Raw genomic sequence first — 57,671 nt, 5'->3', positions numbered from 1 at the left:
CGGCCACACAGGCCGCGGCGGTGAGGATCAGCCCGTTGTTGTAGCCGCTTGCCAGCGCGTGCTCGGTGAGCGGGGCAAGCTTGGCGCTCAGCGGGCCCAGGTCGGCGCTGTGCAGGGCGAGCGGGCCGCCCTCGTGCAAGACGGCGGAGGCGATGCCGTGCTCCTTGGGGGTGAGGCCTGCGCCGGCGAGACTGCCGGTGAGTTGACTCGTGGCCATGCCGAGGGCGACTGCGCCGACGATGGCCGGGCCGAGGGTCTGACCGAGGTCGCGGACCAGGCTGGTGGTGGCGCTGGCCATGCCGGTCAGGGTGGGTGGTACGACGTTGACGGCGGCGGCGGTGAGGGCGGCGACGACCAGACCGAAGCCGACACCGTTGAGCAGCAGCGGCCCGAGCAGGGGCGCCAGGCCGGTTTCGTGGATCGGCACCGCTCGCAGCCACAGTTGGGCACCGGCCAGCGAGACGAACCCGGTGACCAGCATGGAGCCCGGGCCGACGCGGTGCAGCAGGCGGACCAGCAGCGGCCAGATGAAGGGAGTGATGCCCTGGACGACCAGGAAGGGCACCGCGGCTTGGAAGGGGCTCTGGTGCTGGATGACGCCGAGGCGGATGCTCAGGTCGTACGCGCCGCCGAGGAAGCCGAACATGCCGATCACTGCCATCGCGGCCGATCCAGCGAACGCTGGGATGCGGAACAGCTTCAGGCGCAGCATCGGGGACGCGCTGCGGCTCTCCACCACCACGAACGCGGCGAGGAACACGACGAAGGCGACGAAGCACGCGACGACGGGTGCCGAGCCCCAGCCGTCCGACGGGCCCTGGATGATGCCGTACAGGAGGGTGAGCATGGCCACGGCTATGGTGATCTGCCCCGCCCAGTCCAGCGAGCGGCCCTCGGGGGCGCTGGACTCGGTGGCCAGCAGCCAGGACGCCCCCGCGGTGATCACGGCGAGCACTCCGGTCACCCCGAACGCCCATTGGAAGGAGGCGTGCTCGACGATGCCGCCGGACATCAGCGGAGCAATCAGGGCACCCAGCGACAGGGCCGTGGTCCAGGAGGCCAGTCCCTTGGCGCGCGCAGCCGGTTTCGGCGTCATGGCGATGATCATCGACAGGGAGGCGGGGAAGAGTGCGGCGGCTCCGATGCCTGAGATCGCCTGACCGGTGATCAGCTGCGCTGCCGAGTCGGAGGTGGCTGACACCAGATAGCCGACGGCGGACAGCATCGCCGCGCCGACCACCAGCTTCTTACGGCCGTACAGGTCGCCCACCACGCCGAAGGTCAGCGCGAAGACGGCGGCGGGCACCAGGAAGGCGTCACTGATCCAGGTCAGTTCTCCGCCGGACGCATGGAGGGTGCGCTGCATGACGCCGTTGATCGCTGCGGGCAGGACCAGTCCGAGCTGGGCCAGGCAGACGGCCAGACAGCCGGCGATGATCGTGCCGGTGTGGTGTGCCGTCGCGGCCGGTGCGGCATCGGACGGCGGGGCGGTGGGTGGGTCGTAGGCGGGGGTGGAGACCATGTCTCCTCCTTGGAGGCTTGGGCGGGACGTATGGCCCGAGGGGGATGATGGGAGCTGCGCGTACCGGAGGGGCGGTGCGCCGGTCGGCGGAGGGTGGGGCCTCGTCAGGGAAGGCGGGGAGCGTCCTCAGAGCGGGGGCAGAGTTCTGCCATGCAGCCGAACAGTCCGGGGCCGTCGAGCGGGGGCAAGGAGGGGTCGAGCTCCCGGTAGACGGTGTGCACGTTGACGGCGAGGCGTTCGCTCTCATCCAGGTCGGCGAAGCGGCCTAGGCGGATGTCGCGGGCCGCGTCCAGGGCCGGCATGCCGGCGGTGAAGCGGGCGGTGGCCTGCTCATGGACGTACTCGAGGTAGTCGCGGATCTCACGGACCGTCTGCTTGGTGGTGACGGGGCCGTGGCCGGGCACGACGATGTCCGCGTCGAGGCTCAGCAGGAGATCGCAGGCGGCGAGCCAGCGAGTGAAGGGGCCGTGCCAGACGATCGGCGCCGCCCCGGCGAAGACGATGTCGCCGGTGTACACGGTCCGGGCCTGCGGCACGTGCACGATCGTGTCCCCGGCGCTGTGCGCGGGGCCCACGTCGACGAGGCGGACCTCGGTGCCGCCGATGTCCAGGACGGTCTCGCCGTCGAAGATTCGGGTCGGGAGGGCGGGTTCGATGCCGGTGTAGTCGAAGCGGCCGAAGATCCTTCGCGCGAAGTGTCCGGCGGGGCTGTCCATGCTGGTCAGCGCCAGCATCTCGGCCGGGCCCACTTGCCGCATGTCCGCCACGGACCCGCGGGCCGCGATGATCTCGGCGTGGGACAGGAGCTGGTTGCCGAACCAGTGGTCGCCGTTGCCGTGGGTGTTGACCACGGTGGAGATCGGTGCCGGGGCGGTCAGTGGCGCCAGCGCGTCGAGCATGGTCTTGGTCAGCCGCAGGTCGTAGAGGGTGTCCACGAGCAGTGACGCGGCCCGGCCGGTGATCAGCCCGGCGTTGCTCATGCCCCATCCGACATCGCCCGCGATCCATGCGTAACAGCCATGTCCTAGCTCGGTACAGCCCGTCTGGGATGTCACGGAAGCCACGTTGCCTCCTGTCAGCGTCCCGCGATCACCAACACGAGACTGTCATCTAGTGCTGGACTCAAGTCCAGCCGTAGAGAGGAATCTAGGTAGGTGCCCGGGTAGGGGTCAAGAGCCATGCCGCCTTGTGTTGTACTGGTGGCCATGAAGATCCGGGACGCGGCAGCCGCCTCCGAGGGCGGCGCGGCCGTCGGGCGCCAGGAGCGCAGGCGTCGGAAGCTGCACGACCAGCTGTATGAGACGGCGGTCGGTCTCTTCGTTGCCCAGGGATACGAGGCGACCACCATGGAGCAGATCGCCGAGGCCGCCGATGTCGCCCGGGCCACCGTCTTCAACCACTTCGCGCAGAAGGTTGGCTTCCTCGAGGAATGGGGAGTCCGCCGCCGCGTCCGCGTCGCTGAGATTCTCGGCGCAGAGCACGCCGAGGACCTGCCGGTCGGCGACCGGCTGCTCCGCTACCTGAGGGAGATGGGCGACCTCAACGCCGCCTCCCGTGCCGAGACCACCGTCCTCATGGACGCTTCAGCGCGTTACGGGCATCTCCTGCAGGACCCGTCCCTGGACATCGAACTCGCCAGGATCGTCGAGCAAGGGCAGCAACGCGGGGAGATCAGGGCCGGCGTCGACTGCGACCAGGCCGGCCAACTGCTGGCCGCCTGCTACTTCTCGACGATCCTGCGCTGGATCCGCGAGGAACCGGCCCCCTTCGACCTGCACGAGCGCCTCGCCGGGGCGCTCGACATCATCCTGTTGGGCCTTCTCGCCGACGAAACACATGCCGGAAAACCCTGACAGTTCCCCTCACCGCCGCATCGAGGCAGAAGGCCGATGGGCCCGTCACTTGCCGGAGAAACCGCCGCCGACGGCGAATTTGGAGTTGCTTTCCCAAGCGGCCAGCGATGTGTGAGGCCACGGCACCGCTACTGCTGCCGCCTGGGTCCTCGGCAGGCACTCGGAGGAGGCTGCGGCGGCCGGCGACGAGATGGGCCGCGGCAGTTCGCATCCTGAGCCCCAGCGCGGCACTCGGACAAGCCCAGAAAGCGAACGCAGTCGTACGGCCGGTCCGTCGCTCCGCAGACTTATGCTGTCTCCTCGACAACCCAGGACAGGGCAGCTTCCGATCCGCCGCTGACGGGTAGTGGGATCCACTGTGGGACGTCGTACGGGTGCTTCTCGTGCGGTCACGCCCCCCATGCCGGGAGACGGTCCGGCATAGTCATATACGAGATCTGCCACTCCTGCGCCATCTCGGCCTCCCCCGTCCACCGGTAGAAGGCGGTGATCGGCGCATTTGATGTGAACGCCCGCTGCCGGCTTGCTCTCGACCGCGCCGGGCCGGCGCCTTCGCCTGATCGTCGTTGTCGCTGGTTGTCTGCGCGATCACAATCTCATTGGCTGTGCAATTACCTCCCCAGCTCGGGTATCGAGACCATACCCAGCCGCCCAGGTCACACGTCACGCTGCTGCCCTTGCCCTTGCCCTTGCCTGTGCCGGACTTTCGGCACAGGCTCGCGGGCACCCTTGAGTGCGTCGTGCACGGTGACGCGTGGATCGGCAGTGACGCCCGCACGGAGCCCGGACGCTACAGATGGACTTCGAGCGGTTGCCGGCCCCGGTTGGCCCCTCCCTGCGAGACGGCGTGTGCCGCCGGGGCCTCGTACCAGCTATGGCGTGGGCAGCGTCGTCATTTCGCCGAGGACTGTCGGCCCCCATGCCTCGGGCACCGCCCGGCCCTGTTGCCCGAGCGGTGCCCGACGACAGGTCCCGGTCAGACGCGGCGGCGGGTGAAGCGCTGGTTGGGGTTGCCGCTGTAGGTGTACTGGGAGATGCGGGCGCCGTCGGCGGTCGAGTACTCCCAGACATCCATCGCCAGGCCGGACTCCCGGTTGACGAGGCTGATCACGCCACCGCCGTGGTCGACCACGCGCCACTGCTGACTGGTGGCACCGGTGTCGGCCTGTTGGACGACGTCCGCGCCGGTCGCGGTGCCTGTGGGCTGGAGGAACAGGCCACTGTGGAGTGCCTTGACACGGACGTGGCCGTTACCGGCGTCGACGAACTCGAGCTGCTGGTGGGGGCGGCTGTTGGTGGTCCGCTGGACGAGCTGTGCGCCGGTGGCGGTGGAGGCCGCGTTGATCTCGGCGGCCTTGCCGCTGTGCTGTGCCAGCAGGGTGTAGAGGCCCGGGCCGCCGGGTGAGTCGCCCAGTTGGGCTTCCCACCTGGTGTTGGACCCGGAGGCGTCAGCCGGGAGGCGGTCCCGTGCGGCGGTGTCGCCGTACATGGTCCAGCGGGCCCAGTCGACGACGGTCCTCGGGAAGCGCTGGTCGCTCCAGAAGCTGGTGTGGCTGCCGCCGACGAAGGTGAGGAACGCCTTGGGCCAGGTGATCTCCGAGTACGCCTGCCGGGCCGAGGAGTACTGGGTGGTCGAGTCCCGGTCGCCGTGGACGAACAGGACCTTGGCCGAGACCGAGCTGGACGGGTTGCCCATGTCCACGCAGGACTGGGGGTTGGCGGAGATGATCCGGCTGTCGGGCCAGGAGGTCAGCAGACCGTGGGTGACCATGCCGCCCAGGGAGTGGCCCGAGACGCCGACGCCGATGCCGGTGTTGATGTGCCCGGCGAGCGGTCCGCTCGCGTTGAGCGCGAGGGTGTTGGTGATGATCTGCGAGACGTCCTTGGAGGTGTTGCCGTTGTTGACGTCGCTGAAGTTGTGGTTGAAGTGCGGGGCGGGAACGATGAAGCCCGCCGAGGCCAGGGCCCGGATGATGAACAGGGAGTTCTGCGGGCTGCTTCCGTAGCCGTGGGTCATGTTGTAGACGGGGAAGACCCCGCCCGCGACCGGGGCGTCCGTCACCGGGTTGCCGCCTGCGGTGCCGGTGGCCGGGTAGTAGACGTAGGTGGTGCACGGGCGGCTGCCGCGGGTCCAGTTGTACCGGCGCACGCCGACCGCGAACGGCGTGGTCGGCGCGGTGTCCCGTGGCCCGGCGGCGGCCGGGGCCTGCCCTGCGCCGAGCAGGGACAGGCCCACGCCCGTCGCTCCGGCCGCGCTCATGCTGAGGAAGGTCCGTCGTCGCAAGGTCATGGTGACTCCTTGGGTGCGGGGATGGGTGGGGGGTTGGGCGTTCGGCTGGTCCCGTTGCCGGGTGCGTCCCGTCGGCGGCAGAGGCCAGCAGGTCGACGCGGCGCGCGGCGCAACGGGGGGTGTGGGTGCTCCTGCCACCTGCGCGGGGCGGCAGGAGCGGCGTGCGGTTGGTCGGGCGCACCGGATGTCGGGGTGAGTGTGGCCGTTCCGGTCGAAAACGGCCTGGTTTCCCCCAGGCGCTGCCGCAGCTGTTGCTGTCGGCCACCGAGCGAGCGGAGCACTGCTGTGAAGCAGTGATGGTGTCGCCGGTGCCGTCGTGGTCTCGGCGGCGCGACGCCGGTGAAGCAGGCTATGAGGTGGTCACGTCGTGTTCGCCGTGGCTGGGCATGACGTCGATGACCGCCGTGACCGGTCCTGTGCCGGTCGTCCCGGTGACTGTCACCTCACCCGGCCTGTCGGTCGCGCCGGGCGGCAACGGCTGCCAGCGGACGGGGACACGGGTGATCGTGTTGTTGGCGGTGGTGAGCATGCGGAGGGAGGAGGGCAGCTTCGGGGCGGCTCCCACCACGGTGGCGGTGTGGACGGTGTCCTGGAGGATGTGCTTGGCGCGGCCGGCCTTGAAGACGTTGACGGACGCGTGCGGCTCCCATGTGTTCGCCAGTCCGGGCACGGCCCGGAACATGGGCTGGTAGCCGGCCGGCTCCCACACCAGGACACCTGCACCTCGGTTGTCGACCACGTCGTTGGCGGCCTGGAACACCCTCCGGATCGCATCCGCCTGCCCCTGAACGGTGCGCGGGTACGGCGAGTTGGGCAACGGCGAGCCATCGCCGCCCGACGCGGGGTAGGCGGTTTCGGCGATGTCGATCTCGTAGCCGGGGTAGGTGGTGGCCAGTGTGTTGAGGTTGAGATCCAGCGCCTCGGGCGTACCGTGCCATTCCGGGTAGTACGAGATGGCCAGCACATCGGGGTTCTGGCCCTTCGCCTTCACCCGGGTGAGGAACTGGTGCCAGAACTCCATGGTTTTGGCGAGCTTGTCCTTGTCGACGATCACGTGTATCTCGACCTTGGATGTCGGTGACGCGTCGCGGACGGCCTTGATCCCGGCCGCGGCCAGGGTGGTGAAGCGGTCCCACGACTGGTCGTAGAGCTGCCGCTCCACCGGGTCGGTCGACCGCCAGTACTTCCACAGCAGGCCACCGCCGGGCTGCGACTGGTAGATATCGGCCTGGTCGACGAAGTACGGCGGATTCGTCGTGCCGATGTGGGCCGCCTCGCTGCCGTACATGAAGCCATTGATGATCTCGTTGCCGACGGCCACCTTCTCCGGCGTGGTGCCCTGCTGGATCAACCGCTTCAGATAGTCGGCGGTGAAGTCGTACACGGCACGGGACAGGTCCGCGAACTCCAACTCCGCCCAGGCGCGTGGTTTTGGTTGCTTGCTCGGGTCCGCCCACGAGTCCGCGTAGTGAAAGTCGATCCCCAGGCCCATGCCCCGCTGCTTGATCGACTTGGCTGAGGTCAGTGAGCGCTCCGGGCCCTGGCGCGGTATCGGTGTCGGTTGGCCGGTGCTTTCGCTGCGCGGCTCGTTGAATATCCGCAGCCGGGTGTGCTGCATGCCACGGTCCTTGGCCACGTCGAGCAGGTGTGGCCCGGCGCCGCGGTCTTCGGCCAGGGGGTCGACCCAGTACTGCTGGTCCTGGACGTCGTCCATCCAGGACAGATCGGCGCCGAGGGTGAGGTCGTCGCGCAGGTAGTTGAAGACCTGGAGCTCGCTGACACCTGCCCGGGCACGGCCGGGCCCACCTGTGAAGGTCAGCCGGACGAAGCGAGTTGCCGGCCGGGTGAACAGGTGCACCTCTCCCCGCGAAACGGCTCGGTTGTGGGACCTGTCGGCGATGGTCTTCCACCGGCGACCGTCGGATGAAGCCTCGACGACGTACCGGTGGGCCACGCCACGGTCCGGAAAGAGCACCTTGACCTTGCGCAGGTTGTCGTAGGTTCCACCGAGGTCGACGGTGAGCCACTGACGGGCGCCGGCACGATTCGGGCGCCAGGACGTCGCCGGGTCGCCGTCGACGGCGAGACGGGCGTTCGACGAGGCGGTGGCGGCCGTCGCCGCGGCCCAGGGCTTGGCAGCGATATTGCTTTCGATCGGCTTGATGTCCGCGGTTCCGAAGGTCGCGTGGGCCGGCTTGGGCACCATGAGTAGATGCGCGGACACCATGGTGACCAACGTCGTCGTGACCGCGAGGGCGCGGGGCAGACGCTTGCTGCTCATGTCCTTCTCCTGACGAGGTGACGTACGGGCGGCATGGGCTGTTCCTTACGCTCTGCCGGTCGAGGAGACCGGCAGAGCACGGGATGTCAGCCGGCCGCGGCACCGACATCGAGGTAGTCGACGTTGGGCAGTCCGGCTGCCGTGGTCGGATCCAACCGGATGGTGTTGCTGCCGGCGTTCAGCGGGACCGTCACGGTCTTGGTCGTCCACGTCGTCCACGCACCGGTGGATTCGAACGAGACGGTCCCCACCGTGGATCCGTTGACGACCAGGTTCGCCGGCCGCGCACCGCTGCTGGAGCCGTTGGCGAACCGGACCGCCACCGTCGCCGTACCAGCGGTCGCCGGGGTCACCGTGAACTGTGCGTAGGCCCCGGCGGCGGCAGTGCCGTTGCAGAACCCGGTACCGGAATAGCCCGCTTGGTTCGAGTCGATCGTGCCCTGGCACACCGCCGGTGCGGCCTCTGCCTCGTAACGCTGTTCCGATGGCGCGTCGGCAGAGGTCTTGACCAGTGAGAGCTGGTCGACGGTGACGCCGCCCGAGCCCGACGCCCGCACGGTGACGGTGGCGGCCCCGCCGGGCAGCGCTATGCCGGTGAGCTCGCGCTTGGTCCAGCCGCTCGACGACGGGATGGCGAGGGTGCGTTGGCTGCCGTTGGCGCCGGTGATCACGACCTGTCCGGCGCTACCCCGGGCGTGCAGGGACAGGGCGTAGGTGCCTGCGGGCACCGACTCGATCCGCTGCTCGACGCCGCCGCTGTTGCTCACCTGGAGGGCGAAGCGAGACCCGTTCGCACCACCGTTGACGTTGGTCACCGAGCCGCCGAGGTTCCGCCATCCCCGTACGCTGGAGACGATGATGCGGTCGGCCTGGATGTCGGGGTTGAGGATGTAGTTGTTCGCCGGCCCGACGCGCCACTCGCCGGTCGTGGCGTTGAACTGCCACTGGCTCACCGAGTGGAACTGCGGCCGCGCGCCGGTCTTGGTGATCGGCACCCACTGGTTGTACCCGATGCCGTTCCAGGCGAAGTCGGCCCAGCGGTCGCCGGCGTAGATCACCGTGTTCTGCTTGGTGCCCTTGACCGTCACGAAGAACCCGGTCTGGGTCACGTGACTGTAGTCCATCTCGGTGCCGGCAAGGACGTACTCGCTGCTGTACGAGCCCTGTACGTTGCTGCTGGTCGACTCATTGACGTAGTTGACCGAGGTGTTCCAGCCGTGCAGGTCCGACGCCGCGTGGTAGTACTTGCCGTCGAGTTTGAACATGGCGTTGCCCTCGCGACCGGCGCCGCTGCGGATCTGCACGGCTGGCTCGATCCGCAGCGAGTCGGACTCCCGGAACTTGGCCACGAAGCCGCGCGACCGTCCTTCGCGGTTGGAGAAGATCAGGTAGTCCTTGCCGTTGTCGTCGGTGAAGACGGTCTGATCCCCGGTGCCGGTCGTGGGCGAGTTGGTGATCTGGGTCTGGAAGTAGCCGTAGTCGAAGGTGTCGGTGGGTGAGTCGCCCTGCAGCAGCAGAACGCCGTGGCCGCCCCTGCCCGTGTGCCACATCTGCACGGCGAGCACGTACTTGCCGGTGTTCTCGTTGTACGAAACGCCGAGCCGCCCGACCCAGCCGGCACCACCCAGGTTGGCGCCGCTGCCCACGCCGGTGGAGCGCGTCGCGACGCGGTTCTCGAACTTCCAGTTCACCAGGTCCTTGGACGAGTACACGGGGATGGAGACGAAGCTGACGTTCCCGTCGTACTTCCTCGTCGGATTGGCCCGGTAGAGCTCGGCGCCGGTGTAGTGCACGCCGTACCAGTAGTAGGTGTCACCGAACTTGAAGACCCCACCGCCCTGCGAATAGATGGGGTTGCCGCTGGTGTCGTTCCAGAAGGTGTTGTTCGTGATGGTCTGGAACGTGCCCTCGTCGGCGGCCTTCAGGTCGGCGGCGGAAGTCATCAGTGCCGTCTTGGCGGCGGCGACCTGCGAGGTGGTGGCCGACCTGTCGTCGGCGACACCCGCCGCGGCGGTCAACGCCTTGGCGAACGGCTTCCAGGAGTCGGCCGTGTATTTCGTCGGAGTGCGCGTCTGGTAGTCGGACACCAGGGACTCAAGGCCGCGATCCACCACCGGTCCAGCAGCCGCCCCCTGGTCCTGGAGCTCCGTTGCCTGTCTCTGCGGCGCGGATGTCTCCGCCGCGGCGGTGCTCGCCGAGAGGGGCGCCGCCAACGCCACGGACAACAGGGTGGCGGCGGCCAACTTCCAGAACTTCGAGACGACACGCGATCGTTGCCTCAAGACGTCACCTTCCGTCACTCTCAAAGGCGCCGAGATCCGGCGCACTTCCGTTGAAGGGCAGTCCCACGGCGGTGCCCTTGTCGATCAGGGCACTGTTCGCCGCGAGACGGAGGTGGGGCAGCACGGGCAGGTCCCCGTCGCCCTGGCGGGGCGCGTCCCAGCCGGACGTCGAGACACTGCGGAACTGGGAGTCCGACAGGGGGACGCCGAGGTTCCAGGAGTTGTACGCGGCGTTCGTGCCGCTCATGTTCGACGTCGCCGTTCCGGTGTAGGCGATGTTGTTACGCAGGTTGCCCCGGCCGACGGCGGCGCCGCGCGAGTCGATTCCCAGCATGTTGAAGTTGGGGTGGTTTCCGTATCCGGTGTTGTTGAAGAAGTCGTTGGCCACCGGGTGATGGTTGGCGTAGAAGCCGGCCGCCTTGTTGAGGAAGGCCACCGAGGAGCGGACGGTGTGCTTCGGCGCGTTGGTCTCGTAGTCGCCCCCGTAGCCACCGGACTTGAAGCCGGCTCCGTTGCCGGAGGGCGTCGTCGTCCCCGGCACGTACCCGTTGCGCCAGGCCCACGAGTTCTCGATGATCACGGGCGAGTAGGTGGAGATGAGGTCGAACCCGTCATCGGCGTTCCACCACGATCGGCAACCCCGGAACACGTTCGCGGGGCGGCCGGCCGGCGTGTAGTGCGAACCGAACCCGTCGGCGTTCTCGCCGGGTCCGTCGACGCTGCGCGGGTCGTAGTTGTCGTGCGCGTCCGAGTTGAGGACGAGGTTGCCGCCCCCGCCGCTGATGAACAGGCCGGTACCCATGTGGTGGTGGGTGTTGATCTGCTCGAAGACGTCATTGCTGCCGGAAACCCAGATCCCCCAGGACTCGGCGTTGCGGTTGTTGTTCTGGGGAACGCCCTTGACTTCCAGTCCTTTGAGATGGATCCAGCTGCCGGTGACGTTGAAGCCTTTGATACGGCAGTTGTCCGTCATCCGCGAGAAGTCGAAGACCGGCTTCTCGCCCGGCTGGGCCCAGTACCGGATGGGGTTGCCCGAGCTGCCACTCTTGTTGAGGGCGATCGCGTCGACCTTGGCGGTCTGGCTCGAACAGGCGCGGTTCGCGCGCGTGTAGGCGTAGGTGCCGCCCCGGAAGTAGACCGTGTCGCCCGCCTTGACGACGGCTTGTGCACGGGCGATCGATGCCCACGGAGCGGCCTGCGAACCTGCTGCTCCGTCGTTCCCGTTCGGGGCGACGTAGTAGGTGTTTCCGGCCGCCGCGGCGCTCGCCGACGCCGAGCCGGGGGTCATGGCGACGGAACTCGCCATGACCAATGAGAGCAGAAGGGCGGGGGTGCTGAACTTCGCGGTTCTCACAGCGTCATCTCCCGAGTAGGACGTCTTCGTGACACTGACATGGACGCGTGTCCCACCTTCCGAGTGAGCGGCCCACTCCCTGATCGCTCGGGCGGGGGCCGAACCGACTTCGCCTGCTGTCACCACCGGTTCGCGCCCACCGCCGCGTGCTACCTGAGATACGCGGCGAGCGGGAGGTTCTGGCGGCGCACGTCACCGGCGACGAGCCCGGCGATCCGCTGGGCGCCGTAGGTGTCGAAGTGGGTGTGGTCGTTGCAGAAGAAGGTGCCCAGGGGACCGCTGCCCCCGTAGTCGCCGTTGTTCGGGCAGAAGCGCAGGCTGTTGTAGAGCGAGACGCTCAGCGACTGCAGGTCGACGACGGGCGCCCTGGTGGTGGATCCGACGGCGAAGGTCTCGTTCACGAAGCCGCGGTTCTTCGTCGCGGTGCCGCCGGAACAGGTGATGGCCGCCACCGGGGTGAGCAGCACAGGGTGCGCTCCCCGGGCGAGGGCGGCCTGCACCATCGTGGTCATCAGCTGCCGGTAGCGGGCGGGGCCGACGTGCCGGGGGCAGGTCGCGGAGGAGTCGTTGATGCCGAACTGGATGAAGAGGTAGTCGCCCGCCTTCATTCCGGTGCTCGCGTTCAGCATCGCCTGCCAGCGGGACGAGTACGTGGTGGACGTGAGGCGGCATTCACCGTCCGAGCCCTTGGTGCCGCTGACGTTCCCTTCGTACAGCCAGGTCTGGATGCTGCGGCCGCCCACGGCCTGGTTCCTGACGGTGACGTCGTTGTTGAACAGGGCGTCGAACTGGCTGCCCCAGCCGACCGGGCACCGGCCGGAGCTCGGGTTGGCCATGGTGGAGTCGCCGGCCAGCCACACGGTGACCGGTGCGGCGGCCGCCCGTGCGGCCGGGGCCTGGGCGCGGGAGGCACTGGTGCAGTTCGTGGCGACGCGGTCCGCCGCGGATGCGGCGCTGACACCGAGGCTCGACAAGGCGATCACGAGCACGGTCGTGATGAGAATCCGTAAGTTCCTCAACGGGTCCCTCCTTGGGACTGGCGCCGGGCGTCGGTCAGCGCAGGTACGCGGCCAGGGGCAGGCGCTGCTCGCGGATGCTCTGGAGCACCAGCCCGCCCATCTGGCTCGCGCCGTACTGCGAGAAGTGGGTGTTGTCCGTGACACCGTCGACGGATGAGCGCAGGAAGAGCTGTGCGGAGGCGGACGGGCCGAGGGACTCGACCAGCGTCTTGCTCTTGGTTGTAAGATCGATCACTGGTACGTTCTGCGCCGCGCCGAGCGAGCGCATCTCGGCGGGCAGGTTCACGCCCACGCCGTTGACATGCAGCGCCGTTGCCGTGAGCCGGCTGCCGTTGAACTGCCGGCGGACCGGCGGGGTCACCAGAACCGGGACGCCGCCCTTCGCACGGACCTGCGTGATCATGGAGGTGAGGTTGCTCCTGAAGGCCGACGCGCTGGTCTGCTTGTCGTTGTGGCCGAACTGGATGAAGACCGCGTCGTGTGCCTTGACCTTCGCCAGCAGCGTCGGCAAGAGCGCCGAGTTCCTCAGGAAACTGCCCGAACTCTCGCCAGAATCCCCGTAGTTGGCGACGGAAGCTCCGGGACCCACCGCCGGCGTGATCATCTGGCCCCATCCCGTGTACGGGGCCACGGGCTGGTCGCACACGGTCGAGTCACCGGCCAGGTAGGCGACCAACGGCTGGGTCGCCGGTTTCACGGAGACGGCCGACACCTGCGGGTTGGCCCCCGCGAACCGGATGTCCAGACCGGGGTTTCCGGTGCCGCCCTGGCCGGTCGGCTGCCCCTCCGGCTGCCGCACGTTGACCGTGAACGAGTACGTGGCGGCGGCACCGGCCGCCGTCTTCGTCGCTGGAAGCATCAGACGCCGGGCCTCCACCCACATGTCGGTCTCGGCGGCAGTGGCACCACCGATGGAGACCGTCACGTCGTAGGTGCCGGGGGAGACGGCGTAGTGACACTTGATCGGCGCGGTGCCGGAACAACCGGCCGGCAGTGCCCGCGTGGCGGCATCGGCATGCGGCACACCGGTGCCGACCAGCGTCGCAAGGGTCAGCAGACCCACTGTTCCCAACCTGACCCAGTGCCCTTCGAGACGCCATGTCATGCCCATTACAATCACCAATCCCACTTCTCGGCCGGAGAGTTGCCCGGGTTGAGGTCCATGGCCGGTCGCTCAGGCCTGGGTGAAGCCGTTCATGATCGCGGTGGGCCGCTTGCTGGAGGAGTCCCAGGCGCCCATGTTGTAGCCGGTGAACGGGGACATGCACTCCGGCTCCCAGTAGAAGATGCCCTGCCCGCCATTGGCCTTGAGGGCCTTGATGTAGGCGACCAGCGAGGCCTGGGTGGCGGAGACCCGGTCCACCCGGCCACCGAACTCGCTCTGCAGGAACGGTTTGCCGTAAGCGGCGGAGATCTTCTTCATGTTCGCCACGATCCCGGGGGCGAGGTCGGCACTGCCGTAGGACGAGAACACCGACATGTCCCACTTGCCGCCGCTCGCCGCGAAGCGGCTGAAGAACGTCGTCATCACGTCGTACTTCTGCGGTTGGGCCAGGTGGATGCACACCGTCGAGTTCGGCGACACTGCCTTGACCTGGTCGTATGCCGCGTTGAGCAGCCCAGTCATCTGCGCCCCGTTGGAGACGCTGCCGACTGGGCGGCAGATCCCGCTGTTGATCTCGTTGCCGATCTGCACCCAGGTGGGGAGCACGTCGTTGTTCCTCATGACCGTCATGGTCTGGTTCACGTACGTGCCCATCGCGGTGCGCATCTGGCTGTAGCTCATGTTCCGCCAGGCCGCGGGCGGGTTCTGCACGCCGACGGAGTTCCAGGTGTCGCCGAACATGTAGTCGAGCATGATCGACATGCCGGCGGCCTTGACCCGCTTGGCGAAGGCGGCCACCTCGTTGATGCCGCAGTGCCCGTTGGCCGGGTCGCTGGAAGGGTTGACGAACGTACGCAGGCGTACCGCGGTGATGCCGTATCCCTTGAGGATGGTCAGCAGGTCCTGGGTCTGCCCGCCGGCGTTCTTCCAGGAGTAGCCGCGCGCCTCCATCTGAGGTGCCCAGCTGATGTCGACGCCCTTGACGAAGCTGGCCGCGGCCTCGGCGGGAGTCTCGAGTTCGGCGAACGCGACGGCGGTGGCGAGTGCTCCGGCGGTGGCTGTGGTGGCCTTGAGCAGGGTCCGCCGGCTGATGCGCCCGGCAACTGGTGTGGGGGGTTGCGGGAACATGGTCGGTCCTTTCCTTCCGTCGGCCGCGGGTGAGACGTCGCGGGCGGGCGGAGAGCGGGTCAGTGAGAGACCTCCAGGAGCGAGGGAGGTGCGGGGGCAACTGGTGCTCAGACCCCTGGAGTTCGTGTAGCCGCGTGCGATCCCAGCCGATGCGCCTCTCACGGAGGGGCAACGACTGAGGCTGGAGTGCTTACGAGTGGCACGTGTCGAAGGGGGCGGCCTCGGCGTGCCAGGGCGCTCCTCCGGAACGGGACTGTGAACGATCCCAGAGGTAGGTACATCACGCAGCTTCTCGATCGGGCACGGAGGTGTCAACCATTGCTCACCAATCCATGGAAGAAGAAGTGTGACCCTGTGGGTCGGGGGCTCGCCGTGCCTCGGCCCTGAGCTGCCTGAAACGGCGGGAGTCAGCCCAGTTCAAGTGCCCTTTCAAGAGGAGTGCGGCGACGAGGACGGGGCTGCGCACGGAACCTCTCGTTGGCCCACACCCGCACACATTCGAACAGAAAGAGCCGACAGAATGAAGGCGCTGTCGTCCGTTTGCCGAACGTGCTCCCCGAATGCGGAGCAGCATGACTTCTCCAGCTGGTCGGCGTGCAGTTGACGAGATGGCACACCGTGCTGCATCGCCACCCTGCCCAACTGTGCGCCCACGAGGGCATGCAGAGTACGTACCCGTCGCCGAGATTCGGGTCCTGCTACGTGCCGGACGGAACGCCGGAGCCGGCAGCACTGCCGCTGACGCCGGTCATGATGGCGTTGATGATGCCCTGCTGGGTGACCGTGAGGGAGCGGCGGTTGAACAGTCCGAACCCGTAGCGATCGGTTGCACCGTTGTCCCAGTAGACGGTGGCCGCGCCGTATTTCTTGGCCGTGGCCACGACGGCCCGTGCGAAGTCCGCGCGATACCTGTTGTTCGACGAATCGAAGGATGACTTGTCGATGGCACCGTACTCGCCCACCACCACCGGGTACCCCTTCGTGACGAACACGTCGCGCATCAATTTGAGCTGCGCGTCGAGGTAGTCCTCCTGTCCCCAGGTCGACGTCCTTGCAGGGTTGGTGGCTGCTCGGCCCCATTGCGTGATGGTGCCGCTTTCCTCTCCGGCGAAGTCCCAGGGAGCGTAGTGATGAACGGAGATCATGATCCGCCGCTCATTCGCGGGAATGGAGGGGGAGCGGTACTGGTCGGACGGAAGCGCGAAGCCGTAGTTCCCCGCGGTGTAATCGATGTTCGTGTTCCAGCCGGCCACGAGTAGCCACCTCGAACTGTTGTTTCCGCCCGTTTTCCGTACGGTGTCCACGAAGATCTGGTTGTAGCTGTTGATGTTCGAGTAGCACGGTTGGGTCGGGCGGCCGTACTGCCCGTCGAACTCCTCGTTCATGGACTCAAGGATCAGGCGCTGGTCGTAGTTCTTGAACCTGTTCGCGATCTGCTGCCAAGCCTTCTGGTACTTGGCCTTGATCGTCGTCTGGGAAGGTGAATCGCAGATCAGCCAGGAGCCGTTGACGGTCTTGTACCCGTCGCCGTGCATGTTGATCAGCACATGCAGGCCCCTGTTGTAGGCGTAGTTGACGACTTCTTGGACTCTGTTCAGCCAAGAGGCGTTGATCGTGTAATTCGGGCCGGGCCCTATGTATCCCAGGTAAGAGACAGGGATCCTGATCGTCTTGAACCCTGCCGCCCGCACTTTGTCGATGAGGGCCTGTGTCACCGTCGGTTGGCCCCACGCTGTTTCGCTGGGGTATCCGTTGGTGGTGGCTTCGAGTTGGTTCCCCAGATTCCATCCCGCGCCCATGTCGGCCACGATCTGGGAAGCGCTCGACTGTGCCGCGGTATCGGCCGATGCCTGCGGCGCCGTGCCGTACACCGATGCGGCAACCGCCAACAAGACGGCAAGGAATATGACTCTGATCTTCCCTGCTAGTGAAGCCATGAGCTTTCCTCTCTTGCGTCCTTGGGGGCGTCGCACCCTCAAGTGGATCTGTCTGTATGAATGGGAGCGGCCGGAGCCGTCGGCTGTTCGGGCGGTGGCGTCCACGCCGGCCTGGAAAGAGCAAAGTCGATTGCGTAGCGGCTGACCTCACGGGCGTTCGTGGGCGGCCACCGCACCCTGCACCGCCCGGATGCGCGGCGATCACGGCAGCCGCGCGCACCCGGGCCACGCGTGGGTTCCTCAGCTCAGGGCGGATTCCCAGGTGGTCGTGCGGGAGGTGGCGTCGGCGCCAGGGCGGTCGCGGGCCGCGGCGTCGCCGTACAGAATCCACCGCATCCAGTCCACGAACGTGTTGACGGTCCGGGAGTCGCCGAAGTAGTTGCTGTGGCCTGCGCCGCGGAAGGTGAGGAACGCCTTGGCGGCGGGCAGTTCCCGGTACGCCTGGCGGGCGGAGGAGATCGAGCACGTTCCGTCCCGGTCGCCGTGCGCGAACGGGACCTTGGCGCGGACCGCCGGGCTCGGGTTGCCCATGTCCACGCAGGACATGGGGACCGCGGGGGTGATCCGTGCGTCCGGCCAGGCGTTCAGCAGGCCGTGGGTGGTCATGCCGCCCACCGACCGGCCGGAGACGCCGACGCCGACCGCCTGGTGTCCGGTCCGCTGGCCCCCGGCCGTATTGAGGGCGGGGGTCCGGGTGATGACCTCGGAGACGTCCTTGGACATGCCTGCGCCCGCGGCTCCGGCTGCGCTCGGGGTCAGGAAACTACGCCGTTGCATGGTCATGAAGACTCCTGCTGTGGGGGGTGCGGAGCGCTGTTCGGTCAGGTGCCGGGAAGAGGCGTCGGTAATGCCGCGGCGGTGAGACTGACCTAGGTGGTGGGGGAGTAGGGGTGGGGGGTGGTCAGGTCGGCGAATCGCGCACGGTGGAGGACGTTCCGGTCCTGCTCGTGGTGGTCATCGGCGTGGTGTGGCCTTGCTGGCAGAGACGCGGCGAGCCGCTGAACACCGGCCGAACCGTGACTCGTTGAGGGAGTAGCCCTTCGCGCCCACCCACCCACCCGCCTGTCTGACAGGGAGGTGTTGATTCTGCGGAAACGGCGCAGGGGTGCCTCTCCTTCCAGTCGTCGTATTCTGCGCCTCTGGGAGCGTTCCCACATGCCTTGCAACAGGTACATTCCCGATCGGGTGCCGATCTGTCAATCATTGGCGCTCAACTCTGTTGTCTTCGACGCGCATTCGACAGATCGCAGGCGCACGAGGCCCGGTGTGATGTCTCTGGGGCCCGCCCGATCACCCTCGCGGCGGCCCGCCGTCAGCCGTGGCCGATACCCGCACTCATGCCGGCGATCGTATGGGCCCTGATGTCGGGGTGCGGTCCCTCCGCGAATCGGGCCACCACGGAGCGGACGTGGTCCTGGGCCGGCTGGAGCAGACCGTCGTACACCGCCACGCAGACTTCCCGCGCCCGCGACCGGGGCCAGCCGGGCGGCAGCAGCCCGATGGGGAGCAGCGGGTCCAGAATGGGGAAGTGCCGGTAGGCGTGCATGACCTCGGTCCGGGCGCGCACCGCGTCGGCACCGGTGACGCGGTCGGCGCTGATGTGCGCAAGCAAGCCGCTCCAGCGGTCGATGAAAGCCCGGTAGTGCTCGGCGATGCCGGGCAGGTCCCACGCCTGGACCGGGTTGCGGTCGACCTCCGTGTCCAGCTCCTCCTGCCGTGCGCGGAACACGGTCACCGCTCCCCGCGCCAGGTCGGCCACCTCGGTCCGCCCTTTGGGGGTCAGGGGGTGCGGCGACACCCAGAGCGCGTCGTACAGCGGCGCGAACCCACGCCAGCGCAGCGCGGTGCGCAGTGCGCGCCGCCGCGCGCTCTCCTGTTCCGGGACGGAGAAGGCGATCAGTGTCCACCGACCGTCCCACGAGTCGGGTTGGGTGGTGAAGGTGGCGATCGAGCTGGCGCCGCTCCACAGGTCCACGGCTGCCTGCGACGTCAGCCGGTAGGAGCTGTACCGTCCTTGCCGGCTGCTCTCCAGCACCCCACGGCGCATCAGTCTGCTGATCGTCGTACGGGCCGCGCCCGCGGTCACGTGGAACTCACCGAGCAATGCCACGATCGCCGCCGACGGCAACCACGCCCGGACGGGGAACGTGTAGTCGGCGATCAATGTCACCGTGAGTCCCTGCGGCGAGACGTTGCTTTGCCAGCCGGGCGATCGCACGGGGCCGACGGCGCCGTCACCCTCGTCGGAGAAGATCTCCTCGAGGTGGGACAGGTTCGGCAAGGTGGGCTCCGGCGCGGTGGACAGGGACGGCATCACTGTAACGGTTGTGAAAACGCCGGGTGGAGCTCCGCCGCGATTGATCCACTTGACCTCTCGTTCAGCTCGCCCGCCCTCCGCCAGCCGGCGAGCTGATGTTGGTCATTGAGGGCACGCTCGTCGATGACGTGGGGAGGCCTGTCGAGGGACCGCCTGCGCCCACCGCCGCGCAGTTCCACGGTTACCCACGTCGTCGACAGCAGCAAGGACAACCAGCCTTGCCCGGTGATCCAAGCTCGCTGGACCCGCATCACCGGCTGGTGACCCGCCCCGCATCCTTCCCTTCTCACCTCACAGACCGCCAGGGTGGCCATGCTGCTTCGCGGCGTGCGCGCATGCGGACGAGGCGACGCCCCGGCATGCCGGCTGCCGACGCAGCAGGTCGTGGAGGGTTTCGTCGGTGCCGTCGTCGCGCCGTCTGGATCCGCCGGGCCAGTCCGGGCGGCCGCGGCCCACTTCCTGGAGTGACGTCACTCGTTCCTGTCGTCCACAGCCCTCAGGCGGACCGCGATGTACGGTCGCCCCGGCAGCGTGAGGGTGAACTCGCCCTCATAGGTGCCGGGCAGCTCGGTGACCGTCATGTTCCAGGTGTCGATGATCTCGGCCCGGTAGCTGGTTCCTGGGCGGAGGGTGAACGAGCGCGCACCGGGCTGCGCCGCACCGAAGTAGGTGAGGTGGTAGCGGCCCTCGACCCCGCCGGCCGGGAAGTCGGACTCCGAAGGCAGCGGGTCGATGCCGGCGGCGTCCCGGGGGGTCTGCTCCAGGATCGTCCGCAGGAACTCCAGGCGGGGCGTGCTGTCACCCTTCAGCGTGCCGCCCTTCGCCCACCACAGGACGTCGCCGTCGGCGAGGTAGCACTCCCCGTGGGTGACGTATCCGCCGCGGACCACACCGTCCCAGCAGCGGCGGACCATCTCCTGGGGTGTGAGGTTGCCCCAGCCCGCGTCGATGTTCCCTTCGTAGCCCATCTCGTCGAGGGTGACGGGCTTGCCCCACTGCTCGCGCCAGGCACGGGTGTCCTCGGGGCCGTGCTGGATGCTGGAGTGGGTGACCCAGTCGGCACCGTTGTCGTAGAGCTCCATCCAGTTGTGCACGCTCATGAGGTGATCGTGGGGGTCCCGTTCGCGGATCACGGCAGCGGAGCGGGGCCAGTGGGCGGCGTCTTTGGAGAACATGCAGTCGTATTCATTGGCGAGCGACCACCAGACGTTGGCGTGGGCGCAGAGCCGGGCGACCACGTAGCGCAGATACCGGTCGTCGGCGGCCGGACCCATGTCCGAGAAGCCCCAGCGGTCGTAGGGATGGAACAGGATGAGGTCGGCCTCGATGCCCAGGTCGCCGAGCTGCTCGATGCGCTGCTCGAGGTGGCGGAAGTAGGCGGGGTCGGGGCGCTGGAAGTCCCAGCCGGTCTCCGGCGAGCCCTCGAAGGGATAGCGGGGCGGCTCGTTCGTGCTGTGGACGAACGACTTGGGCAGGACGCACATCCTGATCTTGTTGAACGGGCTGTCCGCCAGGGTCTGCAGGGTCTGCCTCCCCAGGTCGTCACCCTGGTTGGTCCAGGCGTAGGCGGTGGTCCCCAGCGGGAGGATCCGGGTGCCGTCGGCGTGGCGGAAGTGGTAGCGGTCGTGCACTCGGACCGGACCGTGGTCGTCAGGACCCGCCGCATCACAGGTGAAGCCGCCCGTGATCCCGTCCAGCGAGCGGGCGTTGCTCGACGTCCGGAAGGACCAGTCGCCTTCCTCGTCCGGCATGAACCGGATCCGGTACACCCCGTCACCGTCGTAGAAGCCGTACGTGGTCAGCGTCCGCTCCCCGAGCCGGAAATCGGCCCGCAGATCGACCTCGGTGAACGGGTTTCCGTGTGCCGGGCCGTGCAGTTCCAGCTCGAACGCCCGCCACTGCCGGACCGTGCCGCGCTGGATGAGCCGGGCGCTGCCGGTCGGCACGTCGGCGGACTCGTAGTCGGGGGACGGCACCACCTCCGGCCCGGCGGGCGGCTCCTCGACCGCCGTCTCCTCCACGGTCGCCAGCTCGGCGTAGAAGGCCTCGCGGGCGACAGGGTCGACCCGGAGGGGCCGCACCATGGCGGTCACCAACTCCAGGCGTCCCCGCAGGAGGGTTGCCCGCATCGGTTCGTTCTCGACGCCGGGCATGTACGAGCGGACCACGGACGCGGCCTGCGGGTTGCGCAGTACATCGGCGAGGACGGATCGGGGGCCGTAGGGCATCTGGAACTCCTGAGTCTGATCGGGATATCGGGCGTCGGGGGTGGTCGCCCGGCCTGGTGGGACGGCGGTCGCAAGGTCCTGCGAGGTCGGCCGAGGAGCGCCTCACGGACGATGTCCTGGATGCTTACCGGTGGGGGAGGAGCCGCCGGGTGAGGAGATGTCTTTCTCGGTGTCAGGCACCTCGTCGGCAGGGGCGCTCGCTTCGATTTCCATGGAGACCGAGTCCAGCCCGCCGCCGGTGACCAACACGGATGGGGCCGGAGGGCGACGGCGCGGGCGTGTCCGTCGAAGGTGGTACGTCGTGCCGCGTCGAAGCGCTCCTCGGTGACGGGCCGGGCGATGCCGAGCCCCTGGAGCACCCCACAGCGCGAGACCTGGACCTCCACCACGCGGGCGTGGTCGCGAGCCGGGTTGCCGTCGTCGTCACGGATCTCGACGGTCACGTAGGCCGGAGATCGACGCGGCGCTCGTCCGCGCGCCCGATGGGCGCCGCGCCGAGAGGCCGTTGTCGTGGTGGATGCACGCCCCGCGCTTCACTGTCCGGCCGTTGATCCGCGCGGCGTTCCGCGGATCCAGGCGAAGCGTCCGAATGCCCACGTTGACCGAGGTCCCGTCGAGTTCGGCGTCCCCGTCGCGCAGTCCGACCGTCGTCCGGTAGAGGTGGGGGTGGTCGACTCCCTGGAGGTGAGGTCGGGACGTAGAGCCGGGTGAGTGACATGATCGTCGTGCCGGGCGTATCGGTGAGGGGGACGGCCTCTGCCACGACCGGATGTTGCCGGTCATGTGCCGCCCTCTCCGTGGTAGCTGAAGTCGGCGAAGTGCACCGTGCCGTGCTCGGCGAACATGCCGGTGACACGGCCGGTGAAGGGCACAGCGGTCTCGACCGACCAGAACCGGCCGTCGCACTCGGCCAGTCGTGTCTCGACGCCCGCGGCGTCCACGACGTCGAGCCGGATGGTGTCACCGGAAGGCAGCCAGGGCGCCCTGCCCTCCCCGGGAGCCTCGGTGGCGATGCGGAGAACGACTTCGTCGCCGGCCACCTCGGTGCTCCAGGTACTGACCAGCGTCGGCAGTGCCGCCCGGGCGGTGACCCGGATCCCGCTCCCGGCCGGTGCCCGCTCGGCGATCAGGGCGATGGTGGACTCCTCCTCCAGACGGATACCGAGTCCGCCGCGGCCGTCGGCCGGCGCGATCCGGGTCTCCACGACACTGGTCACATGGCGCTGACGGCGACCCAGGAAGTCCGGACGGAAGGCGTCGATGCCCCCGGACCCCGCGCTGAGGGTGAGACAGCCGGGGCGGCGCCCGAGGGACGCCACCGACTCCAGTGCCCGTCCCACCGCCAGCCAGCCGGGATCCGCCAGAGCCGCCGGATCGGTGAATGTGAAGTGTTCGTCGAGCGGTTCGGTACGCGGGGCGAGGGGGACGGGAGCCGCGTACGGCCAGCCGTCGGCCCACTTCACGGTGGTCACATAAGTCTCCCGGCCCAGCGGGGAGGTGCGTCCCGCCGCCCGGGTGCCGAGCAGTACGAGCAGATCCTCGCCGTGCGGTCCCCGGACCAGGTCGGCATGGCCGGTGCACTGGACGGGCCGGGCGGTGCCGGATGCGCTGAGGACCGGGTTGTGAGGGGCGCCCTCGAAGGGCCCCTCGATGCCGGGGCCGCGCGCGATGCTCACCGAGTGCCCGTGGCCGGTCCCGCCCTCGGCAATCAGCAAATACCACTGGCCGTCGCGGTGGTACAAGTGCGGCGCCTCGGGTGCCACCAGGCCCGTGCCGGACCACAGCTCGCGCGGCTCCTCCAGCACCCTGCCCGTCACCAGGTCGACCCTCGCCTGGAGGATGCCCCGGTTCGACACCACCCGGACACCGTCCAGGTGCAGCCCGCTGAAGGTGACGTACGCGGTGCCGTGCTCGTCCCACGCGAGGTCGGGGTCGATGCCGTGGATGCCGTCGAGGGAGACTCCGTCGCTCCACGGGCCCGCCGGATCGGCCGCGGTGAACACGACGCAGCCACGCGGACTGGCGGTCACGGTGACGATGACGTGGAAGAGACCCTCGTGGTAGCGGATGGTGGGGGCCCACACGCCCGCGTTCGAAGGGGTGCGCGCGAGCCGGACCTGCTCCTCGCGAGGGGCGACGTTACCGATGTGCTCCCAGGAGACGAAGTCGGTGCTCCGGTAGACCGGCAGCGCCGGCAGGTACTCGAACGACGAAGTGACCATGTAGTACGTGCCGTCGACGAGGACGCAGCTGGGGTCCGGGTTGAAACCCGGGATCAGGGGGTTGGGCAGGTCCACGAGGAGTTCCTTGGGTGTCGGTACGTCTTCCCGGTCAGACATGGTCGATCCCCAACGAGAGGAAGGACCGCCGTCCCGCCGACCGCCCAGCGGGGTAGCTGGTGTGCGGGTCGGCCCCGCGCTCGGGTGGTGCGTGTACGAGTGCCCCGGTACATCAGGCCGAGACCGGATCCAGGATCGTTCGCACGGCCCGGTGGAAGGCCTCCGCGCCGGGATGCAGATCCTGCGGAACGAGTGCTTCGGCGATCTCGGCCGCCGGAGCGTCGAGTCGGCCGGCGAGCGCTGCCGCCACCTGGGTCTCGCCCCGCGGAGCCAGCCCGGTCTCCACTGCGGCGCCGACCACCGCCGCCCAGACACCGGGATCATCCAGCACGTCACGGACCGTGCGGTCGGCCCGCGGCCCTGCCGGCGGCCCGGCGGGATCGGGCACCACCCACTGGTGCCGGCCGTGCCCCACCAGGATCGGATCGTCACCACCGGGCAGATGCACCTCGGCCAACGCCCCCACCGGCACCCGCACGTCCAGCCGGAACTCGCCGTCGGCCCGCTCCCATTGGACGTCGGCCTCTCCGTACGGGGTGAGGTGCCGCGCCGATGCGGAGGTAAGCGCTCCCCATGGGCGCGGTCGCACCAGTATCTTGCGGTAGCCGGGCGCGGCCGCGGCGAGACCGGCCACCTGGCGGTGCAGCCAGTCCGCGACCGCGCCGAGCGCGTAGTGGTTGAACGAGGTCATCTCACCCGGGTTGATGCTGCCGTCGGGCAGCATGCTGTCCCAGCGTTCCCACACGGTCGTCGCCCCCATGGTGACGGGGTACAGCCAGGACGGGCAGCCGGTCTGCAGCAGCAGGCGGTAGGCGACGCCGACGTGACCGGTGGCCGACAGCGCATCGGTGACCAGGGGGGTTCCCACGAAGCCGGTGCTGATCCGGAAACCGCCGGCGCGTACCAGGTCGGCGAGCCGCCGACCGGCCCGCTCGCGCTGCGCCGCGTCGGGCAGCAAGTCCCAGGCGATCGCGAGGGCGTACACGGTCGGCGCGTCGGACAGGACGCGGCCGGTGGAGGTGACGTAGGCGCGGTTGAAGGCCCGGCGGACCTCCTCCGCCAGTGTCGCGTACCGGTCGGCCTCGTCCGGCCGACCAAGCACTCGGGCGGCGTCGGCCACCAGATGGGCTGAGCGCGCCAGATGTGCGGTGGCGACCACGTCGGGGTCCGCCTTGCCGCGGCCCGGCGCATCCGGAGGCGCGGACGGGTCGAGCCAGTCGCCGAACTGGAAACCGCCGGTCCACAGCCGGTCCGGCCCGGCCAGGGACGCCGCCTTGTCGACCCAGGCGCGCATACTGGGCAGCTGACGCTCCAGCACGCCTTGGTCGCCGGTGCGCTGATACAGCGCCCACGGGACCATTACGGCGGCGTCTCCCCAGGCGGCCGCGGCCGGCGAGGCGTCGTGCAGGACGTCCGGAATCACGAAGGGCACCGACCCGTCCGGCCGCTGTTCGGCGGCGAGGTCTGCGAGCCAGGAGCCGAGGAAACCGCCGACGTCGAAGAGGAAGGCCGCGGTCGGCGTGAAGATCTGGATGTCACCGGTCCAGCCGAGCCGCTCGTCCCGCTGGGGGCAGTCGGTGGGCACGTCGACGAAGTTGCCGCGAGTGCCCCACACCACGTTCTCGTGGAACCGGTTCAACAGTGCGTGGGAGGAGCGGAACCAGCCCGTGCGCCGCAGGTCCGACGAGATCACGACGGCCTCGATGTCCTCGGGGCGCAGACCGGGGACCCCGGACACCTCCGCGTACCGGAAGCCGTGGAAGGTGAGCATGGGTTCGAGCTCCTCCTCGCCGCTGCCCGCCACGAGGTAGCTGTCGGTCGCCTCGGCCGTGCGCAGAGGCCGGGTGCCGAGCTCACCGTGCTCCAGCACCTCGGCGTGCCGGACGACGACCTCGCTGCCGGCCGCCAGACCGCGGACGCGCAATCGCACCCACCCCACGGCGTTCTGCCCGAAGTCGACCAGGGTGCGTCCTGTGGGGGAGATCCACACCTTCTGGGCCGACAGCATGTGGGCGACCCGGATGGGTGGTCCCTCCGGTGCGACGAGCCGGTTCAGGTCGCTCTCCACCACCTCCACCGAGCCGGTGGCGGGACGCCAGTCACGGCCCCGGCGGCGCAGATCGGTGCGCTGGCCGTCGTAGAGGTCGTCGGTCAGGACCTCGCTCTCGCGGGCCGTCCAGGAGCCGTCCGTGGCCAGGACGTGCACCTGGCCGTCGGTGGTCGTGACCTCGAGCTGGGCCAGCAGCGCGAGCCGGTCGCCGTACTGGGCGCGCTCGCCGCGGAAGCCCAGGCGGCCCCGGTACCAGCCGTTGCCCAGCAGGAAGTCCAGCGTGTTGTCGCCGCTGCGCACCAGCTCCGTCACGTCGTGCGTGTGATAGCGGAGCCGGTGGGCGTACGCCGTCCAGCCCGGGGTGAGCACGGCGTCCCCGACCCGCAGACCGTTGACCGTGCCGGCGTACAGGCCGTGCGCGGTGACGTACAGGCGGGCCTTGTGCACCTCGCCGGACACATGGAGGGTGCCGGAGAGCACGGGTGCCGGCATGCGCAGTCCGCCGACGCCGACCGGGCTGATGAAGGACGCGGTCCAGTCGCCTCTCTCGAGGAGGCCCGTCTCCACTACGGCGCGTCCGCTCCACTGGCTCCACTCCTCCTTGTGGGCGACGCGCACGCGTACGGCCGCGAACTCCCGGGACGCCAGCGGCCGTGCGGGCCAGGGCACGAGAATCTGCTCGGTGCTGTCGACCCGGTACCTCTCGGCGGTCCCGCCCCGGGTCACCTCGATCTCGTACGAGGTCTGCTCGTAGCCGAAGTCCGCGTGGGGGACCGACCAGGACAGCCGGGGAGAGCCGGTTCCGACGCCGCGTACCGGAGAGGCGTCGGTGAAGTGTTCGAAGCGAGGCGGGGAGGGGGCGGCAGCCACGACCATGCGGGTCTCCAGATGTCTCAAGCGCTTGGTGACCGGGCCCGAAGCGGACGACCATGCGCTCTGCTCGGGAACGCCCGCACGCCTCTGATGGGGTGGCGTGACAAGCCGGTGGTGTGCAACGTTCTACGAACGGGAGCGTATGGACCGCCCCGAACTCATGTCAAGGACCTGGTAACGCATCGAAGGACACCGATTCATGAGGCAGCGATCTACAGATGCGCTTGTAGCATGGCGTGAATGGACAACAGCTCTGCTGACGCCGACCTGCGGGGCGACATGAACAGTTCGGGCGAGTGGCAGACGCAGCCGAACGTCGCACAGGCCGCGGACGGGTCGCGATCCTCCGGTACCCGACGCGTGACGATCCAGGACGTGGCGAAGGAGGCGCGCGTCTCGATCTCCGCCGTGTCGAAGGTTCTCCGCGACGCCTATGGCGTCAGCCCCGAGATGCGGGCCAAGGTCACCGAGGCCATCGAACGGCTGGGATACCGCCCCCAAGCAGGTGCTCGCGCCATGCGTGGCCGCTCCTACACCGTCGGCGTGATGCTCGCGGCGCTCTCGCACCCCTTCCAGCCGGAGATCGTCGAAGGCATCACGGACGAGCTGGAGCCCGGCCCGTACCAGGAGATCCTGATCACCGGGGGGCTCGCCGCCCCGCGCCAGCAGCGCAGCATCGAGGCCCTGGCGGACCGGCAGGTCGACGGACTCGTGATCATCACGCCGGAGATCGGTACGGACTGGCTGGAGCGGCTCGGCGCGGGACTTCCGGCCGTGGTGGTCGCGCGACACGGTGGTGCCGTCCACTTCGACACCGTTGTCGACGACGACCGCGGCGGTGCCCGGCTCATGGTGGACCACCTCGTGGGCCTGGGGCACCGGAACATCGTGCACACCAGCCATCCCACGGGAAGCCTGAAAAGACCCTTCGTCCTCTCACACACGGCCCGCCGTGACGGCTATGTGGCCGCCATGAAACGGCACGGCCTGGAACCGGACGTCATCGAGACCTCCTACACGGAAGAGGGCGGCTACCTGGCGGCGGTGGAGGCCTTCGACCGGCCGAGTCCGCCGACCGCGATCTTCGCGGGGGCCGACATCGCGGCCGTCGGTGTCCTGCGGGCGGCGGAGGAGCGCGGCCTGCGGGTTCCCGATGACCTCACCGTGACGGGCTACGACAACATCAACGCCTCGGCGATCGGCCGGGTCGCCCTCACCACGATCGACCAGTCCGGCCACCTGACCGGCCAGATGAGCGCCCGGCTGCTGCTGGAGCGGCTGAGCGGCCGCACGCAGCCGGTTCACTACGTCGTGGCGCCACGCCTGGTCGTGCGTGCCACCAGCGGGGTGCCCTCGCGACGCAGGTGAGGGTCATGGGCGCAGGACGCGGGGCGTTTTGTGCAACGGTGCACTGCCTGTCTTGAACGGGTGGTGACGGACCGGTGGCATGTCGGACGTCGACCGGTGTGCCACCGACCGCAGCTCGGTCGGTCCGGAAGAGGTAACGGCACGTCAGATGGTTGGCAGACGGTACATCTGAAGACGAGGCTACGGGTGCGTTGCGGAACTGTTACCTGAGAGGGTCCGTACGTTCCCTTGACTGGTTCTCGTGCTCTCCGTACGTTGCGGCGTAGAACGTTGTACACATCACTTCGTCCGGTTCGCGCTCCTTCTTCTGGGCGCCCGCGACATCTCTCCTCCGGCCGGCAGCTGCCAGGGCCGCACTTTCCTTCGGATCCCAAGGAGTCCCGATGCGGCGCACCACTCGATCTGCTCTCGCAGTGACCACGACCATGAGCCTTGCCGGTCTCGCAGCCCTCACCGGCTGCACCAGCGCGGGCACCACCACCGGGAGTTCGGGCGGGGGCAGGACCACGCTCACTCTCGGCATGACGCAGGACATCCAGGGCTGGGACCCGACGAGCCAGCCCTCCTACCAGGGCTGGGCGGCGTCGGCCGTGTACGACGGCCTCATCCGCTGTGGCGCGGACGGTCAGCCGGAACCGGACGTGGCGACGTCGTGGACGTTCGCGCCGAACAACATGGGCGTCACGGCCCGTCTGCGGTCGGGAATGAAGTTCTCGGACGGCAGCCCGGTCGACGCGGCCGCGGTCAAGGCGAACTTCGAGTACGCGAAAAAGCACGGCGGCAGCGCCGCCCGCTTCGCGGACATGACGGTCACCACGCCCGACAAGTCGACCGTGAAGATTACCCTGTCGAAGCCGAACCCCCTGCTCACCGCGCGGTTGTGCGAGGTGCGTCTGGGCAGCCCCGAGTTCCTCGCGAGCGGCAAGACGAACAAGGCGCCCGTCGGCTCGGGCCCGTACACGCTGGACACCTCGGCGACGACCGCCGGGTCGGTGTACACCCTCACCAAGAACGACGCGTACTGGGATTCCAAGCGGTTCCCGTACAAGAAGCTCGTCATCAAGGTGATCACCAGCGAGACTGCGGCGATCAACGCCCTCAAGACCGGGCAGATCGACGGCTCGCTCATCACCCAGGCGACGTACAGTCAGGCCGAGGCGGCAGGGCTGAAGGTGCAGTGGCAGAAGAGCGAGGTCACCCGTCTTCTGATCACGGACCACCTGGGCAAGCAGGTCCCAGCGCTGGGGAAGGTGGACGTGCGCCGGGCGATGAACATGGTCTTCGACAAGGAAGCCATCGCCAAGAACCTCTACCGCGGCCTGGCCTCCCCGACCGCGCAGATCTTCCGCGCCGGCACGCAGGCCCGTATCAGTGACCTCAAGGATCCCTACCCCTATGACGTCAAGGCCGCCAAGGCGCTCATGGCGAAGGCGGGATACGCCAAGGGATTCACCCTGGAGATGCCCTACCTCCAGGGTCAGGGCCTGGACGCGCTGATGCCGGTGGTCAAGCAGCAGCTGGGCCTGATCAACATCAAGGTCAAGCAGGTGACCCTGTCCGGGCCGAACGCCATCGGGGAGCTGCTGAGCGGCAAGTACCCGGTGCCCATGTGGGCGCTCGGAAACTACGCCGACTCCCGGCAGGACATCTCCGACTACGTCCTGCAGGACGGCATCTGGAACGTCGAGCACCAGCGGGACGCGACGGTGAACAGGCTCTGGAAGAAGATCGCTAGCGAGACCTCGGAGCAGTCCGCCAGGAACCAGCAGGCCCTCAACCAGTACGTCATCGATCAGGCGTGGTTCGTGCCGATGGTGGACACGGGCACGATCTACGCCTCCAACCCCAAGGTCAAGATCAACAAGTCGACCGACCCCGCCGGTCTGCACCCGCAGCTCTGGGACTTCCAGTAGTCCCTGCGGGCCTGAGTGATTGGAGCGACGGGTGTTGGCATCCGTACTGAGGAAGCTGGTTCGTGCGGTGGCCGTGCTGCTGCTGGTCAGCTTCGCGACCTTCACACTGATGTATGGCAACGGTCCGGGCATCGCCCGGGCCGTGCTGGGCACGAACGCCACCGACGCCACAGTCCGGGCCGAGGTGGCCAGGCTCGGCCTCGACAGACCGCTCGTCGTGCAGTACGGGGACTGGCTCAGGGGAGTCGTCACCGGCGACTTCGGGGAGTCTTTCTTCACGGGGCAGTCCGTGTCGTCGGCCCTGTCCTCCCGAGTACCGGTGACGCTCACCCTGATCGTCCTGTCGATCCTGCTGACGGCGGTGGTGAGCGTCCTGGTCGGCGTCGCCGCCGCCGTCCGCGGCGGGTGGATCGACCGGGTGGTGCAGTTCCTGTCGGTCGCGGGAGCCGCCGTACCGCCCTTCATCGTGGCGATCGGTCTGGTCTTCGCCTTCGCCGTCTCCGTCCGGGCGTTCCCGGCCACGGGGTACGTCTCACCGGACCAGAGCCCCACCGGATGGATCGGATCGGTCACCCTTCCGGTGCTCGCCCTCCTCGTGGGAGCCATCGCCAACTCCGCCGCGCAGTTCCGCGGAGCGATTCTCGACACCCTCTCCCAGGACTTCGTCCGCACCCTGCGGGCGCGCGGGATCCCCGAGTCCAAGGTGGTCTTCCGCCACGTGCTGCGCAACGCCGCGGGTCCCGGTCTGACCGTCTTGAGCCTGCAGACCCTCGGGCTCATCGGCGGCGCCGTCTTCATCGAGCAGGTGTTCGCGCTGCCGGGCCTGGGCGAACTGAGCAACGGCTCCGCCCAGCGAGGTGACGTTCCCATGGTGATGGGGTGCGTGCTGGTGACGATCGTGATCGTGCTCGTCGTCAACCTGCTGGGTGACCTGGTGACGGCGGCGGTCAACCCGAAAGCGAGGACGCGATGACCACGACTCCCACCCTGGAGCCGTCCGGTCCGGTGCAACCGGTCGCCAAGGGACGCTCACTTCTGCGGCGGCTGCTGGCCAATCCGCAGGCCGTCCTCTGCGTCGCCTTCCTCCTCTTCGTGGTGTTCCTGGGCCTGTCCAGCTCCTGGCTGGCCCCTCACGGGCAGAACGCGACCGACCTCAGCGCGGTGAACGCCTCCCCGTTCTCCTCCGGTCACCTCCTCGGAGCGGACTCGACGGGACGGGACATCCTGTCGCGGCTGATGTACGGCACCCGGCAGACGATGATCGCCTGCCTGGTGGTGCTCGCCGTGTCTCTGGTGATCGGCGTGACCAGCGGCCTCGCCGCAGGCTTCTACCGGGGCAGGACCGACGCGGTGTCGAGCTGGTTCTCCGACGTGGTCATGTCGATGCCCGGCATCGTGCTGATCATCGCGCTGTACGCCCGCACCGGGTCGAACATCGTCGCCACCATGGCCGCCTACGGGCTCATCGTCGCACCCACGTACTTCCGCCTGGTCAGGTCAGTCGTCCTAGGGGTCCGCGGCGAACTCTACGTGGACGCGGCCAAGGTGGTCGGACTCTCCGACCTGCGGATCGTCGGACGTCATGTGCTGTGGGCCGTACGCGCGCCGATCATCGTCCAGAGCTCGTTCGTCCTTGCCTCGGCGATCAGCATCGAGGCCGGTATGGGCTTCATCGGCCTGAGCGACCCGGACAAGGCGTCCTGGGGCGGCGTGCTCCAGGAGGCGTTCGGCAACATCTACAACAACAGGCCCGGCGTGCTCTGGCCCGCCCTCCTCATCACCCTGACCGTTCTGGCGCTCGTCCTGCTCGGTAACGCCCTGCGCGACATCCTTCAGTCGTCGGCGCACAGCCGGACGCTGTCGCCGCGGCGGCGACGCGAACTCGTCCGGCGGGCGCGGGAAGAGCGCGGGCAGGCGGCCGTGGAGGAGGCGACTTCCAGGGGGGCGGCCGCTCCCGCCGCCGAGGCGGTGCTCTCGGTTCGCGGTCTGCGCGTCGGCTACCCGGACGACGAGGACGGAGTGCGCGAGGTCGTGCACGGCGTCGACCTCGACGTACGGCGCGGCGAGATCCACGGCCTGGTCGGCGAATCCGGCTCGGGCAAGTCCCAAATCGCATTCTCGGTCCTGGGCATCCTGCCCCGTGAGGCGGTCGTCCTCGGCGGCAGCGTCCTCCTGAACGGACAGGACCTGCTGGCCGACGAACGGCGGCTGCGCGAGGCCCGGGGCCGGCGCATCGCCTACGTACCGCAGGAACCCATGTCGAACCTCGACCCCTGCTTCACCGTCGGCGCGCAGCTCACGCACGGCCTGCGCGCGGTCAAGAAGATCTCGGCACGGGAAGCGGAACGGGAACTGCTGGAGCTGCTGGCGCGCGTCGGCATCAAGAATCCGGACCGGGTCTTCGGGCAGTATCCGCACGAGATCTCAGGCGGCATGGCGCAGCGTGTGCTCATCTGCGGCGCGGTGGCCTCCGACCCCGACGTGATCGTGGCGGACGAACCGACCACCGCCCTGGACGTGACCGTGCAGGCCGATGTCCTGGACCTGCTGCGTGAGCTGCGCGACGAACGGGGACTGGCCGTCGTCCTGGTGACCCACAACCTGGGAGTCGTCGCGGACATCTGCGACACGGTCAGTGTGATGCAGGACGGTCACATCGTGGAGCGCCAGGACGTGGACGGGCTGTTCGAGTCCCCGGCGGAGTCGTACACGCGGGAACTGCTCTCCTCGGCACGCCGTGTCGAGATCGCGGAGGTGTGAAGTGGCGGAGCCGGTACTGACGGAACCGGTCCTGAAGGTCGACAACCTCGTCGTTCGTTACGGCGGACGGCGGGGCACCGGAGCCACGGTGATCAACGACGTCTCCTTCGACCTGAGCCCCGGGGAGACCCTCAGCTTGGTCGGCGAGTCGGGGTCGGGCAAGACGACCATCGGCCGCGCGGTCCTCGGGCTCGCGCCGGTCACGGCCGGCAGGGTCACGTTCCGCGGCGAGACCGTGAGCAACATTCCCCGGGCGCGCCGGCGCAAAGTCGCCCGCGACATCCAGGTCATCTTCCAGGACCCGTACTCCTCGCTGAACCCGTCGATGACGGTCGAGAGCATCCTCGTGGAACCGCTTGTCGCGGCCGGCGCGGCAGACGGCCGGGCACGTGTGCGGGATCTGCTGAACGCCGTGGGCCTCCCGGCCGACTCCGGCGACAGGTACCCCCGCGAGTTCTCCGGCGGCCAGCGGCAGCGCGTCGCCATCGCCCGCGCCCTCGCCCTTCACCCGGCGGTCATCATCTGCGACGAACCCACCAGCGCCCTCGACGTCACCACCCAGGCCCGCGTCCTCACCCTCCTGAAGGACATCCAGCGGGAGACGGGCGTGGCCTACCTGTTCATCAGCCACGACCTCGGCGTCGTGAACGAGGTGAGCGACCGCATCGCCGTCCTCAACCAGGGCCGCATCGTCGAGATCGGCAAGGCCCACGACGTAGCGGCCGACCCGCAGCACCCGTACACCCGCAAGCTCCAGACGGCGGCGCCGGTGGCGGATCCGAAAAAGCAGCGTCTGCGCCGCGCAAGGCGGTTGCAGGCAGACACCGCGGAGCTTTCCGACCTCAAGGGGACCTCGTGAACACACAGGGAGCAGACGCCGGCGAGAGGCCTGAGCCGGCCCAGGACAACACGCTGACGAGGCGCCGCTTCGTCCGCAACACGGCGGTCGGTGCCGCGGTGGTCCTCGGAACATCGGCGATATCGGTCTCCGGCGCGTCGGCCGCGACCCGCCCGCAGTGCGCGGCACTCGTCAGCGGTGGCCCGATGTGGGTCACCCCCGACTGCGACGATCCGACGTACAGCCGCCCCGTGATCGACAGCGAGCGGGATCTGACCTCACCGGTACCGCACCGCAAGATCTCGGGCCACTTCGACGGTACTGACAAGAAGTTCAACCTCTATCTGCCGCCGAAGGGGCAGTGGCGGGGCCGCTTCTTCCACAAGGTGTACCCGCTGACGGACGAGAACGCCGCCGACCAGGACATCGCCTTCGGCGCGGACAGCGGCGCCTACGTCGTGCAGACCAACGGCGGCACCGGATACCGTGTCGACGCCGCCGCGGCCAAGTTCTCCCGCACGTACGCGTCGAAGTACTACGGCTCGTCGAGAAAGATCCACGGCTACATCTGGGGCGGCAGCGGCGGCTCTTACCAGACCATCGGCGCCATCGAGAACACCGAGGGCGTATGGGACGGCGCGGTGCCCTTCATCCCCGGCACGCCGTACTCCATCCCGAGCAGTTTCACCGTCCGTGCCCTGGCACGGCTCGTGCTGCGGGACAAGGCGCGCCGGATCGCCGACGCGGTGCGGCCCGGCGGCAGCGGCAAGCCCTTCGAGGGGCTCAACAGCGTGGAGCGGGCCATGCTGCGCGAGACCGCGGAGTTCGGCGTTCCCCTGCGCGCGTGGGAGGACTCCGCCTACGTGCTCGGGCTGTCGGCGCCGGACGGGCTTCTCGGATTCACGGACGTGCTGCGCACCATGGACCCGACCTACGCCGACGACTTCTGGAGCAAGCCGGGCTACCTCGGTACCGAGAAGTCGGCTCTCGGCGACATCGTCCGGGGCGCCCGGATCGACCTGCTGACCACGATCCAGAAGGTCGACCGGGACGCCGGGAACACGCCCACGAGCCTGGTCCTCGCCAGTGCCCCGGCGCAGCCGGACACGACGGGACTCGACTTCACCGTGGTCGGCGGCGACGGTACGACGGTCATCGGGACGCTGCAGGCTTCCCTCGACCCGGCGACGCGCGTCGTCACCCTCGCGAGCGGCAATGACCCCAAGACACTCGCTGCCCTCGACACCGGGGTCGGGCTGCGCCTCGACAACAAGTGGACCATCGCCTTCCGTGCATACCACCGTTACCAGGTCCCGACACGCCCCGGCTTCTACGCCTGGGACCAGTACCGGGGCCCCGACGGAGAGCCGCTGTACCCGCAGCGCGCCCTTCAGGTGGGCCCCCTCATCTCCAAGTCCACCGGCGGCGGCGGCACCCACACCGGCAAGATCACCGGCAAGGTCATCATGGTGGGCAATCTCGTCGACACCGACGCCAACCCCTGGCCCGGCGACTGGTACCGCGCCCGGGTGAGGGAAGCCCTCGGCGGGCGTTACGAGGACGACTTCCGCCTCTGGTACAACGACAACGCCGACCACCTCGAAGGCCCGGTCACGGGCGCCCGCGCGGCCCGGCTCGTCGAGTTCACCGGCATCCTGCAGCAGGCGCTGCGCGATCTGAGCGCCTGGGTGGAGAAGGGCGTGAAACCCGCGCGCACGACGTCGTACGACGTGACCGGCAGCCAGATTTCGGTGCCGGAGCATGCCGCGGACCGCCGCGGCATCCAGCCCGTCGTCGATCTCACCGTCGACGGCACCGACCGGATCGAAGTGCGGGCCGGCACGCCCGTCACCTTCAAGGCCCGCATCGAGGTTCCGCCCGGCGCGGGCCGCGTCGTGCACACCGAGTGGGACTTCGCAGGCACCGGCGACTTCGCGGCGAAGCCGTTCGGACCGCCCCGCCCCACTGCCGAGATCCGGCAGACCTTCACCTACACCGAGCCGGGCACGTACTTCCCCGTGCTCAGGGCGACGTCACAGCGAGAAGGCGACACGGCGACCCCCTTCGCTCAGGTGATGAATCTCGGCAGGGCGCGCGTCGTGGTCCGCTGACAGCGCACTGCGGAGGAGGGAGGAGCCGGCACGCGACGGCGTGCCGGCTCCTCCCTCTTCCGGAGCGCGTTGGCGGTGGCACTGTTTCCCCTGCCGGTCGAGCTGGAGTTCCCCGCCTGTGACAACGCAGCTGTGGACAGACGTGGTCGACTTTCGCGGCGCCCACGACCTCCCCTCGATCGCCAGGCTCCCCCCGGCGTGTCCAGACAGTACCGGCGCACGTCCCTCGGTCCGCGCCGACGCGTCCGTCTGGCCGCTCTCATGCCGGGTGGCGCGGTCCGGCTGACGGACTCCGCCCATGTCGGTGCCTTCCCTGCGCAGGAAAGGGACAGCGCCGTTCCGTAGGATCCGGCGCACTCGACACAACGGCAGGCTCCGGCCCCGGCGGTGCATCGAGGGTCTCGCAGCGGCCAGGTGGGCGACACCGACGACCTCGCCCTGGCGACGTCGAAAGCGGCGAAAGAGGATGGTCGGGCCCGTGCGCACGTAGTCGTGGGTGCGCCGCTCGCCCGGTCGGCAACGACACCAACATCGTGCACGCCGGGCGCCGTTCCGGCATGCCCGGCTGCCGGCCACGACGAAGTGATGAGAACTGCTGCCGCCGCACCGCTCAGCCTGCTACTGCCAGACGTACCAACGGCAGTGATACATACCGGAGACGTCCCAAAAGTGTCTGCTCGTTGTATCGCGCCGGGTGCCGCACAGTGGATGTTGCGCCCCATCGAAGTCCTGGTGAGGCGGATGCCGAGCGTGATGAGCGTAGGCCGCCGCTGCCCTCCGGGGCTGAGGGCGTTCCCCCTCCGCCGCGGCGTGAACCGTGTCCCCGGAGCCGGCTCGACCGGCACTGCCGGGACACACGGACCCCGACGCCGCCCGGCGGGACTGCTCACCCGCAGCAGTCGTCCAGGCACCGAGCAAGGAGATCCCTCATTGTCGCGCCGCCTTCTCCCGGTCCTCGGCAGCCCCCGCGGCAACGGGAAGCCCGAGTTGCCAGGGCCCCCGGCCGAGGCACAGCTGCCCGCCGACAACGAGCAGCGGCGGACGTCACTCCCCGGGCATCCGCTTCCCGGCTTCGACGACCCGCGGCACAGCAGACCGCATGCGCAGCACCCCGCGCGCCCCGACCGGGACGGGCACCGAGGCACCGGCTCGCGCGAAGACGTTCTGCACCCACGACGCGCCGTCAGAGCACTTGCCGGGCGGCTGTCGCACACGACCGGAGGCCCCACGGAATCCGCCGCATGACCGACTTCGGGGAAACACCACGCCCCCACCCGCACATGAACCGTGGTGACTCGCCGCACGCCGATTCGTCCACATGACGGCAGCCGGTACCGCCGTCCGCCTCCCATCGACCGAGAGAGTGGTCATGTCCCCCCAGCCACCCGAGTCAACTGTCTCTCGCCCCGAGGGACCTCCCGAGCAGCCAACCGGGGAATGCGCGTCCGCTCCGTCCCGGCGAACGTTCATCACGACCACCACCGCCGTCGGCGGTGCTGTCATGGCGGGCGGCGTGGTAGCCGGACCGTCCGTGTTCGGTGCCGAGTCCGCGGAGGCCGTCGAGGCGCCACCCAGCAGCCGCGTCTCCCTGACCGTCAACGGCAAGCGGCTCACCGTCACGGTCGACAACCGAACCTCGCTGCTGGACCTGCTGCGCGAGCACCTGCACCTGACCGGCTCGAAGAAGGGCTGCAACGCCGGTGCCTGCGGCGCCTGCACCGTCCTGGTCGACGGCCGTCGGGTGAACTCCTGCCTGACCCTGGCAGTCCGACTGGAGGACGCCGAGGTCACCACGATCGAGGGCCTGGCCAAGGGAGAACAACTGCACCCCCTGCAGCAGGCGTTCATCGACCAGGACGCCTTCCAGTGCGGCTACTGCACCTCCGGCCAGATCATGTCCGGTGTCGGCTGCATAGACGAGGGGCACACCGGCTCACCCGATGAAATACGGGAGTTCATGAGCGGCAACATCTGCCGCTGCGGCTGTTACGTGAAGATCGTGCGCGCGGTCGAGCAGACCGCCGCCGACCGGAAGTGAGGCACGGTTCCCATGCATCCCTTCCCCTACACCAAGGCCGCGGGCACGCGGCAGGCCCTCGACGCGGGCCGCGCCGGCGGCCGCTACATCGCCGGCGGCACCACACTGGTCGATCTGATGCGCGAGACCGTCGAACGCCCCCGCACGCTGGTGGACATCAGCGCCCTGCCCTTGCGCGAGATCACGGTCACCCGGCGCGGGGGCCTGCACATCGGGGCCCTGGTACGCATGTCCGAGGCCGCATCCCACCGGGGAGTGCGCGCCCTGTACCCGGTGATCTCCCAGGCGCTGGAACTGAGCGCGTCGGCGCAGCTGCGCAACATGGCGACCATCGGCGGCAACATCATGCAGCGCACCCGCTGCCCGTACTTCCGCGACGTGAGCGCCGAGTGCAACAAGCGCACACCGGGCTCGGGCTGTGCGGCCCTGCACGGAGTCAACCGCACCCACGCCATCCTCGGCACCTCCGACGACTGCGTGGCCACCCACCCGTCCGACGTCGCGGTGGCCTTCGCGGCCCTGGAAGCGACCGTGCACCTGCAGGGGCCGGCAGGCAAGCGGACCGTGCCCTTCGCCGACTTCCTGCTCAAGCCCGGCAGCACACCGATTCGCGAACAGGCTCTGAGCGAGGGTGAGCTGATCACCGGAGTAGAGCTTCCGTCCCTTCCTCGCCCGCTGCTCTCGGGTTACCTGAAGGTGCGTGACCGGCAGTCCTACGAGTTCGCGCTCACCTCGGCGGCCGTCGCCCTGCACATCCGCCACGGAGTCATCCAGGAGGCGAAGGTGGCCGCCGGAGGCGTGGGCACCGTGCCGTGGAAACTCACCGCCGTCGAGCGGCAGCTCATGGGGAAGCGGCCGTCCGACGCCCTGTGGACCCAGGCCGCCGAACGGGCCGCGGACGGAGCCCGGCCCCTCCAGCACAACCGCTTCAAAGTCGAGTTGCTGAAACGGACCGTCGAGCGCCAGCTGCGCATCGTGGGAGGTGGCAAGTGAGCAAGCAGCCGCAGTCAGCCGTCGGAGCACCGCTGTCCCGGGTCGACGGACGACTGAAGGTCACCGGCCAGGCCAAGTACGCCGCCGACCACGACATCGACGGCATCGTCCATGCCGTCGTCGTCGACAGCACCATCGGGCGCGGCCGTATCACCGGCATCGACACTCGCGCCGCCGGCGCCCAGCACGGCGTCCTCGGCGTGATCAGCCACTTCGACAAACCGAGGCTGCCCTACCACGACAACCCGGGAAACCGCATTCCGGGCCGGCGGCTGCGCGTCTTCCAGGACGACGCCGTCCGGTTCTTCGGCCAGCCGGTCGCCGTCGTGGTGGCGACCACGCTGGAAGCAGCGCAGCACGCCGCCGACCTGGTCGAGGTCTCCTACGACGTCGAGCAGCCGTCGACCGACCTGACCCGCAGCCCGGCCCTGGACGGGCCCGTGCCCTTCGCGCGGCCTTACGCGCGAGGCGACGCGACGGAAGCGCTGGGCTCCGCGGACGTCCGGCTGGAGATGACCTACCGCCTCGCGCGCAACCACCACAATCCGATGGAGACGCAGGCCACCATCGCCCGCTGGGACGGTGACAAGCTCACCCTGTGGGACAAGACCCAGCACGTGATCGGCACGCGGAACGAAATAGCGGCCGTGTTCGGCATACCGCAGGAGAACGTGCGCGTCCTCTCGCCGTTCATCGGCGGCGCCTTCGGCAACGCCTTGCGGGCCTGGCCGCACGTCACCATCGCGGCCCTCGCCGCCCGCGAGATGGGCCGCCCGGTGAAACTCGCGCTGACCCGCAGGCAGATGTACTTCACGGTGGGCTACCGGCCCGCGTACGAGTACAAGTTGAGCCTGGGCAGCACCCGGCGCGGACGGCTGACCGCGATGACCCACGAGATGAAATACGAGACCTCCCGCTACGAGCAGTTCTGGGAGGCCAACATGGCGCTCGGACAGATGCTCTACGCCGTGCCCAACGTCAGCCAGAACGTCCGGATCGTGCCGCTCGATGTCAGCACTCCCCAGTGGATGCGCGGCCCCGGTTACGGCAGTGCCGCCTTCGTCATCGAGACAGCCGTGGACGAACTCGCCCACAAGCTCGGCATCGATCCGATCGAGCTGCGGCTGCGCAACGAACCAGGCGAGGACCCGTCCACGCAGCAGCCCTTCTCCACCCGGCGACTGCGTGAGTGCTTCCGTGTCGGCGCCCGTGCATTCGACTGGCACCGGCGCAACCCCAGGCCTCGGTCCACACGGGACGGCGACTGGCTGATCGGGACGGGTGTGGCCACCGGCTGCTACGACGTCTTCCGCGGACAGGCACAGGCCCACGTCAGACTCGATGCGGACGGCACGGCGGTGCTCCAGTCCGCGACCCACGACACGGGCACCGGCACGTACACCTCCATGACCCAAGTCGCCGCCGACGCCCTGGGCCTGACCGTACGCAACGTCGAGTTCCGGCTCGGCGACTCCGCCATGCCGCCTGCCCCTCCCCAAGGTGCCTCGCAGACCATGCTGAGTGTGGGGTCCGCCGTTCAGGACACCTGTGACAAGCTGCGGCAGCAGGCCGTCAAACTCGCGATCGAGGACGAGCGCTCACCGCTGCACGGCGTAGAGGCCGGCACCGTCGTGGTCCGCGGCGGACGGCTGCACGTCCAGGGCGACGCCGCGCGTGGGGAGACCTACCGGCAGCTCCTCGCCCGCAACAACCTCACCCACCTGGAGGCGCGCGGGTCGTACACGCCGGAGGAGGAGAGGCGGTTCTCGATGTACGGGTACGCCGCAATGTTCGCCGAGGTCGCCGTCGACGCCCGGCTCGGCCTGGTCCGGGTGCGGCGGATGCTCGGTGTGTACGACGCGGGGCGCATCATCAGCCCCAAGCTCGCCGAGAGCCAGGCCATCGGCGGCATGGTGGGCGGCATCGGCTCGGCTCTGCTCGAGCACACGGTCACCGACCACCGCGACGGCCGGATCGTCAACGCCAACCTTGCCGACTACCTCGTGCCCGTCAACGCCGACGTCCCCGACCTCAAGGCCGTCTACCTCGACGGGGAGGACTACAAGGCCGCCCCCATCGGTGTGAAGAGCCTCGGAGAACTCGTGCAGATTGGTGTGGCACCGGCCATCGCCAACGCGGTCTTCCACGCCACCGGACGCCGCGTCCGCGAACTGCCCATTACCGCGGAAGCCCTGCTCTGAACCCGGACGGCAGGGCCCGTCCCCTCACCCCGCACGGACGGGCTCTGAACGCCGTCCCGCGGATCGGCCCGCCACCGTGTCTCCTGATCCCCCGGTCGGCACGGTGGCGGGCTTTCCAATTGCCACAGGAGAGCCACTCATGCTGAACATCGCGGACACGCTGTACCGCTGGTGCCGCGAGAACCGCCCCTTCGCCCTCGCGACCGTCGTGCAGGTCAGCGGCAGCGCACCCCTGCCACCTGGCACCGCTCTGGCCGTGGACTCCACGGGCGTGGCAGTCGGGAGCATCTCCGGAGGATGCGTGGAAGGCGCCGTCTACGAGCTGTGCCGACAGGTGCTGGAGACGGACGAATCCCCGGTGTGCACGCGTTTCGGCTACTCCGACGACGACGCCTTCGCAGTGGGTCTGACCTGCGGTGGCGAACTGAAGGTCCTCGTCCAGCGGATCGACCCCGCCGGCCGGCCCCACCTCACCACCGCCCTGGAGGACGTGCTGGCCGGCCTGCCCGTGGCCGTGGCACAGGTGGTGGACGGTCCGCAGCGCCTGCTCGGCCGTACTCTGTCCGTTCTCGGCGATGGCAGCGCCTACGACGGGACACTGGGCGACCGGAAGCGGGACCGTGTGGTGGCCACACAGGTGCGTGCGTTGCTGCGAGCGGGACGGACCGCCCACGTCGAGATCGGCGGGGACGCCGACACCTGCCTGGAGAGGGTGACCCTCCTGGTCCACACCCAAGCGCCGCGGCCCCGCATGCTGATCTTCGGCGCCGTCGATTTCGCCGCCGCGCTCAGCCAGGCGGGACGCTTCCTCGGCTACCACATCACCGTCTGCGACGCCCGCCCCGCCTTCGCCACCCCCGAGCGCTTCCCCCATGCCGACGAGGTCATCGTCGACTGGCCCCACCGCTACCTGGAGCGCACGGAAACCGACGCCCGTACCGCGATCTGCGTCCTCACCCACGATGCCAAGTTCGACATCCCCCTGCTGCACCTGGCCTTCGGTCTCCCGGTCGGCTATATAGGCGCGATGGGCTCTCGGCGTACCCACGAACACCGCCTCGAGCGTCTGCGCGAGGCCGGCGTGCCCGAAGAACACTTGGCGTTCCTGCACTCGCCGATCGGACTCGACCTCGGCGCCCGCACCCCGGAGGAGACAGCGATCTCGATCACTGCAGAGATCATCGCCCACACCAACAACGGCACCGGCCTGCCTCTGTCCCGCGTTCCCGGCCCCATCCACGGTTCCGTCCCGGTGGCCCGGATGTCACCGGCCTCGATGCCGGCGTGACGGCCCGCCACATCGTCACCCCGGCCGGACCCATGTCTCAGTCTTGCGGCTCCATCTCCCGACCGGTCAGCGTCCTCAGGGCGTTATCCGACCGGGAGCCCGGCTCCGCGTGATAGGTGTTCAGCCGCATGGGGGCGCCCCCCGGCAGCGCCATGGGCTCATGGACGAGGTCGAATTCCCCCACCAGCGGGTGCCGCATGCGCACGACCGCGCCGGCAGGGGAACAACTCACCTCGTGATGGGCCCACAGCCGCCGGAACTGCTCGCTCTTCTGCGACAACTCGCTGATCAACGACGAGAGATATGCGTCCTCGGGACTTTTGCCGGCGTTCCTCCGCAGAACGCCGGCGACTCTCGCAGCCATGCGGTCCGGTTCGGCGAACCGGTCGCGCGCATCGGACGAGAGGAAGACCAACCGGGCCATGTTCCGTTCCCTACGGGGCAGTTGGGACCAGTCCCCGAAGACGGCAGTGGCGAGCCGGTTCCATCCGAGGATGTCCAGGCGCCGGCTGACGACGTAGGCGGGTACGCCGAGCGTGTCGAGGAGGCTCTGGACGGTGGGCCGAAGCCGCTGCGGCGGGGACGCGGCAGGCGGTGTGCGGCTCCGGTCGGGCTGGGCCAGCCGGATCAGATGGTCCTGTTCCTCCTCGGTCAGCTGCAGGGCGCGGGCCACGGCGTCCAGCACCTCGGCCGACATGGTTTCGCCGTAACCCTGTTCCAGGCGCGCGTAGTACGCGTAGGACACGCCCGCCAGCTGCGCCAGCTCCTCGCGCCGCAAGCCGGGTACCCGTCGCCGCTCGTACGAGGGAAGGCCGATGTCTTCGGGCTTGATCCGGGCCCTGCGAGAACGCAGGAACTCCCTGAGCTCGGCGCGCCGGTCAAGTCCGGCTATCACCTTTTCACCAGGCGCCGCATGTGAAGACATCACTGTCCTCCGTTTGTCAAGCGTGATCGCAGATGTGGAGCAGCGTAGCTTCTCGGTTTGGTCGGCGCGCAGTTGGACGAGATCGCACACGGTGTGGCATCGCCTCTACCCGGCCGAACCGCGCGCCCACGGATTCCGTACTCGTCGCCGAGTCTCCGGTTCTGCCGTCGTCCCGGTAGATGATGGCCGCCCCGTCTTCTTGGCCGTGGCCACAACTGCCCGTGGTGAAGGTGGCGATCGAGCTGGCGCCGCTCCACAGGTCGACGGCGGCCTCTCGTGTCAGCCGGTAGGAGCTGTACCGCCCGTGCCGGCTGTTCTCCAGCACCCCTCGGCGCATTCGTCTGCTGCTTGTCGTAACGGGCGGCGCCCGCGCTCACTCGAACTCACCGAGCAGGGCCACGATCGCGGCCGATGGCAACCACGCCCTGCCGGGGAAGGTGTAGTCGGCGATCAAGGTCACCGCGAGTCCCTGCAGCGAGACGCGGCTCTGCCAGCCCGGCGACCGCAGGGGTCCGACGGCGCCGTCACCCTCGTCGGAGAAGGTCGCCTCGAGGTGGGACAGGTTCGGCAAGGTCGGCTCCGACGCGGTGGACACGGGCGACAACACTCAACGGCTGCGAAACCGCCGGGTGGAGCGCCGCGATTGCTCCACCCGGCGGGACCTCCGCGCACCGGCGATAGCCCCCGGGCAGTGCCCAGGTGCGCTACACCGGTGGGCGTGGATGGTGGCGGCAGCGAACCGTCATCCTCGCCCGCTGACGGCCTGGCGGCGCAGGAAGAGGTTCATGGCGCTCATGGTCAGCACCGTCTGTCCGTGCTGGTCGAGGACCTCGATGCCGGTGGTGACGAGTCCGCGATCCGGCTTGGATCGCGAGACTCGGGCATCCTGGACCGTGGCCCGCAGGGACAGGCTGTCGCCGGGTCTGACCGGCTGGACCCAGCGCAGTTCGTCGATGCCGGGGGAGGCCAGGCCGGCCACCTTGCTGACGTAGTGGTCGACATACATGCGCATCGTGACGGAACAGGTGTGCCAGCCGCTGGCGATGAGACCGCTGAACGGGCCCTGCCGGGCCGCATGGGGATCGTTGTGGATGCTTTGCGGGTCGAACTCGTCGGCGAACCGAAGGATGTCCTCCCTCGTCATGGTGATGCTGCCGTAGACGTATACGGCACCCGGCACGTAGTCCTCGAAGTACCGGTCCTCGACCGGGGTTGCGAAGTTGGCGTCGCTCAGGGTCGTGGTGGTGCCTGCCGTCCCGCGCGGCGCGGGAGCGGTCCCCGGCTGCCGAGATCCGGTCCGGGCGCGTGCGTACGGCGCGTTCTCCGCCTCACCGTCGCCGTTCATCCGGTCACGAGATCTTCCAGGGCGTCGCGCTCCAAGGCTGCGGAGGCGGCGACGACGCCGCCCATGATGGCGCCGCTGACGCCGGCCGACGCCACGTCCTGGCCGGTGAGGAGGAGGCCGGGGATGTGGGTGTGGGCGCCGAGGTCTCGCAGGGCGAACCGCTGTGGGGTGTGGGCGAGGGACATGAAGTCGCCCTTCTCCCGGCCGAGGAAGTGATTGAAGCTGAGCGGCGTCGCCAGCTCGGTGTGGTCGATGCGGCCCTCCAGCTGGGGGCAGAATCGGAAGACCTGGCCCAGGAGTTCCTCAGTGAGCCTGGCCTTGAGGCGCTCGTAGTCGGCGCCCCGGCGCATCCACGCGCTGTCCGCGTACGGCTCGAACAACGACCAGCTGGTCAGCCCCGCGATGTCGATGGTGGTGCGTCCCGGGTAGCGGCTCTCCCATGACGGATCCTTCACGGACGGGAAGGTGATGAAGTACGTCGGCATGGCGCGGTGCTCGGGGTCGGCCTCGAACGCGGCGATGTCGCCGTCGATGTCGGGTCCGGCGTGGGCCCAGATGTTGGCCGGATCCAGGTCGAGCCGGTCGCCGGATTCCCGGATGCCGATGTTGAGCATGACGTACGTCTGCGAAGGGCCGACGGCACGCAGGGAATCGGCGAGCCTGGCGGCTTCGGCAGTCTGCTCCGGCAGCAGCCGGGTCAGGGTGTTGAGCGCACCGGCGTCGCTGATCACCAGCGGCGCCCGGAAACTCTTCCCGTCCGTCATGAGGACGCCGCAGGCCGAGCCCTTGTCGTCCAGCATGATCCTCTCGACCTCCGCGGAGATCAGGACGGTCCCTCCGGCTCCGGTGATGACATCGGTCGCCGTCTCCGCGAGGCGTGCGGAGCCTCCGACGGGGAAGTTCGCGCCGTCGATGTAGTGCCGGATGAGCATGGCGTGCATGCCGAACGAGGCGCGGCCGGGGGCGAGGGAGTAGTCGCCGTAGTGGCCGCTGAGCACCGCGCGCAGCTCCGCGTCGTCGGTGAGGTCGGTGAGGACTTCGGTGACCGTCCGGTCCGCGTACGAGCGGAAGGGCGCGGCCATGTCGTCGTAGAGGGTGTCCGCGACGGAGTGCGGCAGGCTGCGGTGGGCGAGGTAGGGGCGAGCCGCGCGGTTCGCCGTGTGCACCATGTCGACGTACTGGTCGATGGCCCCGGACTCGTGGGGGAAGTACTCCTTCATCCGGTCCTTGAACCTTTGCACCCCGGACCGGTACTCGTACTCCCGGTCGCCGATGAAGACCCGGTTGTACACGTCCGGCATGGGGGCCCACTCCAGCTTGCCGCAGCTGATGTGGTCGAAGATCCGGCGCAGGCCGCTGGAGGGCCGGTGGACGTCGCCCATGTAGTGCAGCCCGGCGTCCCATTCGTATCCGGCGCGCCGGAACGTCTGGGTGGCGCCGCCCGCCGTCGAGTGCTTCTCCAGCACGAGCACCCGCTGCCCGGTCCGGGCCAGGAAGGCGGCCGTGGTCAGACCACCGATCCCCGATCCGATGACGATCGCGTCCCATGCCTGGCTGGCCGTACTGCGGTGGTAACTCTCGCCGATGCTCACGCGGTGACTCCTCCATCTGCTTCATCTGGCTTCGGAAAACAGTAGTCAGCGTACGTGGGTGGATAGAATCGAGCAACACACAGGGAGAGGGAGACGTGAGCGACGCAGCCGAAGCAGCACCTGGGGGCCACCTGGAGCGGTGGCAGCGGGACGCGTGGGACATCGAACCCGACTCGATCAATCTCGCCCTGCGGTCCCTGAGCCCGCGGACTACGGGTGTGATCATCAGGGAGGCCTTCTACGGCACACGCCGCTTCGACGACTTCGAGCGCCATTGCGGCATCAGCCCGAGCGTGCTGTCCGCCCGCCTGAGGGACCTCGTCGCCGACAGCATCCTGGAGAAGACCCGCTACCGGGCTCCCGGTGCGCGCGGACGCGACGAGTACCGCCTCACCGACAAGGGCCGCAGTCTTCTGCCCATCCTGATCGCCCTCAACGACTGGGCCGAGCGCTGGATCGTCCCGGACGGCGCCGGCACGATCTCCCTACTCCACCACGACTGCGGCAGCCCCGTCCGCACTACGGTGACCTGCGCCTCAGGACACGAGATCACCGCACCTGGACAGGTCAGCGCGAGGCCGGGCCCCGGGGCCCGGCCTGCTTCCGACTGAGCGGCGCGCGGCAGTGCGAGGCGGCGGGGGCGCGGGCTCAGCGCCCTGGTGTTCCTCTGCGCCCCTCGCTCCCGCGTCGCCCGGATACTCTCCTGGACGTCGTGCTTCGGGCTGTCTACCGGCCATCCTGGTTGTCCGTCAGGGCTCGACGCGGCGCACGCCCTTCAGAGGGCGCAGCTGTACGTTCGTACCGGACGCGGGGGCGCCAGAGTGCGACGGCCCTCAGCGAAGCCGGCACGGGATGAGAAGAGCTCGGCGTCGCCTTGTCGGCGGGCGCAGCCGTCAGCGCCGGGTGAGGGTGGACGGAGCCCCGGCGGACTGGTCACGTTTGTCACTCAGGCTCAGGGTGTCTTGGCCGGTCATCGTGACGACGTAGGTACTGCCGTTGGGGCAGGGGACCTCGGCCCCCTGTTCGGTGGAGTGGCTGGTGGTTGCCTTGAGGACCAGCGAGTCCTTGCGTATCTCCTGCAGTCGCAGGGTCTCGGTGCATCCCAGCTCACGTTTGGTGTCCACTTCGGTCACCCTGCTGACCTGCTTGCCCGCCGGCTCACCTCGTTGTGCCGGGTGGAGAGTCAAAGTGACGCTGAACCGGTCGGTGCGGGGCTCAGTGAAGCCGTCAGGGGTGGGATTGCCCGGCCCGGTGCCGACCCATGTACCTGCCCAGGCCTCGGGAAGCGATGTGGCGGTGGATGACGGCGAAGGCCTCCCGGCGGAGGCGTCGTCGGAGAAATGCCACACGAGGAACGTGCCCGCCGCCGCCGTCAAGGCCACGGCCATGCTTCCGGCGACCGCCCGGCCGGTACGGCCGGACACCCACCGTCGCACGGCGTCGACACGCGGCAGGACGGCGGTCTGTGCGTCGGCGGAAGCCGGGCCTTCTTCGGGCTCACGTGACACAGCCGCCACAGGCGGCGGTTGCACTGTTGCGGAGATCAACGCGTGCGCCTCCTCCTCCCGCACGGCGAGATCCTTCTCCAGCCCTTCGGGCAGCAACTGCGGCCAGGTGCCGCACCGGCCGCCCATGCGTTCCAACAGCACGCTGACGGTGTCGAGCGTGGCCCGCTGCTCGGGGTCCTTGGCCAGACAGGACCGCAGGAGCGGGACCACGGCCGCCGGAACGCCGTCGAGGTTCGGCTCCTGATGCACGATGCGGTAGAGCAGCACCGCAGGCGAGAACTCGTCCTTCGGGTTGGAAAACGGGCCCCGTCCCGTCGCCGCGTACACCAGCACCGCAGCCAGCGAGAAGACGTCGCCCGGTGCACCCGATTCCCCGGCACTCACCTGCTCCGGCGCCAGATAGCCGGGAGAACCGATCACACCGCCCGTCCTCGTGTGACGCGTGTCCTCCCTCGCGCGCGCGATCCCGAAATCGATGAGCAGAGGACTACGGCGGCCCAACAGCACATTGGACGGCTTGACATCCCGGTGGGCCAGTCCCGCCCCGTGTACCGCTCCCAGCGCCCCGAAGAGTTCGGCTGCCAGTGCTACGAGGCACTGCTCCGGCAGTGGGCCATGACGTCGCACCCACTCCGCCAGGGACGGCGCCGGCACGTACTCGGTGGCGAGCCACGGAGGGCGCTGCCCCATCGGGCTGTAGTCCACCACCGCGGGCGTCCAAGGGGAGCGCACCCGGTCGCTGTTACGGATTTCTCGCGCGAACCGCTCCTCGAACCCAGGCTCCCGTCCGAACTCGGCGCGCACCGTCTTGAGCGCCAGCGGACGCCCCGACACCGTCCGGGACAGGTAGACCCGCCCCATGCCACCCTCGCCGAGCCGCGCCAGTAGTGGATAGCCACCCACAGCCTCCGGATCCGACCCGTCCAGCAACTCCACGCCCCGCCGCCCTCTCAGATATGCACTGCCGACCGGGTTCAGTCCCGGATCGGCACAACCAAGCGCCGCATCCGTAACATCAGCACCAAGCATCACCCGTCACACAGCAGCACACCATTTTCAGCCATGGCTCCCGGCAGTCCGAGAACCTGTCACCGCCTGTGAGACCGAGTGGCCGGTCGAAAGGGTAAGCCATCGCCGTAATCCCGATTTGCCGGGTAAGCACCAGTCCTGGCATGGAACTGTGGCGATATTACTGCGGCTTCACAGCCGCCCCCTCGGTAGAGACCGTGAGGAATTCGGTGTCCGGGCCGGGTGGGTGGCCTTCCAGTGGATGTGCCGGAAGTCACAGCGTGCGGGTCCTCCTGCGCGAACTCATCGACGGCGGCCTCATGCGGTTCGTGGAGAGCGCGCTTCGGGCATTGCCACGTGCAGCTCGTCGGCGGCGTCCCACAACCGGTTCTCGATCTCCTGCTGGGTCACTGCCATCAGTCGGTTGTGTCCATGCTCGTCAAGGGGTGGCGACCCGAAGGCCGTGTGTTTCTATCGAGCAGTCCAGCAGCGTGCGCATCCGTGGCACTGACGGCATCCGGCTTGCTCCAGCCCTCTGCGCTGAACACCTGAGTCCCCTCGCTTGAGGAGTGATTGCGACTGCGGCAGGGGCATGGGGTGCGTTCACAGGTGTCTCCGGGGTAGTTGAGGTGTGCTGGACCGATGTGCGGTCTGTGCGTGAGGCGGTGCTGGAGCCCCGCTCCGGCTCGCCGCGTGGGCGCTGTTCCAGAGCGGGGCGTGCCGTGGGGGGACCGGATGAACCGGCTGGTGTCCGGGGCCGCGGCGGTCTGATCTGCCGCCGCCTGATGAGAGGCCGGTCAGTGTCAGGCGGGGATGTCGGTGATCAGTTGGCTGAGGGTCTGGCTGGCCTTGAGGCCGGAGCCAGTCAGGACGAGGACGACGGTGTCGTCACGGCTGATGTGGCCGTCGGAGTGGAACTGGCGCAGCGCGGGCAGGACCTGAGCGCTGGTCGGCTCGACGAATACGCCGGTGCGGGCGAGTTCGCCGACTGCGGGCAGGAGCTCTTCTTCGTCCACGGTCGTGGCGGCGCCGCCGCTGTCGTGGATGGCCTGGAGGACTTCCCGGTCGCGCACGGGCCGTGCGATGGCGGTTCCTTCGGCGAGCGTCCGGGGCCAGGTGCGGGCGTCGACGGTGGAGGCACCGCTGTTGAGGGCCTGGACGAGGGGGCAACACTGTTCGGGCTGGCTGACCAGGATGCGGGGCACCTGGTCGATCTCGCCCGCGCGCTGGAGTTCGGCGAAGCCCATGGCGCAGCCCAGGACGAGACTGCCGGCGCCGGCCGGGACGATGACGGCCGACGGGGCGCTGAAGCCCAGGTCCTCCCAGATCTCGTAGGCGATCAGCTTGATGCCCTGGAGGAACTGGGGGTGCCAGTTGTGGCTGGCGTAGAAGCGGGTGTCGGCGCGGCGGACGGCTTCGTCGGCGACGTCCTGGCGGCTGCCGGGGACGAGGTCCACGCTTGCTCCGTGCAGACGACTCTGCACGATCTTGGAGGGAGAGGTGGATGCGGGGGCGATGATCTGCGCGTCGATGCCTGCTGCGGCGCTGTAGGCGGCGATGGATGCGCCTCCGTTGCCGCTGGAGTCCTCCAGGAGGCGACCGACGCCTTGGTGGCGCAGCGCGGTGAGCATCACGGAGCTGCCGCGGTCCTTGAAGCTGCCGGTGGGGTTCATGGATTCGACCTTGACAGCGACGTCGAGTCCGGCCAGGGTCCGCGGCAGCAGGGGGGTGCGTCCTTCGCCCAGGGTGACGGGTTCGCCTTGGGGCAGCGGGAGCGCGGCACGGTAGCGCCACTGGGTGTTGACGCTGGTGTCTATCTGCCGACGGGTGATACCGGGCAGCGGTTCCATCATGAGCGGGGAGCCGTCGTCCCCGCGCCAGCGCGGCTGGTCCGCTGCGTACCGGTGTCCGCTGCGGTCGGTGAGCTGCGGGAAGTCTTTGGACATCTGTCGTGCCGTTCCTTGGGTAGGTGTTGGTGGGGCTGGCGTCAGCGCCGCGCGGGCGCGGCGGTTCACGAGACCGGTTCGGGGACGCTGTCGTGGAGGTCGGTGGCAAGTTCGCCGGCGATGTTGGTGCGCACCCAGGCACTGAGCCGGTCGGGAGGTATCTCCTGGCTGAGCAGGAACTGCAGCTTCGCGTACAGGGCTTCCAGGGACATGTCGTCCGCGCCGATTGCCCCGGCGCGGGTGAAGAACTGGGCGGCTGCGTACTTGTTCAGGTTGATGCGGGTGTGCAGGCACTGGCTCATGACGACGACAGGGGTACCGCCCGTGACCAGGTTGCGGATGGCCTGCTCCAGGCCGGGCTCGTCGCAGGGGCCTTCCCCGGCGCCGTATGCGCGCAGGATGACGGCGGCCGGGGCGGGGGTCGTCATCGCCCGGAAGCGGGCGGCTGTCATGCCGGGGGCCATGGTGATGACTGCTACGTCGTGGCGCCGGTAGGGGGCGGGATCGGCCCATCCGTGACGTGGCGCGTCGGGTGCACCGTCGTACGGGTTGACGAAGCCGTGCAGGTCCAGCGCCGAGACCTTGGTGGCACGCATGGCGGGCAGCAGGGTGCCGTCGAAGTACAGGCTGACGCCACCGCCGCCCGAGGCAGCGGCCAGGAGGGCGCCGATCACGTTGCCGGGGGCATCGCTGCCGGGCATGCCGAAGGGGACCTGAGAACCGGTGAACACCACGGGCTTGCCGAAGTCCGACAGCGCGAGAGCAACCGCAGCCGCCGAGTGGGCCAAAGTGTTGGTGCCGTGCAGGACCACGAAGCCGTCATGGGCGTCGTGGTGCGCGTGGAGGTGGTCGATGATCTCCTGCCAGTGCTCGGGGGTGATGTTGGAGGAGTCGATGACCTCTTTGAGCTGAGCGAAGCCGAGATCGAGGTCGGCGAGGGAGGTGTCAGTGCCCTGGGCATGGACAGCCCCCTGGACCTGTGCGTGGATGTCGCCGCCGGGTTCGAATCCGCGGGGCGAGGGGACCATGCCAATGGTGCCTCCGGTGTAGAGGAACTGGACACGGCGTGTGGTGCGCATGCGGAGTTTTCCTTCGTGTGGTGGGCCGGCCGGGGGCTCGTGGCCGGTGATCAGGCGGGCTCGGTCCCGTCGGGGTCGGCGTCCGCCGCGGAATGCGGTCCGTGTGCAGGGGGCAGAGTGGTGGTGGCGATGCGGTTCCTGATGCGGTACCAGCCGATGACCATGAGCACGCAGATGCCGAGGAACAGCAGGATGGTGGGCTTGCCGATGTCGTCGGCGAACCACATACCGACGATGACCATGGTCAGGAACAGCACGGTGAGCAGGTTCACCCAGGGAGCGCCGGGCAACCGGAACGCAGGCCGGGTCAGCAGTCCCTGCCGGGCGCGCCGGACGAACAGCCAGTGGCTGACCATGATGGAGATCCAGGTGCCGGCGATCCCGATGCCCGCGAGGTTCATGACGATGTCGAACGCCTGTGAGGGACGGACATAGTTGATGACGATGCCGAGCACGCCGAGTCCGGCGGTGATCAGCACACCGGCGAAGGGCACCTGGTTGCGGTTGAGGCGGGCGGCGATCCTGGGGCCGCTGCCCGCGATGGCCATGGAACGCAGGGTGCGGCCGGTGGCGTAGAGGCCGGAGTTCATCGAGGACATCGCCGCGGTGATGACCACGAGGTTCATGGCACTGCCTATGCCCGGCAACCCGAGCGCGGAGAAGAACGTGACGAAGGGTGACTCGGACTTGCCGTAGGCGGTCCAGGGCAGCACCAGGGTGAACAGGAGCACGGCCCCGACGTAGAAGATCGCGATACGCCAGAACGTGGAGTTGACGGCCTTGGGGATGACCTCCTCGGCCTTGTCGCTCTCACCGGCGGCCACGCCGACCATTTCGGTGCCGCCGAAAGCGAAGACCACGCCCAGGGCGAGGGTGATGGCGGGCAACCAACCTCGAGGGAACAAACCGCCGTTGTCGGTGATCAGGGCCGGCCCGGGACTGTGTCCGTCGACCTGGAACTGCAGGAGCACGACGGTGGACGCCACGACCATGAAGCCGACGATCGCGACGATCTTGATCATGGCGAACCAGAACTCGGTCTCGCCGAAGATCTTGACGCTGAGCATGTTCACCGCCACGACCAGCGCCAGGGAGATCAGGGCGAGGAGCCACTGGGGCACCGGCTTGAAGGCGTCCCAGTAGTGCAGGTACAGGGCGATGGCCGTGGTCTCGGCCATGACGCTGGCGCACCAGTCGATGAAGAACAGCCAGCCGGTGACATAGGCGCCCTTCTCGCCCATGAACTCCCGTGCGTAGGAGACGAATGCGCCCGAGGACGGCCGGTAGACGGCCATCTCGCCCAGGGCTCGCATCATGAACCACGTGAACACGCCGCACACGGCGTAGACGAGGGCCAGGGCCGGCCCGCCCTGCGCGAGGCGCCCGCCGGCCCCGAGGAACAGACCCGTGCCGATGGAGCCGCCGATGGCGATCATCCGGATGTGCCGGGGGCGCAGCGCCTTGGCGTACCCGGCGTCGGCCTGGTCGAGGCTGCGATTGCGGGGAGCCCGCTGGCCCATGGACGGCCGTGGTGGCGTCGACACAGTCGACGCGGGCTCGTCAGCTGGCTGTTTCGGTGACCGGCCTGCCATCGCTCTGCCTCCATCGTGGTTGAACGGTGTCGATCGACACTTGGAACTGGACGGGAACTCTAGAACTGGATAGAGTGTCTGTCCATAGCTGGATGAAAGATCTAGATTGGTTTTCGGCGGCCTGCTTCTCGTGGCCCTTGGCATGTGCATCGCATGCCTGCACGCGGGCTACCCGCAGAACACAAGGCGGGTAATGGCGGGGAGCATGATGAGCGGCAGCAACGACAGCGAGGGAAGGGATCGACCGATGTCCGTGAAGGGCGAAAGCCGCGGCGGCCAGGACGATGCGCAGCTGCAGGCCGGGCCGGAGGCGGTGGCGGCAGCAGAGGACGAGCATCTCCTCGCGGAGACCGAGAAGATTGCCGTCGCGCTGGGGCGCATGTTCCCCGGCCTGTGCGAGGTGGTCCTGCATGACCTGCGCGACCCGGCCCACGCCATCCGCGTCATCGAGAACAACCTGTCCGGTAGGCAGGTCGGCGACTCAGTCACTGAGCTGGGCCTGGCCCGCATCAAGGACCCCGACTACCCCAGCGTCATCCAGAACTACGCCAATCAGTTCCCCGACGGACGGCCCGCCAAGAGCACGTCGATCGGGATCAAGAACACGGCCGGGGAGTACATCGCCGCCCTGTGCCTGAACCTGGACGTATCGACGCTGTCGCCGGTCACTCTGTCCCTGTCCAACCTGGTGGCGACCGACCCCGACAACCGCGACGTCGAGCTGGAGAGCCTGCGTGACCGCTCCCGCCGGGAACTGCGTGAGGTCATCGAGACGGCCGCCGCCGAACGCTCCACCACCCCGCGGGCCCTTCACAAGGACGTCAAGAAGGAGCTCGTACGCCGCCTGCACCAGGACGGCTACTTCGACACCCGCAACGCGGCCCAGACCATCGCCGACCTCCTCGGCATCTCCCGGGCCAGCGTCTACGCGTACACGAAATGAGGACGATGACCACCCATGAGAACACCCTCCACAACGCCGGATCAGGCACGGGCGGGGGTGCCTCGATAGCGACGTTCGACAGCGCGCAGCTGGTGCCGCCGGCGGGCCATTACTCGCACATCGCCACCCACCGTGGCGTGGCCTATATCTCCGGCCAGCTTCCCCTGGCGCCCGACGGAACCCGGCTGGCCGACGAGCCGTTCGAGGTCCAGGCCCGGCAGGTGCTGGACAACCTCGACGCCTGTCTGGTCACCGCCGGCTCCAGCCGGAAACGGCTGATCTCGGTCACCGTCCACGTGACCGACATCGCCAACTGGCCTCTCTTCGACCAGCTGTACCGTGCCTGGCTCGGCCCGGTCCGGCCCGCGCGGGCCGTCGCCGGTGCCAAGGAACTGCACTACGGCTCCGCAGTGGAGGTGCACGCAATTGCCGCCCTCGACTGAGCCCCAGGCCGCCCCGGGCGAGCTGAGAAGCGGACTGCGCTACGTTCCCGAGGAGCAGACCGCAGCCGTGATCAGCCACGAACTGGCGCTCCAGGCCGCCAAAGAAGCCTTCGAGGCCACCGTCGGCTGCGCGGTGCTGGACACCCTGAACGTACACGGATCGGACCCGACGAACCGATACACCGTCAAACCGGCCGCCTCCTCCGCCCACGCAGGGCTGAAGATCGGCACCTACTGGCCCGCAAACGACCGCCACGGACTGCCCAGGCACCACTCCACGTTGCTGATCCTCGACCAGAGCATCGGCCGCATTGCCGCCGTGCTCGAGGCCGGCACCGCCAACGCCTACCGCACCGCTGCCGCCGACGCCCTGGCCGTCGACCTGCTCGCCCGCCCGGACGCACGAACACTCGCCGTCCTCGGCACCGGCCACCAGGCCGGCTACGACGTACGCGCCGTCGCCCGGGTCCGCCCCGTCGACGTGGTTCTGGCAGTCGGACGCGACCCGGACCGAACCCGGGCGTTCACGGACGCGCTCGCCAGTGACGGGATCCCCGCACGGCCCACAGCGGCCGAGGAAGCCGTCAGAAGCGCCGACATCATCATCACCGCGACCACCTCCACCACCGCCGACCCGGCCCTGTTCCAAGCAGATTGGGTCCGGCCCGGCACTCATGTGTCAGCCATGGGCGCTGACGCCCCTGGCAAACGCGAGCTGCCCGGCGAACTGCTGTCCCGCGCACAGCTTTTCTGCGACATAACCAGCCAGTCCCGCAGGATCGGTGAGTTGCAGCACGCCCCGGCTGACGCGCCCGTCACCCAACTCGGAGACGTGCTCACCGGGCGAGCGCCGGGCCGACGCACACCCCAGGACATCACCCTTTTCGACAGCTCGGGCATCGGCCTTCAGGACCTCTACCTGGGCCTGGCCCTCCTCGACCGACTGGATACCGCACCATGACCACGCCGCCCCCGCACCCCGCCCCGACCACCTCCGACACCGTGGGCGCACTCAGCCTGGTCGACCCGGACACCCCGTTCGCGGTGCTGGACACGGCCAAGGCCACGCACAACATCGCCAGGCTGGCCGACCACGTCAGGACACTGGGCGTCAGCCTGCGACCGCACCTCAAGACCGCCAAGTCCCTCGCCGTCGCCGCCCTGATCCACGGCGACACCCCCGGACCGATCACCGTCTCCACCCTGGCCGAGGCGGAAGCCTTCGCCGACGGCGGGTATACCGACATTCTCTATGCCGTCGGCATCGACCCGCACAAACTTCCGCGCGTCATCGCCCTGCTGCAACGCGGGATCACCCTCAGCGTTCTGCTGGACAGCACCGAACAGGCCCGCGCCGTGCGGGACGCCTCCGCCGCCGCCCGCACGCCCATCCCGGCCCTGATCGAGGTCGACTGCGACGGCCACCGCGGCGGCGTGACCCTCGAGGACCCCACGCTCCTCGAGATCGGCCGCATCCTCGCCGAATCCGACAGCCTCGCAGGCGTCCTCGTCCACGCGGGCGAGTCCTACTTCGCCACCAGCCGCGCCGAACAGCACAAGGCCGCCGACCACGAACGCGATGTCGCCGTCGCCGCCGCACAGCAGCTGCGCGAGGCCGGCCTACGCGTGGACACGGTCAGCGTCGGATCAACCCCGACCGCCCACGCCGCAACCGACCTCACCGGCGTCACCGAAGTCCGCGCCGGCAACTACGTCTTCTTCGACCTCGTCATGGCCGGCCTCGGCGTGTGCGACGTGGACGACCTCGCGCTGTCCGTCGTGGTCACCGTCATCGGTCACCGCCCCGAACACGGCTGGATCCTCACCGACGGCGGCTGGATGGCCATGTCCCGCGACCGAGGCACCGCCAACCAGCGTGTCGACCAGGGCTACGGGCTTGTAACCGACCTGAACGGAAACCCCGTCCCGCAGTTGCTCATGAGCGGTGCCAGCCAGGAACACGGCATCCTCTCCACCCGAGACGGATCCCCCCTTCCGGAGCTGCCCGTCGGCACCCGGCTGCGCGTCCTGCCGAACCACGCCTGCGCCACCGCCGCCCAGCATCACGGCTACCACGTCATCGACAGCAGCCGGGACACCACCGGCACGCCGGTGATCCAGGCCTACTGGGGGCGTGTCACGGGCTGGTGAGAACACCGGCGGCCAGCGCCGATGCTCTCACCACGAACTCGGTGCCGTACGCATCCGGCGTACGCGTGCTCGGGCTCGGCGCGACCTGGATGCCGGGGACATGGGGTCTGTCAAATGAACGATTTACTGTCCTCCAGCGCGTCCCATGTCAATTGGCCTGTGGGAGTAGGAATGGTGCAGTGGTGGGCAAGGGCGGCGGAACAGGCAGCGAGGTCGCCGCGGCCTGAGCCCATTTCTACCAGTGGCGATGTCCAGTATGTGCGTGGCTCGTGCCGGAAGGGCCCGCAGCTTAAGAACGGCTGCGCTGAGCGCTCGCTGCCTCTGGTCTCCTGCGGATGAGTCTCATGCTGCGAGGTTCGTGTTGAGGGTTTTGGCTGCTTTGCTGATGGAGCCGGGCATGAGGTGGCGGTAGATCTTGAAAGTGACTTCGATGGTTTTGTGGCCCATCCACTCGGCGACGTCGGTGATGGCGATGCCGTGGGTGAGGCAGTTGGAGGCGAAGAAGTGCCGCATGCCGTAGACGACCATCCCGTCGGGGACGTCGACCTGGCCGGCCTTCTTGATCCGCTGCCACTGGTTGGCGATGTGGTAGTGCGGGAACGTCCGGGCTGGGTCGCCGGGGTGGCGCAGTAGGTAGCCGTCGACAGTGCCGTGTTTGGCAGCGTGCCATTCGATGCTCTGCCTCACGCGCGCCGGCAGGGGCACGTCCCGGTACTCGCCTGCCTTGCGGTGCTTGAGCCGCTCGTACTGGCAGGTGGTCCGGTTGACCTGCTCGGTGATGCGGTAGACGTCGTCGGCGACGATGTTGTTGAGGTTGACCGCGAACGCCTCACCATTACGCATACCGCACCCGCTCATCAGATCGGCGACCAGCAGGAAGCTGTCATCTCCGGCGGTGCGTATCTGACGCAGCTGCTCGGGCGATGGGATCACCACCCGCTTGGGGTCGTACTGCGGCGGCTTCACCCCGGCCACCGGGTTGTCGTCGAACAGCCCCAGCCGGTTCGCGTCCAACAAGATCGCCTTCAGCTTGTCGAACGCGTTCGCCTGG

The 57,671-nt window shown here is 68.8% G+C and carries 40 protein-coding genes and 2 pseudogenes (1 of these 42 running past the window's edge); 16 read left to right on the top strand and 26 right to left on the bottom strand.

Translation table 11 applies throughout. The features are described 5' to 3' along the window. Together AB0B29_RS37020 and AB0B29_RS37015 are read right to left on the bottom strand one after the other, a co-directional pair. Window positions 1-1,522 carry the 5' portion of an MFS transporter gene (locus tag AB0B29_RS37020; RefSeq protein ID WP_362247032.1) on the bottom strand. Its footprint begins 80 nt before the window's first position, so 1,522 of the gene's 1,602 nt are visible here — the first part of the coding sequence; the start codon lies at window positions 1,520-1,522; its stop codon lies beyond the left edge, outside the window. Between the two features lie 104 nt (window positions 1,523-1,626). Next, window positions 1,627-2,502, bottom strand: a complete 876-nt coding sequence (locus AB0B29_RS37015; protein WP_362247030.1) for an MBL fold metallo-hydrolase — start codon at window positions 2,500-2,502, stop codon at window positions 1,627-1,629. A gap of 225 nt (window positions 2,503-2,727) precedes the next feature. Here AB0B29_RS37015 and AB0B29_RS37010 point away from each other — a divergent pair, with 225 nt between their 5' ends. After that, complete coding sequence (locus AB0B29_RS37010) at window positions 2,728-3,375, top strand: TetR/AcrR family transcriptional regulator (protein WP_362247028.1); 648 nt, start codon at window positions 2,728-2,730, stop codon at window positions 3,373-3,375. A 287-nt stretch (window positions 3,376-3,662) separates the two neighbouring features. Here AB0B29_RS37010 and cutA read toward each other — a convergent pair. The 15 genes and pseudogenes from cutA to AB0B29_RS36930 all read right to left on the bottom strand — a co-directional run bounded on the left by cutA (window position 3,663) and on the right by AB0B29_RS36930 (window position 26,581). Beyond that, window positions 3,663-3,967: pseudogene (cutA, locus tag AB0B29_RS37005) on the bottom strand (divalent-cation tolerance protein CutA). Between the two features lie 384 nt (window positions 3,968-4,351). Then, complete coding sequence (locus AB0B29_RS37000; protein WP_362247027.1) at window positions 4,352-5,665, bottom strand: RICIN domain-containing protein; 1,314 nt, start codon at window positions 5,663-5,665, stop codon at window positions 4,352-4,354. Between the two features lie 349 nt (window positions 5,666-6,014). Then, window positions 6,015-7,946 carry a glycosyl hydrolase 53 family protein gene (locus AB0B29_RS36995; RefSeq protein WP_362247025.1) on the bottom strand — a complete coding sequence of 644 codons (1,932 nt, stop codon included), beginning with the start codon at window positions 7,944-7,946 and terminating at the stop codon, window positions 6,015-6,017. Between the two features lie 86 nt (window positions 7,947-8,032). Further along, a complete protein-coding gene (locus AB0B29_RS37845) occupies window positions 8,033-10,228 on the bottom strand; it encodes a family 43 glycosylhydrolase (protein WP_436845977.1) in 2,196 nt (731 codons plus the stop codon). A gap of 4 nt (window positions 10,229-10,232) precedes the next feature. Beyond that, window positions 10,233-11,534, bottom strand: coding sequence for a right-handed parallel beta-helix repeat-containing protein (locus tag AB0B29_RS36980; RefSeq protein WP_362247023.1), 1,302 nt, complete (start codon window positions 11,532-11,534; stop codon window positions 10,233-10,235). Window positions 11,535-11,731: 197 nt separating this feature from the next. Continuing rightward, complete coding sequence (locus tag AB0B29_RS36975; protein ID WP_362247021.1) at window positions 11,732-12,601, bottom strand: GDSL-type esterase/lipase family protein; 870 nt, start codon at window positions 12,599-12,601, stop codon at window positions 11,732-11,734. 34 nt (window positions 12,602-12,635) lie between these two features. After that, a complete protein-coding gene (locus tag AB0B29_RS36970) occupies window positions 12,636-13,706 on the bottom strand; it encodes a rhamnogalacturonan acetylesterase (protein ID WP_362247019.1) in 1,071 nt (356 codons plus the stop codon). 69 nt (window positions 13,707-13,775) lie between these two features. Beyond that, entirely contained in the window at window positions 13,776-14,834 is a 1,059-nt protein-coding gene (locus tag AB0B29_RS36965; RefSeq protein ID WP_362247017.1) for a glycosyl hydrolase 53 family protein, read from the bottom strand. Window positions 14,835-15,532: 698 nt separating this feature from the next. Further along, window positions 15,533-16,771, bottom strand: a complete 1,239-nt coding sequence (locus tag AB0B29_RS36960) for a glycoside hydrolase family 5 protein (protein ID WP_362247015.1) — start codon at window positions 16,769-16,771, stop codon at window positions 15,533-15,535. A 240-nt stretch (window positions 16,772-17,011) separates the two neighbouring features. Beyond that, the gene (locus AB0B29_RS36955; protein ID WP_362247013.1) at window positions 17,012-17,554 is read right to left on the bottom strand and encodes a hypothetical protein; all 543 of its coding nucleotides are present in this window, start codon (window positions 17,552-17,554) and stop codon (window positions 17,012-17,014) included. Window positions 17,555-18,083: 529 nt separating this feature from the next. Then, window positions 18,084-19,085 (bottom strand): PaaX family transcriptional regulator, encoded by a 1,002-nt coding sequence (locus AB0B29_RS36950; RefSeq protein WP_362247011.1) that lies wholly within the window; start codon window positions 19,083-19,085, stop codon window positions 18,084-18,086. Between the two features lie 473 nt (window positions 19,086-19,558). Further along, window positions 19,559-21,256 (bottom strand): DUF5605 domain-containing protein, encoded by a 1,698-nt coding sequence (locus tag AB0B29_RS36945; protein WP_362247040.1) that lies wholly within the window; start codon window positions 21,254-21,256, stop codon window positions 19,559-19,561. Beyond that, window positions 21,178-21,786 (bottom strand): annotated as a pseudogene (locus tag AB0B29_RS36940) (hypothetical protein); the annotation flags it as partial. The gene AB0B29_RS36945 and the pseudogene AB0B29_RS36940, both read right to left, overlap by 79 nt. A 309-nt stretch (window positions 21,787-22,095) precedes the next feature. Continuing rightward, complete coding sequence (locus AB0B29_RS36935; protein WP_362247009.1) at window positions 22,096-23,655, bottom strand: glycoside hydrolase family 43 protein; 1,560 nt, start codon at window positions 23,653-23,655, stop codon at window positions 22,096-22,098. Between the two features lie 112 nt (window positions 23,656-23,767). Continuing rightward, window positions 23,768-26,581, bottom strand: coding sequence for a family 78 glycoside hydrolase catalytic domain (locus tag AB0B29_RS36930; protein ID WP_362247007.1), 2,814 nt, complete (start codon window positions 26,579-26,581; stop codon window positions 23,768-23,770). A gap of 237 nt (window positions 26,582-26,818) precedes the next feature. Between AB0B29_RS36930 and AB0B29_RS36925 the strand changes: the two genes are divergently transcribed. From AB0B29_RS36925 to AB0B29_RS36880, 10 genes are all read left to right on the top strand, one after another. After that, on the top strand, window positions 26,819-27,946 hold the full coding sequence (locus tag AB0B29_RS36925; protein ID WP_362247005.1) for a LacI family DNA-binding transcriptional regulator: 1,128 nt from the start codon (window positions 26,819-26,821) through the stop codon (window positions 27,944-27,946). Between the two features lie 413 nt (window positions 27,947-28,359). Further along, complete coding sequence (locus AB0B29_RS36920; RefSeq protein ID WP_362247003.1) at window positions 28,360-29,859, top strand: ABC transporter substrate-binding protein; 1,500 nt, start codon at window positions 28,360-28,362, stop codon at window positions 29,857-29,859. A 34-nt stretch (window positions 29,860-29,893) separates the two neighbouring features. Next, window positions 29,894-30,832: an ABC transporter permease gene (locus AB0B29_RS36915; RefSeq protein ID WP_436845976.1), complete on the top strand. Its 939-nt coding sequence runs from the start codon at window positions 29,894-29,896 to the stop codon at window positions 30,830-30,832. Continuing rightward, complete coding sequence (locus tag AB0B29_RS36910) at window positions 30,829-32,619, top strand: dipeptide/oligopeptide/nickel ABC transporter permease/ATP-binding protein (RefSeq protein WP_362246999.1); 1,791 nt, start codon at window positions 30,829-30,831, stop codon at window positions 32,617-32,619. The genes AB0B29_RS36915 and AB0B29_RS36910 overlap by 4 nt, the downstream gene beginning before the upstream one ends. 1 nt (window position 32,620) lies before the next feature. Continuing rightward, complete coding sequence (locus tag AB0B29_RS36905; RefSeq protein WP_362246997.1) at window positions 32,621-33,478, top strand: ABC transporter ATP-binding protein; 858 nt, start codon at window positions 32,621-32,623, stop codon at window positions 33,476-33,478. After that, window positions 33,475-35,568 carry a PKD domain-containing protein gene (locus AB0B29_RS36900; RefSeq protein WP_362246995.1) on the top strand — a complete coding sequence of 698 codons (2,094 nt, stop codon included), beginning with the start codon at window positions 33,475-33,477 and terminating at the stop codon, window positions 35,566-35,568. Before AB0B29_RS36905 ends, AB0B29_RS36900 begins: the two co-directional genes overlap by 4 nt. Before the next feature lie 1,369 nt (window positions 35,569-36,937). Continuing rightward, window positions 36,938-37,606, top strand: a complete 669-nt coding sequence (locus AB0B29_RS36895) for a (2Fe-2S)-binding protein (RefSeq protein WP_436845975.1) — start codon at window positions 36,938-36,940, stop codon at window positions 37,604-37,606. Between the two features lie 12 nt (window positions 37,607-37,618). Further along, a complete protein-coding gene (locus AB0B29_RS36890; RefSeq protein WP_362246991.1) occupies window positions 37,619-38,599 on the top strand; it encodes an FAD binding domain-containing protein in 981 nt (326 codons plus the stop codon). Then, window positions 38,596-40,800, top strand: coding sequence for a xanthine dehydrogenase family protein molybdopterin-binding subunit (locus AB0B29_RS36885; RefSeq protein ID WP_362246989.1), 2,205 nt, complete (start codon window positions 38,596-38,598; stop codon window positions 40,798-40,800). Before AB0B29_RS36890 ends, AB0B29_RS36885 begins: the two co-directional genes overlap by 4 nt. Before the next feature lie 139 nt (window positions 40,801-40,939). Continuing rightward, the gene (locus AB0B29_RS36880) at window positions 40,940-42,088 is read left to right on the top strand and encodes an XdhC family protein (RefSeq protein ID WP_362246987.1); all 1,149 of its coding nucleotides are present in this window, start codon (window positions 40,940-40,942) and stop codon (window positions 42,086-42,088) included. A 37-nt stretch (window positions 42,089-42,125) separates the two neighbouring features. Here the strand turns inward: AB0B29_RS36880 and AB0B29_RS36875 are convergent, their stop codons facing one another. The 4 genes from AB0B29_RS36875 to AB0B29_RS36860 all read right to left on the bottom strand — a co-directional run bounded on the left by AB0B29_RS36875 (window position 42,126) and on the right by AB0B29_RS36860 (window position 45,950). Next, a complete protein-coding gene (locus AB0B29_RS36875; RefSeq protein WP_436845978.1) occupies window positions 42,126-43,013 on the bottom strand; it encodes a helix-turn-helix domain-containing protein in 888 nt (295 codons plus the stop codon). Between the two features lie 373 nt (window positions 43,014-43,386). Continuing rightward, complete coding sequence (locus AB0B29_RS36870) at window positions 43,387-43,608, bottom strand: hypothetical protein (RefSeq protein ID WP_362246984.1); 222 nt, start codon at window positions 43,606-43,608, stop codon at window positions 43,387-43,389. A gap of 147 nt (window positions 43,609-43,755) precedes the next feature. Next, window positions 43,756-44,358 carry a MaoC family dehydratase gene (locus AB0B29_RS36865; protein ID WP_362246982.1) on the bottom strand — a complete coding sequence of 201 codons (603 nt, stop codon included), beginning with the start codon at window positions 44,356-44,358 and terminating at the stop codon, window positions 43,756-43,758. Beyond that, window positions 44,355-45,950 (bottom strand): phytoene desaturase family protein, encoded by a 1,596-nt coding sequence (locus AB0B29_RS36860; RefSeq protein ID WP_362246980.1) that lies wholly within the window; start codon window positions 45,948-45,950, stop codon window positions 44,355-44,357. The genes AB0B29_RS36865 and AB0B29_RS36860 overlap by 4 nt, the downstream gene beginning before the upstream one ends. Window positions 45,951-46,045: 95 nt before the next feature. Here AB0B29_RS36860 and AB0B29_RS36855 point away from each other — a divergent pair, with 95 nt between their 5' ends. Next, window positions 46,046-46,561: a winged helix-turn-helix transcriptional regulator gene (locus AB0B29_RS36855; RefSeq protein WP_362246978.1), complete on the top strand. Its 516-nt coding sequence runs from the start codon at window positions 46,046-46,048 to the stop codon at window positions 46,559-46,561. A 282-nt stretch (window positions 46,562-46,843) separates the two neighbouring features. On the opposite strand, the gene AB0B29_RS36850 is transcribed toward AB0B29_RS36855, so the two are convergent. The 4 genes from AB0B29_RS36850 to AB0B29_RS36835 all read right to left on the bottom strand — a co-directional run bounded on the left by AB0B29_RS36850 (window position 46,844) and on the right by AB0B29_RS36835 (window position 53,011). Then, window positions 46,844-48,394 carry a serine/threonine-protein kinase gene (locus AB0B29_RS36850; protein WP_362246976.1) on the bottom strand — a complete coding sequence of 517 codons (1,551 nt, stop codon included), beginning with the start codon at window positions 48,392-48,394 and terminating at the stop codon, window positions 46,844-46,846. A gap of 875 nt (window positions 48,395-49,269) precedes the next feature. Next, entirely contained in the window at window positions 49,270-50,412 is a 1,143-nt protein-coding gene (locus AB0B29_RS36845; RefSeq protein ID WP_362246974.1) for a pyridoxal-phosphate dependent enzyme, read from the bottom strand. Window positions 50,413-50,477: 65 nt separating this feature from the next. Further along, the gene (locus AB0B29_RS36840) at window positions 50,478-51,491 is read right to left on the bottom strand and encodes an asparaginase domain-containing protein (protein WP_362246972.1); all 1,014 of its coding nucleotides are present in this window, start codon (window positions 51,489-51,491) and stop codon (window positions 50,478-50,480) included. A 50-nt stretch (window positions 51,492-51,541) separates the two neighbouring features. After that, window positions 51,542-53,011, bottom strand: coding sequence for an amino acid permease (locus tag AB0B29_RS36835; RefSeq protein ID WP_362246970.1), 1,470 nt, complete (start codon window positions 53,009-53,011; stop codon window positions 51,542-51,544). A gap of 319 nt (window positions 53,012-53,330) precedes the next feature. Here AB0B29_RS36835 and AB0B29_RS36830 point away from each other — a divergent pair, with 319 nt between their 5' ends. The 4 genes from AB0B29_RS36830 to AB0B29_RS36815 are packed head-to-tail and all read left to right on the top strand — an operon-like array spanning window position 53,331 to window position 56,620. Then, on the top strand, window positions 53,331-54,026 hold the full coding sequence (locus AB0B29_RS36830; protein ID WP_362246968.1) for a helix-turn-helix transcriptional regulator: 696 nt from the start codon (window positions 53,331-53,333) through the stop codon (window positions 54,024-54,026). Window positions 54,027-54,031: 5 nt separating this feature from the next. Further along, window positions 54,032-54,469, top strand: a complete 438-nt coding sequence (locus AB0B29_RS36825) for a RidA family protein (RefSeq protein WP_362246966.1) — start codon at window positions 54,032-54,034, stop codon at window positions 54,467-54,469. Then, the gene (locus AB0B29_RS36820; protein WP_362246964.1) at window positions 54,453-55,430 is read left to right on the top strand and encodes an ornithine cyclodeaminase family protein; all 978 of its coding nucleotides are present in this window, start codon (window positions 54,453-54,455) and stop codon (window positions 55,428-55,430) included. The genes AB0B29_RS36825 and AB0B29_RS36820 overlap by 17 nt, the downstream gene beginning before the upstream one ends. Continuing rightward, a complete protein-coding gene (locus AB0B29_RS36815; protein ID WP_362246962.1) occupies window positions 55,427-56,620 on the top strand; it encodes an alanine racemase in 1,194 nt (397 codons plus the stop codon). The genes AB0B29_RS36820 and AB0B29_RS36815 overlap by 4 nt, the downstream gene beginning before the upstream one ends. 342 nt (window positions 56,621-56,962) lie before the next feature. On the opposite strand, the gene AB0B29_RS36810 is transcribed toward AB0B29_RS36815, so the two are convergent. Beyond that, on the bottom strand, window positions 56,963-57,671 hold a 709-nt coding region (locus AB0B29_RS36810), incomplete at its 5' end, for a tyrosine-type recombinase/integrase (RefSeq protein ID WP_362246960.1).

This window comes from Streptomyces tibetensis, assembly GCF_040647715.1.
Lineage (GTDB): Bacteria > Actinomycetota > Actinomycetes > Streptomycetales > Streptomycetaceae > Streptomyces > Streptomyces tibetensis_A.
The sequence above is the reverse complement of the archived record's forward strand: the minus strand, read 5'-3'. Positions and strand labels throughout refer to the sequence as shown.

What these genes read in the sequence shown, in the direction of transcription:
- AB0B29_RS37015 (WP_362247030.1), bottom strand. Translation starts at nt 2,502, where the DNA reads ATGAGCAACGCCGGGCTGATCACCGGCCGGGCCGCGTCACTGCTCGTG.
- AB0B29_RS37010 (WP_362247028.1), top strand. Translation starts at nt 2,728, where the DNA reads ATGAAGATCCGGGACGCGGCAGCCGCCTCCGAGGGCGGCGCGGCCGTC.
- AB0B29_RS37000 (WP_362247027.1), bottom strand. Translation starts at nt 5,665, where the DNA reads ATGACCTTGCGACGACGGACCTTCCTCAGCATGAGCGCGGCCGGAGCG.
- AB0B29_RS36995 (WP_362247025.1), bottom strand. Translation starts at nt 7,946, where the DNA reads ATGAGCAGCAAGCGTCTGCCCCGCGCCCTCGCGGTCACGACGACGTTG.
- AB0B29_RS36980 (WP_362247023.1), bottom strand. Translation starts at nt 11,534, where the DNA reads ATGGCGAGTTCCGTCGCCATGACCCCCGGCTCGGCGTCGGCGAGCGCC.
- AB0B29_RS36970 (WP_362247019.1), bottom strand. Translation starts at nt 13,706, where the DNA reads ATGACATGGCGTCTCGAAGGGCACTGGGTCAGGTTGGGAACAGTGGGT.
- AB0B29_RS36965 (WP_362247017.1), bottom strand. Translation starts at nt 14,834, where the DNA reads ATGTTCCCGCAACCCCCCACACCAGTTGCCGGGCGCATCAGCCGGCGG.
- AB0B29_RS36960 (WP_362247015.1), bottom strand. Translation starts at nt 16,771, where the DNA reads ATGGCTTCACTAGCAGGGAAGATCAGAGTCATATTCCTTGCCGTCTTG.
- AB0B29_RS36955 (WP_362247013.1), bottom strand. Translation starts at nt 17,554, where the DNA reads ATGACCATGCAACGGCGTAGTTTCCTGACCCCGAGCGCAGCCGGAGCC.
- AB0B29_RS36950 (WP_362247011.1), bottom strand. Translation starts at nt 19,085, where the DNA reads ATGCCGTCCCTGTCCACCGCGCCGGAGCCCACCTTGCCGAACCTGTCC.
- AB0B29_RS36935 (WP_362247009.1), bottom strand. Translation starts at nt 23,655, where the DNA reads ATGTCTGACCGGGAAGACGTACCGACACCCAAGGAACTCCTCGTGGAC.
- AB0B29_RS36930 (WP_362247007.1), bottom strand. Translation starts at nt 26,581, where the DNA reads ATGGTCGTGGCTGCCGCCCCCTCCCCGCCTCGCTTCGAACACTTCACC.
- AB0B29_RS36925 (WP_362247005.1), top strand. Translation starts at nt 26,819, where the DNA reads ATGGACAACAGCTCTGCTGACGCCGACCTGCGGGGCGACATGAACAGT.
- AB0B29_RS36910 (WP_362246999.1), top strand. Translation starts at nt 30,829, where the DNA reads ATGACCACGACTCCCACCCTGGAGCCGTCCGGTCCGGTGCAACCGGTC.
- AB0B29_RS36895 (WP_436845975.1), top strand. Translation starts at nt 36,938, where the DNA reads ATGTCCCCCCAGCCACCCGAGTCAACTGTCTCTCGCCCCGAGGGACCT.
- AB0B29_RS36890 (WP_362246991.1), top strand. Translation starts at nt 37,619, where the DNA reads ATGCATCCCTTCCCCTACACCAAGGCCGCGGGCACGCGGCAGGCCCTC.
- AB0B29_RS36880 (WP_362246987.1), top strand. Translation starts at nt 40,940, where the DNA reads ATGCTGAACATCGCGGACACGCTGTACCGCTGGTGCCGCGAGAACCGC.
- AB0B29_RS36875 (WP_436845978.1), bottom strand. Translation starts at nt 43,013, where the DNA reads ATGTCTTCACATGCGGCGCCTGGTGAAAAGGTGATAGCCGGACTTGAC.
- AB0B29_RS36865 (WP_362246982.1), bottom strand. Translation starts at nt 44,358, where the DNA reads ATGAACGGCGACGGTGAGGCGGAGAACGCGCCGTACGCACGCGCCCGG.
- AB0B29_RS36845 (WP_362246974.1), bottom strand. Translation starts at nt 50,412, where the DNA reads ATGTCCAAAGACTTCCCGCAGCTCACCGACCGCAGCGGACACCGGTAC.
- AB0B29_RS36840 (WP_362246972.1), bottom strand. Translation starts at nt 51,491, where the DNA reads ATGCGCACCACACGCCGTGTCCAGTTCCTCTACACCGGAGGCACCATT.
- AB0B29_RS36835 (WP_362246970.1), bottom strand. Translation starts at nt 53,011, where the DNA reads ATGGGCCAGCGGGCTCCCCGCAATCGCAGCCTCGACCAGGCCGACGCC.
- AB0B29_RS36830 (WP_362246968.1), top strand. Translation starts at nt 53,331, where the DNA reads ATGTCCGTGAAGGGCGAAAGCCGCGGCGGCCAGGACGATGCGCAGCTG.
- AB0B29_RS36825 (WP_362246966.1), top strand. Translation starts at nt 54,032, where the DNA reads ATGACCACCCATGAGAACACCCTCCACAACGCCGGATCAGGCACGGGC.
- AB0B29_RS36815 (WP_362246962.1), top strand. Translation starts at nt 55,427, where the DNA reads ATGACCACGCCGCCCCCGCACCCCGCCCCGACCACCTCCGACACCGTG.